This window comes from Leisingera sp. JC11, from assembly GCF_040704725.1.
In the GTDB taxonomy this organism is placed as follows: Bacteria; Pseudomonadota; Alphaproteobacteria; order Rhodobacterales; family Rhodobacteraceae; genus Leisingera.
Map to the genome: position 1 here is coordinate 1 of NZ_JBFCVS010000012.1, position 56021 is coordinate 56021.

The following is a 56021-nucleotide window of genomic DNA, read 5'->3' on the forward strand; positions in this document are numbered from 1 at the left end:
CGTCCCGCCCCCGTCAAACCGAAGGTTTGCCTCCGGCAAAACAGGGCGGGCGCTTCGCTTCCCACCCCGCCGGGCCGGGCGCCGCCCTCCGGGATCGCCGCGACTTGAGCCGGGTGGCGAAAGGCAAATCACCCGTTGCGAACCCACCGTACGCACCGCCTACGGGCTTTTAACCCGTCTAAGGCAATCTCATCCCCGGTCATGATCACCCGCCGGGCCTGACACCCCCGGCACCTGGAACGGGGCTCCGGTCTGGCACCCGGAGCGCGTGAATGCATTTTCGCATGGGGTTATCCCCATCCCCTCTCCACCCCGGCGGCGCCGCCACCCTTTAACGGACGGCCAGCAGCGGAACGGACACGACAGACAGAAGAACAGCAACCGGCAGGGCAGGGGCCTTGGCGGCCCCGATGCATTCCCCTTGCCCGGCCGACCCGCAGGGCTTGATCCCCCGCCTCAACCCGTCTATAGGCACCCGGTGGCGTTCTGCGCCACGGAATCACCAATCAAGAAACGCCGCGGTTGGCCCATTCCGCTTCGGGGGCCACATCCGGCAAGGAGAAGCGACATGAAACTTCACGAACTGCGCGACAATGCAGGCGCCGCCAAGAAACGCACCCGTGTGGCCCGTGGCCCGGGTTCCGGCAAAGGCAAAATGGGCGGCCGCGGCATCAAAGGCCAGAAATCCCGTTCGGGTGTCTCGATCAACGGCTACGAAGGCGGCCAGATGCCCTTGTACCAGCGTCTGCCCAAGCGCGGCTTCAACAAGCCGAACCGCAAGGCATACGCCGTTGTGAACCTGGGCCTGATCCAGAAATTCATCGACGCAGGCAAGCTGGACGCAGCCTCCATCACCGAGGATTCGCTGGTTGCCTCCGGCCTGGTGCGCCGCAAACTGGACGGCGTCCGCATCCTGGCCAAAGGCGAAATCACCGCCAAAGCAACCATCGCAGTCACCGGCGCATCCGCTGCAGCTGTTGACGCCGTGGCAAAAGCTGGCGGCACTCTGACTGTGGCAGCCCCCGCCGCCGCAGAGTAACGGCTTGTGAGCGGCGCCAATGCCGCTTACATAGTCTCCGAGTTTTCCTAGAACGCCGCCCGAGCCGGAAAACGGTTCCGGGCGGCGTTTCGCTAAAGAAGAGACCTTTTCATGGTATCAGCAGCAGAACAAATGGCGGCAAACACCAGCTGGGCTGCCCTTGGCAAAGCTACGGATCTGCGCAACCGCATCCTGTTCACCATCGGCCTTTTGATTGTCTACCGCCTGGGCACCTTCATTCCGGTTCCCGGCATCGACGCAGCCGCCCTGCGCCAGTTCATGGAGCAGGCAGGCCAGGGCATCGGCGGCATGGTGTCGATGTTCACCGGCGGCGCGCTTGGCCGCATGGGGATCTTTGCCCTCGGCATCATGCCCTATATCTCCGCCTCCATTATCGTTCAGCTTCTGACCTCGATGGTGCCCTCGCTTGAGCAGCTCAAGAAAGAGGGCGAGCAGGGCCGCAAGAAGATCAACCAGTACACCCGCTACGGCACCGTGGCGCTGGCGACCGCGCAGGCCTATGGCCTGGCCGTGTCGCTGGAGCAGGGCGACCTGGCGACCGATCCGGGCATGTATTTCCGCATGGCCTGCATGATCACCCTGGTCGGCGGCACCATGTTCCTGATGTGGCTGGGCGAGCAGATCACCCAGCGCGGCATCGGCAACGGCATCTCGCTGATCATCTTCGTCGGCATCATCGCCGAGGTTCCGGCAGCGATTGCCCAGTTCTTTGCTTCCGGCCGTTCCGGCGCGATCAGCCCGGCGGTGATCATCGGTGTGATCATCATGGTCGTCGCGGTGATCATGTTCGTGGTGTTCATGGAGCGCGCGCTGCGCAAGATCCACATCCAGTACCCGCGCCGCCAGGTCGGCATGAAGGTCTATGACGGCGGCTCCTCGCATCTGCCGGTCAAGGTGAACCCGGCGGGCGTGATCCCGGCGATCTTCGCCTCCTCGCTCCTGCTGCTGCCGACCACCATCTCGGCGTTCTCTTCGGGTGCGGCGACCGGTCCGGTGATGTCCTGGCTCTTGGCCAACTTCGGCCCCGGCCAGCCGCTGTACCTGCTGTTCTTCGTCGCGATGATCGTGTTCTTTGCCTATTTCTACACCTTCAATGTCTCCTTCAAACCGGAGGACGTGGCGAACAACCTGAAGAACCAGAACGGCTTTGTCCCCGGCATCCGCCCCGGCAAGAAGACCGCCGAATACATCGAGTATGTGGTCAACCGCGTGCTGGTTCTGGGCTCTGGCTACCTGGCGCTGGTCTGCCTGCTGCCGGAAGTCCTCCGCGGCCAATTCGCCATCCCGGTTTATTTTGGCGGCACGTCCGTTCTGATTGTGGTATCCGTCACCATGGACACCATTCAGCAGGTGCAAAGCCACCTCCTCGCGCATCAGTATGAGGGCCTTATCGAGAAGAGCCAGCTGCGCGGGCGCAACAAGAAACGGACAAAACGGGGACCCTCTCGCCGATGACCAATATTATTCTCCTTGGCCCGCCTGGTGCGGGCAAAGGTACGCAAGCGCGCTACCTGGTTGAATCCCGCGGCATGGTGCAGCTCAGCACCGGCGACATGCTGCGGGAGGCCCAGACCTCCGGCACTGAAATGGGCAAGAAAGTTGCCGCCATCATGGCCGAAGGCAAGCTGGTCACCGACCAGATCGTGATCGGCCTGATCCGCGAGAAGCTGCAGGGCGGCGCCGAGGGCGGTTTCATCTTCGATGGCTTCCCGCGCACCCTGGCCCAGGCCGACGCGCTGGCCAATCTGCTGGAGGAGATGGACCTCAAGCTCGACGCCGTGATCGAGATGCAGGTCGACGACGACGCGCTGGTCGCACGCATCACCGGCCGCTCCACCTGCGGCGGCTGCGGCGAGGTCTACCACGATCAGACCAAGCCCTGGCCGGCCGACGGCAAATGCGCTAACTGCGGCAGCACAGATGTGCAGCGCCGGGCGGACGACAATGAGGACAGCCTCAAGACCCGCCTGATGGAATACTACAAGAAGACCTCGCCGCTGATCGGCTACTACTACGCCAAGGGCAACCTCCAGCGCCTGGACGGCCTCGCCTCGATCGAGGAAGTCCGCAAGAGCATGGCCTGGATCATGGGCGAATAAGCTGCCCGTTTACCGGATCGAAGTGCCCCGTGCTGCATAAGCGCGGGGCATTTTCATTTCCGGAGGCCCCGATGCCCGCACCCCGCCTGAAACTGTCCGCCGCATGTGCCGCGATGATTGCCCTGTCCGGCCCGCTGTCCGCGCAGCAGCTTTATCTTGATGACGCGACTGCTTGCGACCGGGTGCTTATCAGCGAGAACGGCGTGACAGACTATGCCAATGAGGGCGGGCTGATCCTGAACAGCAGCGGCTTCAACTCGATGGAGTATTTCTGCAATTTCCAGCCGCCGATCCGGTTTGGCCAGCGCAGCTACAGCGCAACTGACCACACCGGCCGCTGCGAACTGCCCGGACCGCAGTATTTCCCGCAGCTGTTCACGGTTGTTCTGGACCCGGAGGAGCCCGGCACTGTATCTATCTGGATGGGCGATCCCGAGCCGCTGCAGTTCTTTGCCTGCAGCAGCTGACGGGGCAGGGGAGCAGGCCGCGGCGTTTTCGCAGATCACGGGTTGACCCCCGCGGCAATTCCACATAGGCAACCCCATCCCTTCTGGGAATGATTCCCGGCGGATGGATTCGTCTGTCTGCCTTACCACCTCGAAATGCTGGACCCTCTGGCCACACTGCCACGGTCAAGTGTTGTGAAAAAAGGTTCCGGCGTTACGGAACCGCAACGAAAAGGAAAGTGACACGTGGCACGTATTGCCGGCGTTAACATCCCGACTGCAAAGCGGGTTCCCATCGCCCTCACCTACATCACCGGTATCGGCAACACCTCGGCGAAAGCCATCTGTGAGGCTGTTGGCATCGACGCAACCCGTCGTGTGAACGAACTGTCCGACGCTGAAGTTCTGGCCGTGCGCGAGCACATCGACGCCAACTACACCGTCGAAGGCGACCTGCGCCGTGAAGTGACCATGAACATCAAGCGCCTGATGGACCTGGGCTGCTACCGTGGCCTGCGCCACCGCCGCAACCTGCCGGTCCGCGGTCAGCGCACCCACACCAACGCCCGCACCCGCAAGGGCCCGGCGAAGCCGATCGCCGGCAAGAAGAAGTAAGGGGGGCTTGATCAATGGCACGCGATAAAACCCGCATTAAGCGTAAAGAGCGCAAGAACATCGCCTCCGGCGTTGCTCACGTGAACTCTTCGTTCAACAACACCAAGATCCTGATCTCCGACGTGCAGGGCAACGCGATCTCCTGGTCGTCCGCCGGCACCATGGGCTTCAAAGGCTCCCGGAAATCCACTCCTTACGCGGCTCAGATGGCTGCTGAGGACGCGGGCAAGAAAGCCCAGGAACACGGTGTGAAAACCCTGGAAGTCGAAGTTCAGGGCCCCGGCTCTGGCCGTGAATCGGCTCTGCGCGCTCTGGCCGCCATCGGTTTCAACATCACCTCGATCCGTGATGTGACCCCGATCGCGCACAACGGCTGCCGCCCGCCGAAGCGCCGCCGCGTCTAATTCGAATTTTTTGCTGGGGCCCCGCTTGATTCGCAGGGCCCCAGTGCGTCATTTAAACCTCGGGCGTCCTTGGCCTTCCGGACATGGGGCAGGGACAGGAATGGAGGGAACGCATGATCCATAAGAACTGGGCAGAGCTGATCAAGCCGGCACAGCTGGAAGTGAAGCCGGGCAACGATCCTGCACGCCAGGCAACTGTCGTCGCAGAGCCGCTGGAACGCGGTTTCGGCCTGACCCTGGGCAACGCGCTGCGCCGCGTCCTGATGAGCTCGCTGCAAGGCGCGGCCATCACCAGCGTGCAGATCGACAACGTCCTGCACGAGTTTTCGTCCGTGGCCGGTGTCCGTGAAGACGTCACCGACATCATCCTGAACCTCAAGGGCGTGTCCCTGCGCATGGAAGTCGAAGGCCCCAAGCGCCTGTCGATCAATGCAAAGGGTCCGGCAGTTGTCACCGCTGGCGACATTGCCGAAACCGCCGGCATCGAGGTTCTGAACCGCGACCACGTGATCTGCCACCTGGACGACGGCGCCGACCTGTTCATGGAACTGACCGTGAACACCGGCAAAGGCTATGTCTCGGCAGACAAGAACAAGCCGGAAGATGCACCGATCGGCCTGATTCCGATTGACGCGATCTACTCGCCGGTCAAGAAGGTCTCCTATGACGTTCAGCCGACCCGTGAGGGCCAGGTTCTGGACTATGACAAGCTGACCATGAAGGTGGAAACCGACGGCTCCATCTCCCCTGACGATGCCGTGGCCTATGCTGCCCGCATCCTGCAGGACCAGCTGTCGATCTTCGTCAACTTCGACGAGCCGGAATCGGCTGGCCGCCAGGACGAGGACGATGGTCTGGAGTTCAACCCGCTTCTCCTGAAGAAAGTGGACGAGCTGGAACTGTCTGTCCGTTCGGCAAACTGCCTGAAGAACGACAACATCGTCTATATCGGCGACCTGATCCAGAAGACCGAAGCGGAGATGCTGCGCACCCCGAACTTCGGCCGCAAGTCGCTGAACGAGATCAAAGAGGTTCTGTCGGGCATGGGCCTGCACCTCGGCATGGACGTCGAGGACTGGCCGCCGGACAACATCGAAGATCTGGCCAAGAAGTTCGAAGACAGCTTCTAAAGGTTTCGAGGAGGGCTCCGGCCCTCCTCTTCAATGCCCGGGACTGCCGGGGACAACATGGGCACCCGCCCCAAGGTGAGCGGCTGACACGCATCAGCCGCCTGACAAAGCAAAACGCAAGATAAGGAATTGAAAAATGCGTCACGCACGTGGTTACCGCCGCCTGAACCGTACTCATGAGCACCGCAAGGCCCTGTTCTCCAACATGGCCGGCTCGCTGATCGAGCACGAGCAGATCAAGACCACCCTGCCCAAGGCAAAAGAACTGCGCCCGATCGTTGAAAAACTGATCACCCTGGCAAAACGCGGCGACCTGCACGCCCGCCGTCAGGCCGCAGCCAAGCTGAAAGAGGACAAGGACGTCGCGAAACTGTTCGAGGTTCTGGGCCCGCGCTACAAGGACCGTCAGGGCGGCTATGTCCGTGTTCTGAAGGCCGGCTTCCGTTATGGCGACATGGCTCCGATGGCGATCATCGAGTTCGTCGACCGCGACGTTTCCGCCAAGGGTGCTGCCGACAAGGCCCGCCTGGAAGCAGAAGAAGCAGCTGCTGAAGCAGACGAATAAGACGCGCTGAGCCTTTCAGGGTTCACTGTCTGGCCCCCGCTCCGACCGGAGCGGGGGTTTTTCTTTACGCCACGGCAGCTCCCGGCGTTCCGGATTCACTTTCCAAGCGAAAGGGAATCGTAATTTTCTTCTGCCTTAACGTTGTTATCCGAAATTTCCGGGACAGATGTGATGGCAAAGAAGAAGACGTCCGCGGCCAGGCGGTTCTCACTGGCAAATCTCAGCACCAAGGTGAAAATCGTATCCGTTGCGGTGCTGCCGCTGCTGCTGGTGCTTGGCGTAGGGGTGCTGGCGGTCTTCAACCTGGGCCGGATGGAGCAATCGGCGAAAGCGGTGGACCACACCCAGGAAATCCTGACCGGATCGCAGTCCCTGGCGGAGGCGGCCTCGCAGATGGAGGCGGGCCTGCGCGGCTACCTGCTGGCGGGACGGGAGGAATACCTGGTCCCCTTTGAAGAGGGCAAGAGCCAGGTGGCGGAAACCCTTTCCAGTCTGCGCGGCCTGGCAGCGGGCGATGCGGACATGCTGGCCACCCTGGACGAGGCGGAGCAGATCCTGACCGGCTGGCAGGAAAACGTGGCGGCCGGCGCCATTGAGCTGCGCCGCGAGATCGGCGACGCCATGACCATGAACGACATGGCCGCCGAAGTGAAAAAATCCAAGGGCCGGGTCTATTTCGAGGAGTTCCGCACCGAGATCACAAAGGTGATCGAGGAGGAGGAAGTCGAGCTCAACAACCGCCGGAACACCTTTATGTCGCTGGTCAATGCCGGGATTGCCGATGCGGACTACCTGAACACCTCGCTGCAGGCGGTGGAGGAGACCCACAAGGTGATCAGCCGGGCCAAGGACCTTCTGGCCGCCGCCGTTGACATGGAAACCGGCATGCGCGGGTTCCTTCTGGCAGGCGACCGGGCGTTCCTTGATCCGTATATGGAGGGCAACGGGCGCTTCAACGAGGTGATGGCCGATCTCCGCCTAGCGCTGGCCGACAACCTGATCCAGACGAACCGGCTGAATGCCGTGGCCAAGATCATCGACAACTGGCGCAATGACGTGGTTGTGCCGATGCTGCAGCTGCGCCGGGTGATCGGCAGCGCCGCCACCATGGACGACATGGCCGACCTGGTGGCCGAGGGACGCGGCAAGGAGTATTTCGACAGCTTCCGCGCCACTATGGCCGCGCTGCAGGCCGCAGGCACAGAGGCCATGGCCAGCCGCCGGGCCGCCAACGAGGAACTGGGCGCCCAGACCCGCACCATGATCCCCGCAGCCATCGGCGGCGCGATCCTGATCGGCGGCATCCTGGCGCTTCTGATCGCTTCCGGCATCGCCTCGGGCATCCGCCGCATCGTGGTGTCGATGCGCGGGCTGGCAGAGGGCAACAACGCGGTCGAGATCCGCGGCCAGAACCGCGGCGACGAGGTCGGCGACATGGCCCGCGCGCTGGAAAAATTCCGCGATGAGCTGGTGCGGATGCAGGAGGCCGAACAGCAGAAGGCCGAGAGCAAAGACGCAGAACTGGCCGGCGTGGTGCGCGAGCTGAGCGAGCGGCTGTCGCGCCTGTCGCAGGGCGACCTGACCGTCCGCATCGCCGAGGAATTCCCGGAGGAATACGAACAGCTGCGCGCCGATTTCAACGGTTCGATCGACAATCTGAACGCCACCGTGCAGCAGGTGATCGAGGCGTCCTCGAGCATCCGCAACGGCGCCGCCGAGATCAGCCAGGCCTCCGACGACCTGTCGCACCGCACCGAAAGCCAGGCGGCGACGCTGGAGGAAACCGCGGCCGCAATCGATGAGCTGACCGCCAGCGTGAAATCGGCAGCCGAAGGCGCCCGCAACGTGGAAAACACCGTGCGCGAAGCCCGTCAGGAAGCCGAGACCAGCGGCGAGGTGGTGCAGGACGCGGTCGCCGCCATGGGCGGGATCGAGGAAAGCTCCAGCAAGATCAGCCAGATCATCGGGGTGATCGACGACATTTCCTTCCAGACCAACCTGCTGGCGCTGAACGCCGGGGTGGAGGCCGCCCGCGCGGGCGAAGCAGGCCGCGGCTTTGCCGTGGTGGCCTCCGAGGTGCGGGCGCTGGCGCAGCGCTCCTCGGATGCGGCGATGGAAATCAAGACACTGATCTCCGACAGCTCCCGCCAGGTGGATCAGGGGGTTGATCTGGTCGGCCGCGCAGGCCAGGCGCTGCAATCGATCGTGGGCCGCGTCAGCCATATCTCGCAGCTGGTCTCCGAAATCGCCGAAGGCGCCGAGGAACAGTCCACCGGCCTGCATGAGATCAACACCGGCGTCACCCAGCTGGATCAGGTGACTCAGCAGAACGCCGCGATGGTGGAGGAGGCCACTGCGGCCGGCCACATGCTGAACAGCGACGCAATGAAGCTCGCCGACCTGGTGACGCGCTTCCAGGTGGATGGCAGCAGCGCTGCGCTTGCGGCCCCGGCCGCGCCCGCCGAGGTGCAGCCTACGGCCCATGGCGATGATGACTGGGGCGGCGATGACTGGGACATTGCGGCCAGCCCGGCCCCGGTTGCAGCCGCCGCCAGCGATGGCAATGCCGCCCGCGACCTGTGGCAGGACTTCTGATCGCTGCCTTCAGGAAAATGCCAAGGGCCCTCCCGTTTGGGAGGGCCTTTTGCTGTGCTGCGGGCGCATTTCCGGGGTGACAGCCCCGCGAATCTCCGCTAGCGTCCGGCCCATGACCCGTAGCTATGCCGCATTCTGGTATTTCTTTTATCCGCGCCACATGGCGGACGGAGGGGTCAGCGCGTTCTGAAGACAGACAGGAAACGCACCAGGATACCACCAACCGCCCGCAGCCCGCAGGCGGTTTTTTTGTATCCGCCGCAGCGCCAAGGGCCACCCGCCAAGGAAGCTGAAACATGACACCCCAAACAGAAAACCTCCGCATTACCGGCATGCAGGAACTGATTTCCCCCGAGGACCTCGCCGCGCAGATGCCCTCCACCGCGACGGCCACCGATACCGTGCTGGCCAGCCGCACCGCCATTCAGGACGTGCTGCACGGCCGCGATGGCCGCGTCGTCGCCGTGGTCGGCCCCTGTTCGATCCACGACCCCAAGGCGGCGATGGAATACGCCGAACGGCTGGCCCCGCTGCGCGCGCGGCTGGCAGGTGAGCTGGAGATCGTCATGCGGGTCTACTTCGAAAAACCTCGCACCATCTCCGGCTGGAAGGGCCTGATCAACGACCCCGGCCTCGACAATTCCTTCCGCATCAACGAGGGCCTGGGGCTGGCCCGCCGCCTGTGCCTGGACATCAATGCCCTGGGCCTGCCGGTCGGGACAGAGTTCCTCGATACCGCGGTGCCGCAGTACATCTCCGACCTGGTGGCCTGGGCCGCCATCGGCGCCCGCACCACCGAAAGCCAGATCCACCGCGAGATGGCCTCCGGCCTCAGCTGCCCGGTCGGCTTCAAGAACGGCACCCGCGGCAATGTGCAGATTGCGGTGGACGCGGTGCGCTCGGCCGCCCATCCGCATCATTTCATGGCGCTGGCCAAGTCGGGCCGGGCGGCAATCGCGGCCACCAGCGGCAACCCGGACTGCCACGTGATCCTGCGCGGCGGCGGCGGCACCAACTACGACGCGGCCTCCGTCGATGCGGCCTGCCAGCTGGCGGAAAAGGACGGCATCCGCGGCCATGTGATGATCGACGCCAGCCATGCCAATAGCAGCAAGGACCCGATGAAGCAGCCCGCGGTGCTGCGCGACGTGGCGGCGCAGATCGCAGGCGGCGATACCCGCATCACCGGCGTGATGGTGGAAAGCCACCTGGTGGCGGGCCGCCAGGACCTGGGCAAGGGCGAGCTGACCTACGGCCAGTCCATCACCGACGGCTGCCTGGGCTGGGAGGACACCGTGGCAGAGCTGGAGCATCTGGCCGAAGCGGTTGCCAAACGCCGCGCGGTGGCGCAAACGGCGCCGGCTGAAGCCTGAGGCCTGCCAGGGGGCGCGGGCATGGGCGTGCACGGCGGCACTGCAGTTTCTGTTGCATGCCGCCGCGTCTTCCGCATCCTTGGGGCAGCGGCGCCGCAGCGGGGAAGAACAGCATGCTGGAACAAATGCCGGAACGGATCGAAGGCCCGGCGGCATGGACCGGGCAGGACATGCAGGCGCATCCCGGACGCTGGCTGGTGCAGCTGGCGCCGGAGGACATCGCCGATCTGGAACAGGCCGCGCGCCACTACCTGAGCCTGGGCCGCGACATCGGGGAGATCACCAAGGCGGATTTTCCGCTGACCCGCTTTGCCCCCCATCTGGAGGCGCTGAAGGACAAGTTGCTGCACGGCATCGGGTTCGAGGTGCTGCGCGGGCTGCCGGTGGCGGGCTGCAGCCAGAAAATGGCGGCGGCCATCTTCTGCGGCGTGGGGGCGCATCTGGGCTCCGCGCGCTCGCAGAACGCGGCGGGCCATATTCTGGGCCATGTGCGCGACATTGGCGCCGATGCCGATGACCCCAACACCCGGATCTACCAGACCCATGCGCGCCAGACCTTCCACACCGACAGCGCCGATGTGGTGGGCCTCTTGTGCCTGCAGGAGGCGAAGGAGGGCGGCGATTCGCTCTTGGTCAGCGCCGAGGCGATCTATAACCGGATGCGCGCCGAACGTCCGGACCTGCTGGCGCGGCTGTTCGACCCGATCGCCACCGACCGCCGCGGCGAGGTGCCGGAGGGGATGCAGCCCTTCATGACCATCCCGCCGCTCAGCTGGCACGAGGGCAGGCTTACCGTGTTCTATCAGCGCCAGTATATCGACAGCGCCCAGCGGTTCCCCGAAGCGATGCGGCTGACGCCGGAGCATGTTGCGGCGCTCGACATGTTCGACGCGCTGGCCAATGACCCGGCGCTGCACCTGACCATGCGGCTGCAGCCCGGCGACATGCAATTTGTCTACAACCACTCCCAGCTGCATGACCGCACCGGCTTCACCGACTGGCCGGAGCCCGCGCGCCGCCGCCACCTGTTCCGCCTGTGGCTGTCGCCGGAGGGCGACCGGGAACTGCCGGAGTGCTTCAGGCAGCGCTATGGCAGCGTCACCCCCGGCAGCCGCGGCGGCATCGTCACCAGGGGCACCAGGCTGCACGCGCCGCTGGATTGAGCCCTGCCGGCCCTTCCTTCATCTGGCCGGAATTATCCCGGGGTGAATTGGCCGTCAGGCCAACAGGGGCAGCGCCCCTCCGCCCCTTGGGGCGCTCCCGTCTTGCATTCCGCCAGCGCACTCCGCATATCCTTCGGGCAACAGTTGCTGGAGAGCCCATGATCCGTCCTGCCTTGACCGCCATTGCCCTGTGTCTTGCCCTGCCGTCCCTGACCCTGCCCGCCGCCGCCGAAACCCGGGTGCCGCAGAGCCAGGCGGAGATTGCGCTGGGGTTTGCGCCGCTGGTCAAGGAGGCCTCGCCGGCGGTGGTGAACATCTATGCCAAGGTGGTGCGCCAGGTGCAGCAGCGCCGCCGCTCGCCGTTCATGAACGATCCGTTCTTCGACGATTTCTTCCGCGGCTTTGCCCAGCCTCAGCCGCGGGTGGAGAACTCGCTCGGCTCCGGGGTGATCCTGTCGGCGGACGGCATCGTGGTCTCCAACTACCATGTCGTCGGCAGCGCCACCGAAATCCGCGTGGTGACCAATGACCGGCGTGAGTACAATGCCCGGGTGATCCTGGGCGACAAGGCCAGCGACCTGGCGATCCTGCAGCTGGAGGAGGCTGCGGACCTGCCGCACCTCACGCTGCGCGACAGCGACGAGGTGCAGGTGGGCGAGCTGGCGCTGGCGATCGGCAACCCGTTCGGGGTCGGGCAGACCGTCAGCAGCGGCATTATCTCGGGCCTGGCGCGCACCGGCATGGGGGCGGGCGACGGGTTCGGCTACTACATCCAGACCGATGCGCCGATCAACCCGGGCAACTCCGGCGGCGCGCTGATCGATGTGAATGGCGACCTGATCGGCATCAACACCCGCATCCTGTCGCGCTCCGGCGGCTCCAACGGCATCGGCTTTGCGATCCCCGCCAACCTGGTCAAACAATTCGTGGAGCAGGCGCAAAACGGCGCCGAGGAATTCCAGCGCCCCTGGGCCGGCATGGCCGGGCAGCCGGTGGATGCGGATCTGGCAGCCTCGATGGGGATGGAACTGCCGGAGGGCATGGTGGTCTCCGACCTGCACCGCGAAAGCCCCTTTGCCAAGGCGGGGTTCAGGGTGGGCGACGTGATCACCCATGTGGATGGAGAGGTGGTGAATTCGCCCTCCGAGATGGTGTTCCGCATGTCGGTCTCCGGTCTGGGCGGCACAGCTGAGATCACCCGCCTGCGCGGGACCGAGCGCGAGGTGGTCGCAGTGCCGATGATCACCGCGCCGGACCAGCCGCCCGCCAACCCGGTGCAGCTAGATGAAAAGACCGCGCTGCCCGGTCTGACCGTGGCGCAGATCAATCCGCAGGTGATTGCCCGCCTCGGCCTGCCGCTGTCGTCGGAGGGCGTGGTGGTCACCGATCCCGGCCCCTATGCGGGCCGCGGCGGGGTGCGGCCCGGCGATGCGCTGCTGGCGGTCAATGGCCAGCCTGTGACCAGCACCGATGATGTTTACGCATTCCTGGCGGGCAGCGGCCGCTGGATCCAGCTGGACCTGAACCGCCGCGGCCAGCACGTCACCCTGCGGTTCCGCACCTGATGGCGGACCTGTTCGGCAGCCCGGCGCCCGCGGGCGGCGATGCGCAGCAGCCCGCGCCCAACCGGCCGCTGGCCGACCGGCTGCGGCCGCAGTCGCTGGCGGATGTGATCGGCCAGGAACAGGTTCTGGGGCCGGAGGCGCCCTTGGGCGTGATGCTGGCCTCGGGCTCCTTGTCCTCGCTGATCTTCTGGGGGCCGCCCGGCGTGGGCAAGACCACCATCGCGCGGCTGCTGGCGCAGGAGACCGACCTGCATTTCGTGCAGATTTCGGCCATCTTCACCGGCGTGCCGGAGCTGCGCAAAGTCTTTGAGGCCGCCAAGATCCGCCGCCAGAACGGGCAAGGCACCCTCCTGTTCGTCGACGAGATCCACCGCTTCAACAAGGCCCAGCAGGACGGCTTCCTGCCGCATATGGAGGATGGAACTATCCTCTTGGTGGGGGCGACCACCGAAAACCCCTCGTTCGAGCTTAACGCCGCTGTGCTGTCGCGCAGCCAGGTGCTGGTTCTGGAACGCCTGTCGCTTGCCGATCTCGAACGCCTGACCCAGCGCGCCGAGAAGGAGCTGGGCCGCGCCCTGCCGCTGTCGGGCGATGCCCGCGATGCGCTGCATGAGATGGCCGATGGCGACGGGCGGGCGCTCCTGAATCTCATCGAACAGGTTGCCGCCTGGAAGGTGGAGGCCCCGCTGGGGCGCGAGGCGCTGTCGGCCCGCCTGATGCGCCGGGCGGCCAAGTTCGACAAGTCCGGCGACGAGCATTACAACCTGATTTCCGCCCTGCACAAGTCGATCCGCGGCTCCGACCCGGATGCAGCGCTTTACTGGCTGGCGCGGATGCTGGAGGGCGGCGAGGACCCGCGGTTCCTGGCCCGGCGCCTGACCATGATGTCGACCGAGGACATCGGCATGGCCGATCCGCAGGCCAACACGGTTTGCCTGAATGCCTGGCAGACCTACGAGCGCCTTGGCAGCCCCGAGGGTGAGCTGGCGCTGGCGAATGCCGCGGTCTATCTGGCGCTGGCACCGAAATCCAACGCGGTCTACGTCGGCATCAAGGCAGCCCGGCGGCTGGCCAAGCAAACCGGCAGCGCGCCGCCGCCCAAGCACATCCTGAACGCCCCGACCAAGCTGATGTCGGAGCAGGGCTTCGGCGACGGCTATGCCTATGACCACGACGCGGAGGACGGGTTCTCCGGCCAGAACTACTTCCCCGACGGGGTGAAACGCCCGGTGCTGTACCAGCCGGTGGAGCGGGGGTTCGAGCGCGAGCTGAAGCGGCGCACGGACTATTTTGCGAACCTGCGGCTGAAGCGGAACAAGTAAAGCGGCTTTCCGGCGGGAAAGCCGCTGCCTGCGGCGCGAGTATTTTTGCAAAGAAGAAGCGGCGGGCGGCCCCGCTGGAGGCTTGCGGAGGCTGCAATACGGGCAAAACTTGACATCCCTGCCTGCGCCGGCGACAGGACGGGGATGATTTCTTCGGTTTCCATGGTGGCCCTTGGCGGCGCAATCGGGGCAGTGTGCCGCTATCTGGCCGGGCTGGGCATCATCCGGCTGCTGGGGCACCATGATTTTCCGGTGGCGATCCTGACGGTGAACATCCTCGGCTCCTTCCTGATGGGGATGTTCGTGGTGGCGGCGGCGCTGCGGGACCTGACCTGGCTCAGCCCGCTGGTGATGACCGGGCTGATGGGCGGGTTCACCACCTTCTCGGCGTTCTCGCTGGAGACCGCCAACCTGATCGAGCGCGGCGCCTTCGGGCAGGCGGCGCTGTACGTATGTTTGTCCGTGGGCCTGTCGGTCGGCGGATTGTTTCTGGGCCTGATGGCCGCAAGAGGAGTGTTCGCATGAGCGGCGTTCAGATGATTACCGTCAGCGAAGACGACGGCGGCCAGCGTATCGACCGCTGGCTGCGGCGGCTGTTTCCGCATGTGAACCAGGGCCGCATCGAAAAGATGTGCCGCAAGGGTGAGCTGCGGCTGGACGGGGGCCGGGTGAAGGCCAATACCCGCGTCGAGGCGGGGCAGGTGGTGCGGGTGCCGCCGCTGGCAGACAGCGACCTGAAACCTGCCGCGCCGCGCGAGATGAAAATCTCTGACGCCGATGCCAAGATGATCCAGTCCTGCGTGATCTACCGCGACGATGATGTGATCGTGCTGAACAAGCCCGCAGGGCTGGCGGTGCAGGGCGGCTCCGGCACCACCAAGCATGTGGATGGTTTGGCCGAGGCGCTGAAGTTCGGGCTGGAGGAAAAGCCCAAGCTGGTGCACCGGATCGACAAGGACACCTCCGGCGTGCTGGTGCTGGCGCGGAACCGCAAGGCGGCGCAGGCGCTGACCGCTGCCTTCCGCCACAAGAACACCCGCAAGATCTATTGGGCCTTGGTTGCCGGGGTGCCGACGCCCTACCTGGGCGAGATCAAGAACGGGCTGGTGAAAGCACCGGGCCATGGCAAATCCGGCGAGGGCGAGAAGATGATCAACGTGCATCCGCACGACATCGACGAAACGCCCGGCGCCAAGCGCGCGCATACGCTCTATGCCACGCTCTACCGCGTCGCCAGCCGTGCCGCCTGGGTGGCGATGGAGCCGATCACCGGCCGCACCCACCAGCTGCGGGCGCATATGTCCGGCATGGGCCATCCGATTGCGGGCGACGGCAAATACGGCGGCTCGGGTCAGGAGAACCTGGGCGATGGCTGGGGCGCCTCGATCGGCGGGGTGATCTCCAAGAAGCTGCACCTGCACGCGCGCCGGATGGTGTTTGAACATCCCGTCACCCGCAAGCCGGTCTCGGTGGTGGCGCCGCTGCCGGATCACATGAAGGAAAGCTGGGACACCTTCGGCTGGAGTGAGGACCTGGCGGCTGACGACCCGTTCGAGGACCTGAAGTGAGCGCGGACCTGCGGCTGATCCTGTTTGACGTTGACGGCACTCTGGTGGACAGCCAGGGCGCGATCACTGGCGCAATGGCGGAGGCGTTCGAAGGCGCCGGGCTGGAAACGCCGTCCCGCGACGCGATCCTGTCCATCGTCGGCCTGTCGCTGCCGCTGGCCATGGCCGAGCTGGCGCCGGATCAGGACGCCGCCACGCTGGAGGCGCTGGTGGAGGGCTACAAATCCTCCTACATGCTGGCGCGCGAGGCGGCGGGGGCGGCGCATTCGCCGCTTTACCCTGGAACGCGGGAGATGCTGGCGGAGCTGAACGAGGTGCCGGAATACCTGCTGGGGGTCGCCACCGGCAAATCCCAGCGCGGGGTCGAGGCGCTGATCGCGGCGCACGGGCTGAGCTGTTTCGTGACCCGGCAGGTGGCGGATCATCACCCGTCGAAGCCGCACCCGTCGATGGTGCTGACAGCGATGGCGGAGACAGGCGTGAACCGGGACAGCACCGTGATGATCGGCGACACGCGGTTTGACATCGAAATGGGGCGCGCAGCGGGGGTCACCACCATCGCCGTGCCCTGGGGCTATCACCCGGCAGAAACCTTGGGCGCCGATTACCTGATCCGCGATTTCGCGGAGCTGCGCCCGCTGCTGGCAGAGATCTGGAAAGGCTAAGAGATGAGCGGCTGGGCACAGAAACGGTTCTGGAAAGCGGTCACCGTGGCAGAGACCGCAGACGGGTTTGCGGTGGAGCTGGACGGCCGCCGGGTCAAGACCCCGGCCAAGGCGCTTTTGGCGGTGCCGACCCGCGCCATGGCAGAGGCGATTGCCGCGGAATGGGACGCCCAGACCGAATCAGTTGATCCGAAAACCATGCCCTGCACCCGCTCGGCGAATGCCGCGATTGACAAGGTGACACATCAGCACAGCGAAGTGGCGGCGATGCTGGCCGAATACGGCGACAGCGATCTGTTGTGCTACCGGGCCGGGTCTCCGGTTGAACTGGCGGCCCGGCAGGCCGCCGAATGGGACCCGGTGCTGGACTGGGCAGAGGCGGAACTGGGCGTGCGCCTGCAGCCCCGGGCCGGGGTTCTGCACCAGCCGCAGGAGGCGGCGGCGCTGGCGGTTCTGGCAGAGAAAACCCGCGCGATGACGCCTTTCCAGCTGGCCGCATTTCACGATCTGGTAGGCATTTCAGGCTCTTTGATCCTTGGGTTTGCGGCCGCATCGGGCTGGCGCAGCGCCGAGGAGATCTGGCTGCTGTCGCGGCTGGATGAGCGCTGGCAGGAAGAACAGTGGGGCGTGGACGAGGAAGCCCAAGCTGCCGCGGAAGTGAAACGGCAGGAATTCCTGCACGCCAAGCGATTCTACGATTTTTCCTGAGAGGACAAGAAATTACTTTTCCACAGGGGGAACCCGAAACAAAATTCCGCGCGCAAGGCCCGCGTGCGGAATTCGTACATCGAAATTCCTGATAGCACACTTGACGTTTGCTGATGAATGCGCCCAAACTCAGCGACGAATTAGGGGTAAACCCTTCTTCAGTCTCATATCCGGCGGGGGATCGCCGGAAAATAAGAACCGCCGAATGGCGGGCTATCAGGAAGAGGTAAATATGAAAAAATCCGTTATTTTGGGCGCAATGACCTTTGCCGGTCTTGCGGCTGGCGCAGCATCCGCCGGCACGCTGGACGACGTGAAGGCCCGCGGCAAGCTGAACTGCGGCGTCACCACCGGCCTGGTCGGCTTTGCGGCCCCGAATGCGAATGGGGAATGGGAAGGCTTTGACGTTGCCGTGTGCCGTGCTGTGGCTGCAGCCGTGCTGGGCGACTCCAACGCTGTCGAATTCGTGCCGACCACCGGCAAGACCCGCTTTACCGCGCTGGCGTCTGGCGAAATCGACATGCTGGCCCGCAACACCACCTGGACCTTCAGCCGCGACGTTGACTTGAAGTTCGAATTCGTGGGCGTCAACTACTATGACGGCCAGGGCTTCATGGTCCCGAAAGAGCTGGGCGTGTCCTCGGCCAAGGAACTGGACGGCGCCACCGTCTGCATCCAGACCGGCACCACCACCGAGCTGAACCTGGCGGACTTCTTCCGCTCCAACAACATCAGCTACGAGCCGGTTCCGATCGAAACCAACGCCGAAGCGCAGCAGCAGTACCTGGCAGGCGCCTGTGACGTCTACACCACCGACGCCTCCGGCCTGGCCGCAACCCGCGCAACCTTCGACGATCCGGCCGGCCACGTGATCCTGCCGGAAATCATCTCCAAGGAGCCGCTGGGCCCGCTGGTCCGCCACGGCGACCACGAGTGGGGCGACGTTGTCCGCTGGAGCCTGAACGCGCTGGTCGCGGCAGAAGAGCTGGGCATCACCTCGGCCAACCTGGGCGAAATGGCAGCCGGCACCGAGAATCCGGAAATCAACCGCCTGCTGGGCACCGAGGGCACCCTGGGCGAAATGCTGGGCCTGTCGGCTGACTGGGCCAAGAACGCGATTGCCGCTCAGGGCAACTACGGCGAGATCTTTGCCAAGAACATCGGCGAAGACACTCCGGTCGGCCTGGCCCGCGGCCTGAACGCCCAGTGGACCGAAGGCGGCCTGCTGTACGCTCCGCCGTTCCGCTAACCACACCACCGGGAGGGGCGCAGGACATTCCTGCGCCCTTTTCCTATCTGAAAAAAGCTCCGGCAAGCTGCGGAGCGGGGACAACCCCGCCAGGATCAGGACGCCGGAGTCAGGGGATCACAATATATGTCAACGCTTACTGACCCGCCGGCCGAAGGCTTTCGGCTGTCTATGCTCATAAACGATACCCGCTATCGTTCCCTGACCTTCCAGGTGATTGCGGCGATCGTTCTGGCCCTGTGTATCTGGTATCTGGGCAACAACCTGATCCAGAACCTCCGCGCTGCCGGACTCAATATTTCCTACACCTTCCTTGGCGACTCGGCCGGGTACGACATCAACCAGACCCTGGTTGAATACGACAGTCAGTCCAGCCATGCGCGGGCCGCGCTGGTCGGGTTGCTGAACACCCTGCTGGTGGCCTTCCTGGCCTGTATCACCGCCACCGTCTTCGGGGTGATCGCCGGGGTTCTGCGGCTGTCCAACAACTGGCTCGTCTCCAAGCTGATGGCGGCCTATGTGGAGATCTTCCGCAACATCCCGGTGCTGATCTGGATCATCATCATCTTCACCATCATGACGGCGGTGCTGCCGGGCCCGCGGGCGTTCCGCGGCGACAATGCGACCGCCAGCATGCTGTTTGACTCCTTCGCCTTCACCAATCGCGGCATCTACACGCCGATGCCCTGGTTCCAGAACGGCATCTTTGCCAGCACCGCGATGAACTGGCTGCTGATCCTTGCCGGTTTCGCGCTGTCCTGGATTGTGGCGCATCAGATCAACGTTTGGGCCAGCCACAAGCAGGAAGCCACCGGTGTCCGCCCCAAGACCATGCTGCCGATCCTCGCAGCCTGGCTGGTGCCGTTCCTGGCGCTGACACTGATCATGGGGCTGACCTGGGAATACCCGGAACTGAAGGGCTTCAACTTCAGCGGCGGCATCAAGGTTGGCGGCCCGCTGATCGCGCTTTGGTTCGCGCTGTCGATCTACACCGGCGCCTTCATCGCTGAAAACGTCCGGGCCGGCATCCAGGCGGTTTCCAAGGGCCAGACCGAGGCGGCATCCGCGCTGGGCCTGCGCTCGCGCCGGGTGATGAACCTGGTGGTTCTGCCGCAGGCGCTTCGGGTCATCATCCCGCCGCTGATCTCGCAGTTCCTCAACATCACCAAGAACTCCTCGCTCGCCATCGCCGTGGGCTATGCGGATATCACCGCAACCCTGGGCGGCATCACGCTGAACCAGACCGGCCGCGCCATCGAGTGCGTGCTGCTCTTGATGCTGTTCTACCTGACCGCCTCGCTGGTGATCTCGATGGTGATGAACGTCTACAACGCATCTGTGAAGTTGAAGGAGCGCTGAGACATGAGCGATACACACGCACATACCGTCGCCTTTGTCCGCGAAACCGAGATCCCGCCGGCCCCGCCGCCGGCGTCGGAAACAGGCGTGGTGAAATGGCTGCGCGAGAACCTGTTCTCCAACGCCGCGAACTCCGCGCTGACCATCGTGGCGCTGGCCGCGATATACATGGTGCTGAGCAACATCCTGCCCTGGGTGCTGAACGGGGTCTGGACCACCAGCTCTCTGGCCGAGTGCCGCGAAGTGCTGCAGGGCAAGATCGGGGCCTGTTTCTCGGTCCTGACCGAGCGCTGGAACCAGCTTCTCTACGGCTTCAAGTACCCGGGTGACCAATACTGGCGACCGAACCTGGCGCTGGTTCTCTTCCTCGTCGCTGCGGCCCCGGTCCTGTTCTTCGATCTGCCGCGTAAACTGCTGGCCTTCACCGCTGTCTACCCGTTCCTGGCATTTTGGCTGATCTGGGGCGGAACGCTGATGGTGCCGGTGGTGGCGCTTCTGGGCTTCGTCGCGGCCGCGGCCGTGTTCCAGAAGTACGGCAAGAGCAGCTTTGCCATCGGCTTTTTCGGGGCGATCGCAGTGGCGCTTGCAGTCTGGCTTATCGGCGGCGAGCTGATCCCCGAAGGCGCGTCGGAGGATGCCTGGCTGTCCCCGGTGCCCTCGCGCGATCTGGGCGGCTTCATGCTGAACATGATGCTGGGCGTAACCTGCGTGTCGCTGTCGCTGCCGCTGGGTATCGCACTGGCGCTGGGCCGCCAGTCGGACATGCCGCTGATCAAGTGGATGTGCGTGATCTTCATCGAGTTCGTGCGCGGCGTGCCGCTGATCACCCTGCTGTTCGTGGCATCGGTGATGCTGGCCTACTTCTTCCCGCCGGAAAGCACCGTCGACCTGTTCCTGCGCGTGGTGATCATGATCACCATGTTCTCGGCAGCCTATATCGCCGAGGTGATCCGCGGCGGTCTCGCGGCCTTGCCGAAGGGACAGTACGAAGCAGCTGACAGCCTTGGCCTGGACTATCCCCAGGCGATGCGTCTGATCATTCTGCCGCAGGCGCTGAAGATCTCCATTCCGGGCATCGTGAACGTGGCCGTGGGCCTGTTCAAGGACACCACCCTGGTCTCGGTCATTTCGATGTTCGACCTGGTTGGCATGATCCGCGGCCCGATCCTCGCCTCCACCGAGTGGAACGGGGTCTATTGGGAGCTTCTGGGCTTTGCCGCGCTTCTGTTCTTCGTCGTCTGCTACGGCATTTCTCAATACTCACAGTGGCTCGAGCGCCGTCTCGCCACCGACCACCGTTAAGGAGTTCAACATATGTCTGAACTTATGTCCGACCGCGCAATCGACCGCTCCAAGATGACCGTGAGCGACGAGGTCGCCATTGAAATCAACAACATGAACAAGTGGTACGGATCCTTCCACGTGCTGCGCGACATCAATCTGACCGTCAACCGCGGCGAACGGATTGTGATCGCGGGCCCGTCCGGCTCCGGCAAATCCACCCTGATCCGCTGCCTCAACGCGCTGGAAGAGCACCAGCAGGGCAAGATCGTGGTGGACGGCACCGAACTGTCCAACGACCTCAAGAACATCGACAAGATCCGTTCCGAGGTCGGCATGGTGTTCCAGCACTTCAACCTGTTCCCGCATCTGACCATCCTGGAGAACTGCACCCTGGCGCCGATCTGGGTCCGCAAGACACCCAAGAAGGAAGCCGAAGAGCGGGCGATGCACTTCCTGGAGAAGGTGAAGATCCCGGAGCAGGCCCACAAGTACCCGGGCATGCTGTCGGGCGGCCAGCAGCAGCGTGTGGCAATTGCGCGCTCGCTTTGCATGATGCCGCGCATCATGCTGTTCGATGAACCGACATCGGCGCTCGACCCGGAGATGATCAAAGAGGTGCTCGACACCATGATCGAACTGGCCGAGGAAGGCATGACCATGCTCTGCGTGACCCACGAGATGGGCTTTGCCCGTCAGGTGGCGAACCGGGTGATCTTCATGGACGCGGGACAGATCGTGGAGCAGAACGAGCCGGAAGAGTTCTTCAACAACCCGAAGAGCGACCGCACCAAGCTGTTCCTCAGCCAGATTCTGGGTCACTGAAGCTCCATTTGGCGGTGGGCGGAAACGCCCACCCTACGGAACACCGCAAAACAGAAAGGCCGGGCACTGCGCCCGGCCTTTTTTGTTCCAGGGGTCTTGGTCAGGAATGTCTGGCGAACACCTCTGTCGTGCCGTCTGCCCGGATCAGCAGGGTGTCGAACGCCTCGCGCTCATCGCCCATTTCCATCCCCGGCGAGCCGACCGGCATGCCCGGCACGGACAGCCCCAGCGCGGCGGGCTGTTCCGCGAGCAGCCGCTGGATGTCTGCGGCGGGCACATGGCCCTCGATCACGTAAGGCCCGGCCATCGCGGTGTGGCAGGAGGCCAGATCGCCGGTGACGCCCAGCCGCTCCTTCATCGCCCACAGATCCTCGTCCGGCACATTGCGCACCTCGGTCCGGAAACCGGCGGCGGACAGGTGATCGGCCCAGGCAGTGCAGCAGCCGCAGGTGGGCGACTTCATGATCCGGATGGCCTCCGGTGCCGCGGCGAAACCCGGCAGGGCGGTGAGGGGCAGGGCGGCTGCGGCCAGCAGCAGGGAACGGCGGTGCATGACGGTCTCCAGTCCGGCAAATGTCTGTGCGGCTGACTATCTAGTCACGCTTTCGCGCGGGCGCCAGAGGCCTCCCGCGCGGGATGCGCCAGCTTGCCGCAGGGATCATTCGCCCAGAAGCTCCCGCGGGACGGCAAAGTCGATGGCCTTGCCGCTGCTCCAGGCCAGGTCTTTCCAGCTGCTGATATCGAACTTCACCACCAGCGTCGCGCCGGTGGGATAATCGTCGAACCGGGAATGGTCCGGCGGGCTGGCGACGATGGAATGGGCAAAGGCGGCAATGCCGGGATTGTGGCCGATCAGCATGACCCGGTTCTGCTCCGCCGCGCTCAGTTCCTTGAACATGATGTCGGAATTGGCGTGATAGAGCCGCTCGGTGAATCTGGCGGGCACCCCCAGATCCATCAGCTCGCAGGTTTCGCGGGTGCGCTGGGCAGAGGAGCAGATCACCTGGTCCGGCAGGTAGCCGCATTCGCGCAGCCAGGCGGCAATGGCCGGAGCTGAGCGGCGCCCGCGCTTGTTCAGCGGGCGGGCGTGGTCGCTGGGCACATTGGTGTCCCAGGCGGATTTGGCGTGGCGGGTCAGGATCAGCGTGCAGGTCATTGCGGGTGAAAATGCCTCATGTGGTGTGCGGTTTGGTCTGGGTCGCGGCTGGCGGCGAAGCTCAGCGGGCAGGCCCGCCGGGCAAGGCAGCCGCCGGACATGCAGCCGGCGCCTGCGCTGGTGTCGAGATACGCATGGCAGGCCGCCAGGTCGTAGGGGCCTCCGTCGGCCAGGGCGCTGACGGGGCAGGCGGCAAGGCAGGGACGCGAGGGGCAGCTGTCGCAGGGCGACTCTGCCAAAGGCGGAGGGGGAATGTCAAATTCCTGTTTGAAATGAATGGCCCCCCGCAAGGAAATCATCATGCCGGCGCTATCATGCACCAGCATCTGTGACGGCGATGTGAAAAACCGCCCCGAGGCCAGCGCCCAGTTGATGAAGGGGGTGTAGGGCGGCCCGCCAAAGGGGAAATAGGGGGTGCCGCCCAGCGTCTCCGCCAGCGCGCCGATCACCCGCACGGACCAGCGGTCGACCGGATCCGGGGCCCCGTCAAGGAATTCCGGGCTGGACTGGAACAGCGGCCAGAATGCCCCAGAGGTTCCCAGCAGCAGCAGGGTTCCGCTGTCCAGTGCCTTGACCGGCTGGCGGGCCGGGTGCAGCGCGCCCTGAACGGCCAGACCGGCCTGCGCGGCCCCGTCCTCGATCCGTGAGTAAAGATGCGCATCCGGGGCAGGATGGTCTGGCAGGTCAGTCAGGGTCATGTGCGGCGTCCGGTGTGGTGGCTTGGGGCGAGCCTAGCAGCCGGCCGGGGGCGGCGCAGGGCAAAAACGCCCGACTCTGGCCTGCCGGCGTCTTCCTGCTGCCGGATCTCAGCGGCGGCGGAACGGCAGCAGCAGGCTCCAGCCCAGCCCTGCGGGCCGCCCGTCCTGCCACTCCAGCCCCACGGTCATGCCGTCATGCCCCTGGCCGGGCTGGGCAATATAGGTGCCGAAGATCCGGTCCCAGACCGACAGCGCAAAGCCGTAGTTGCTGTCATGCTCGGCCCGCAGCTGCGAGTGATGCACCCGGTGCATGTCCGGTGTCACCAGCAGTAGCCGCAGCAGCCCGTCCGCCCTGCGGGGCAGGGTCAGGTTTGCGTGGTTGAACAATGCGGTGCCGTTCAGCAGGATCTCGAACAGCACCACTGCCAGGGCCGAGGGCCCCAGCAGATAGACCAGCCCGCATTTCACCAGCATCGACAGCGCGATCTCCACCGGGTGGAAGCGCACCGCGGTGGTCACGTCCATGTCGCGGTCGGCATGATGCACCCGGTGCAGCCGCCACAGGAGCGGCACCTTGTGGGTGATCAGATGCTGCAGCCAGATTGCGAAGTCCAGCACCAGCACCGCCAGCAGCACCTCTGCCCAGGCCGGCCAGCGCACCGCGTTCAGCAGCCCCCAGCCGTGCTCTGCCGCATCCAGCGCTGCGCCCACCGCCAGCAGCGGCAGGCCAACCGCCAGCGCCCGCAGGGTCAGCGTGTTGAGCACCGAAATCGACAGGTTGGTCAGCCAGCGCCGCTGCCGCGGCAGGCTGCGGGCGCGCCGCGGCGCCCGGGCCTCGGCCGCCGCGAACAGCGCAAACAGGCCCAGGAAGACTCCCAGGCGGATCAGGGTTTCATGCTCCATACCGCCAGCGATGCGCAATATCGGGCCAAAGGCAAGCCCCCGCAGGCCGGGCCGGGCTTCCTCATATGCCGGAAGCGTGATCCATGCTATGATCCGCGCGGGGCATGCAGGCCGGAATATCCGGCATCGTGCCTGCAGCCGGCCTGCATCTTCCGCCCCAGGGAGAGACTGAATGCCAAGATTTATCGTGACCGGGAACTACACGTCTTCTGCGATGAAGGCGATGATCGACAGCCCCAGCGACCGCGAGGCCGCGGCCCGTGCCCTTGTCGAGGCGGCAGGCGGCACGCTGGAGAGCTTCTATCTGACCACGGGGGACCATGATTTCGCGATCAAGGTCACGATCGACGACGTCTCCAACCTGCTGGCAGCCCTGCTGGCGACCGGCGCCAGCGGCGCGGTCAGCAACCTCAAGACCATCCGGGCGTTCACGGCGGATGAATTCAAGGAAATGCAGGAGAAAGCGGGCCGGTTCGCAGGCGCCTACAAGGCGCCGGGAAGCTGACGGGCGCATCCCCCGTTGTTCTGACTGAGGATATCCCGGGGCGGATTGGCCCGGGAGAGCCAAGAGGGGCGGCGCCCCTCTTGAGCCGCGCCTGCCGCGCCGTCAGGCGCGGATCATCGAGCCTGCGCCGTGGTCGGTGTAAAGTTCCAGCAGCACCGCGTTCTGCACCCGCCCGTCGACGATGATGCAGGCGCGCACGCCGCCGCGGACCGCGTCCAGCGCGGTTTCGGTCTTGGGGATCATGCCGCCGGCGATGACGCCGCTGGCGGTCATTTCCTCGACATCGGCCGCCTTCAGCTCCGTCACCACTTCGCCCTCGGCGTTCTTGACGCCGGCCACATCGGTCAGCAGCAGCAGGCGGTCGGCCTGCAGCGCCTTGGCGATGGCGCCTGCGGCGGTGTCGCCGTTGATGTTGTAGGTCTCGCCATCCCGGCCGGCGCCGATGGGGGCGATCACCGGGATCATGTTCTTCTCAAACAGCCCGTGCAGCACCTTGGGGTCCATTTCGGCCGGCGCGCCGACAAAGCCCAGATCCGGGTCGGCCTGGTCGCAGGTGATCAGGTTCGCGTCCTTGCCCGACAGGCCGACGGCGCGGCCGCCCTGGCTGTTGATCGCCTGCACGATGCGCTTGTTGACGACGCCGGACAGCACCATCTCCACCACTTCCATGGTGGCGGCATCGGTGACCCGCTTGCCGTTCACGAATTCCGACTTGATCTGCAGCTTTTCCAGCATCGCGTTGATCATCGGCCCGCCGCCGTGAACGATCACCGGATTCACCCCGACCTGGCGCATCAGCACGATGTCGCGGGCAAAGGTTTCCATCGCCTCGTCGCTGCCCATGGCGTGGCCGCCGAGCTTGATGACGACAATCGCCCCGGAGAATCGCTGGAAATACGGCAGCGCGCTCGACAGGGTTTCGGCAGTGGCAATCCAATCGCGGTTCATATTCTGTTTCTTCATCGCTGGGGTCCCTCTGACAGGGGGTGTTACGCGTTTCCGGGCGTGCTGCCAAGCGGCTGCGCAAATGCGCCGTTGCAGCGGCCCGTGCGGGTGCTAGGCTGCAGCCCGGATACCACCTTACACGGAGCTGCGCCATGCGCCAGAAAACCCTGCTGCTCACCGGTGCCAGCCGCGGCATCGGCCATGCCACCGTGCGCCGTTTCAATGCCGAGGGCTGGCGGGTGATCACCTGCTCGCGGCAGCCGTTCCCGCAGGAATGCCCCTGGGGCGGCGGCCAGGAAAACCATGTGCAGCTGGACCTGTCGGACCCGTCGGACACGATCAACGCGGTGGGCCGGATCCAGGAGATGCTGGACGGGCGGCTGGACGCCCTGATCAACAACGCAGGCATTTCGCCCAAGGGTCCGGAGGGGGAGCGGCTCAGCACGCTCAACACCGACCTGATGGACTGGGGCAAGGTGTTTCACGTGAACTTCTTTGCTTCGGTGGTGCTGGCGCGCGGGCTGAAGGAGGAGCTGGCAGCAGCCAAGGGCTCGGTGGTCAATGTGACCTCGATTGCGGGCAGCCGGGTGCATCCCTTTGCCGGGGCGGCCTATGCCACCTCCAAGGCGGCGCTGGCGGCCTTGACGCGGGAGATGGCGCATGACTTCGGGCCGATGGGGGTGCGGGTGAATGCGATTGCGCCGGGGGAGGTGGAAACCTCGATCCTGTCGCCCGGCACCGAGAAGATTGTCGAGAAGCTGCCGATGCAGCGGCTGGGCCAGCCGGAGGAGGTGGCCTCAGCCATCTATTTCCTGTGCTCGGAGGGCAGCTCCTATATCTCCGGCGCCGAGATTGAGGTGAACGGCGCGCAGCACGTTTGACCCCTTTGGTCTGTCCGGCCGCGAGGCCGGACAGCGTCTTGATAGTTTCAGCTCACCGCGCGTTTCAGCACCGGCAGGTTGCCGAGCAGTAGCACGTCAAAGGCCAGCGCGGCCAGCAGCGCCAGGCCTGTCAGCGGGAAGGCCAGTGACACCAGAACGGCGATCAGCGCGGCGCCTTTCCAGAACGGCATCTCTGCCGGTTCCGGCGGCGCGGCCAGGCGGGCGGCGCCGGCGGGGCGGCGCTTGACCCACATCACCAGGCCGGAGATGCAGACAAAGATCACCGCGAGGCAGAACACCACGTTCAGGATGAAGCTCCAGGTGCCCATCAGCCCCATGTGGAAGGGGATGCTGACGGCCATCGCCTTACCGGCCCAGGAGTAGTCCTCGTATTTCACGTCGGCCAGGATCCTGCCGCTGTATTGGTCCACATGCACGGTGCGGTCGATGAAGGGGCTGTCGCCGTCGCCGCTCATGCTGTCGCGGTTGAGGGTCCAGACGCCTGTTTCGCCGCCGGGGTAGGCGAGGCGGAAGCGGCCCTCCATCCCCAGTGCACGGCCGAGCGCGATGAGGCTGGCCGCATCCACGGGCGCGCCTTCGGCGACGCCGGTGATGCCTGCGTCAGAGCCGGAGGCGGGCATCGGTGTCTGTTCCAGCGCCCAAGGCACATCGTTGGTGGAGCCGTGATTCATGCTGGCGTGGATGTCGTCAGACAGAGGCACGTTGTCCCATTTCGCGGCGGGGAAGGTGCTCCAGGCCTGCATCATCTGGCCGCCCCAGATGCCGGTCCACGACAGGCCGGAGATCAGGAAGATGACCAGCAGGGCTGACATCCAGAAGCCGGTTACGGCGTGCAGGTTCTTCCACAGCGCGCGGCCGCGTGCGCGGACATTGGGGACAAAGGCGCTGAGGGAATTGCCGCGCGGCCACCACAGGTAAAGCCCGGTCAGCACCAGCACGATGCCAAGGCCTGCGGCGATCTCGATCAGCCGGTCGCCGGTGTCGCCGATCAGCAGGGTGGAGTGGATGTTGTCGGCAAAGTCGTACCAGCCAGCACGGCGGTCCCAGATTTCGATCACCTCGCCGGTGTATTGATCCAGCGCCACCAGGCGCTGGCCGTCATCTGTCTTCACCCGGAACACAGCGGCCAGATCGGGGGCCTTGGGGCCGATCCATTCGGCGATGGTGCCGGGCTGGGCGGCCAGAACGGCGGCCTCCTGCTCAGGCAGGCTCAGCTCGGCGGCGCCTTGGGTGACGGTGATTTTCTCACCGTCGCGCCCGTCGAATTGGGTGATGAACATCATCATCAGGCCGGTGACGGCCAGCATGATCAGGAAGGGGATCACAAACAGGCCGGCATAGAAATGCCAGCGCCAGACGGCGGCGTAGAATTTTTGGGACAGCGGACGCGATTGGTCCGCGGATTGCGGTTGGCTGGTTGCCATTGTTCTCTCCATATCGGAACGGGGCCGGTCGCGCGGGGCGCCGGGGGAAAAGTCAGAAGTGTTCAGAAAATCAGGAGAGCGCGGGCGGGCCGCGGGCATCATAGCGCCAGTGGAAACCGGCGGTGTGATGGGTGAAGGCCTCGCGCGACCAGCGGTCGCCGAGAGACGCATTTAGGTTCAGGTCAATCAGGCTGTCCGGCAGCAACGCCACCGCGCCAAGGGCCGCAAACGGACAGCTGCGATCCTCCATCTGCTCGGCAGGTGCGTGGGGTTCGCCGCTGTCCAGATCGACCCAGGTTTCCACCGGCCCGTGGCCGGTACAGATCACCAGCAGCACCTTGCCGTCCTGCGCCGATGCCGGCATCCAGCCGGACGGGATCAGCCCGGCCACGGCCAGGGCGATCACAACCAGCAGGGAGGGCAGGCGGCTGAGCACGTCTTTTACAGACCGGCGATGATCGAGCGCAGGGTGGAGATGCCGTCGCCCTTCTCAGACGAGGTCAGCACGATCTCGGGGTAGGCTGCGGGGTGTTTCGCCAGCGCGCCCTTCACTTGTTCCAGAACCTTGGCGCGGTCCTTTTCCTTGACCTTGTCGGCCTTGGTCATCACGCATTGGAAGGTGACGGCGGAGCTGTCCAAGAGCTTCATGATCTCGTCATCCACCGCCTTCACGCCATGGCGGCTGTCGATCAGCACAAAGGCGCGGCGCAGGTTCTGGCGGCCTGACAAGTAGCGTTTCAGCAGTTTCTGCCATTGCTCCACCACCTTCAGTGGCGCGTTGGCATAGCCGTAGCCGGGCAGGTCGACCAGATAAAGCTCGGGCCCTTGGGTGAAGAAGTTGATCTCCTGCGTGCGGCCCGGCGTGTTGGAGGCGCGGGCGATGCCCTTGGTGCCGGTCAGCGCGTTGATCAGGCTCGACTTGCCGACGTTGGAGCGGCCGGCAAAGCAGACCTCCACCCGGTCGGCATCGGGCAGGCCGTTCATCGCCACCACGCCTTTCAGGAATTCGGTCTCGCCCGCAAACAGCTTGCGGCCCTTCTCGGCGGAAATGTCGTCCGGCGCTTCGGCCAGGGAAAATTGCATCTGCATCACAGCACCTTTACCGCGTCGCCCAGGCGGATCTCGCCGCCGCGCACCACCTCGGCATAGACCGAGAAATCCTGATGGCCCCAATTGTCCTTGAGGGTCTTGAGCGTATCGGCGTCGCGTTCGCCGGTTTCGGGATTGGCGGTGGTCGCCTGGCAGCGCACCACCCGCTCGCGCACCGCAAAGACGGCCGCGCCGATCTGCACCTCGCGGCCGATCCATTCATTTTCGGCCCAGGCCTCCCCCAGATCGAACCAGATGTTGCCGCGCCAGCGCAGGGGGGAGAGGCCGTGGCCGATGGCCTGCTCCACCGCGCGGTGGGAGGCCCGGTTGCACAGGGTGATTGAGGGGTAGTCGGTATCGGTCATGCCACGGCCCGGAACCCGGACGATGCGGGCTGAGGCGCGGGCGGTGCTGGGCAGCAGCGGCTTTTCCCAATCGAGAAAGCGTTGCAGGTCCGCCGGGTCTTCGGGGGCAAACGTGATATCGGGCCGTTGCGGGTGGGTAAGCGTGAGAAGCCCGGTGGCGTCGTCCAGCCGCGCGTCGATTGCCATCAGGGCAGGGGACTGCGACCCGCGGGAGAAGTTGCCGCAGACCACCCACTTGCTGCCGTCGGCCTTGGACTGCGCGTTTGCAACCGCCCAAACGCGGTCGCCGGGCATGGTCTGCCCGGCGATCATGGTGACGCTTTCCAGTGCCTCCCGCCCATGGGATTTGAGCGGGTGGCGCCAGATTTCCGTGACCTGTGCGGTCATTCCTTCTCAGCCTTCGGCTTCTTCTTGAAGCTCGACTTGATGTTGCCGAACACGTCCGGCGTATAGCCGTGGCTGCGCATGATCAGATACTGCTGGGTGAAGGTGATCGTGTTGTTGGCAATCCAGTAGACCACCAGGCCGGAGGCGAAGCCGCCGAGCATGAACATGAACACCCAGGGCATCCAGGCAAAGATCATCTGCTGGGTCGGGTCGGTGGGCGCCGGGTTCAGCTTCTGCTGCAGCCACATCGAGACGCCGAGCAGGATCGGCAGGATGCCGATGAAGACCAGGGCCAGGATGCTCTCCGGCGCCGGAGCCGCAAAGGGCAGCAGGCCAAAGAGGTTCATGATCGAGGTCGGATCCGGCGCGCTGAGGTCCTGGAACGGGCCGAAGAACGGGGCGTGGCGCAGTTCCAGGGTGACGAAGATCACCTTGTAGAGCGAGAAGAAGATCGGGATCTGGATCAGGATCGGCAGACAGCCCGCGGCGGGGTTCACCTTCTCCTTCTTGTAGAGCTCCATCATCTCCTTCTGCATCTTCTGGCGGTCGTCGCCGGCGCGCTCCTTGAGCTTCTCCATCTCCGGCTGAAGCTCTTTCATCTTCGCCATCGAGGCGTAGGATTTATAGGCCAGCGGGAACACCAGGATCTTGATCACCACGGTCAGGCCGATGATCGCCCAGCCCATGTTGCCGATCAGGACATTGAGGTTGTGCAGCAGCCAGAACATCGGCTTGGTCAGGAAGAAGAACCAGCCCCAGTCGATCACGTCCAGGAAGCCCTCGATGCCTGCCTTCTCGTAGCCGCGGATGGCTTCCCATTCCTTGGCGCCGGCAAACAGCTGGGTGGTCACCTCGGAGGACTGGCCCTCTGCCACGGTGACAGTCGGCAGCACGATGTCGGTCTGGTAGATCTCGCGGCGCTCGTCGAACTTGGCGATCGAGCGGAAGCCCTGGCCCGGTGCGGGCACCAGGGTGGACATCCAGTAGTGATCAGTGAAGCCGATCCAGCCGTTGGCTTCGACCTGCTTGACGCTGGACTTGGAGCCGTCGCGCGGGTCCGGGTCGAAGTCGGCCATGTCGTCATAGTCGGTCTCGGCCAGCTCGCCGTCGGTCATGCCGACCAGGCCTTCGTGCAGGATGAAGAAGTTCTTCAGGCCCTCGGGCTGGCCGTGGCGGGCCAGGGTGCCGTAGGGCGCCAGCGACACGGTGCCGCCGGAGGCATTGGCAACCGACTGGGTGACCGAGAACATGTAATCCTCATCCACCGCGATGGTGCGGGAAAAGGTCAGGCCCTTGCCGTTGTCCCAGGTCAGGGTGACCGGGCTGTCGGGGGACAGGGTGGCGCCGTCCGGGGCAGACCAGATGGTGTTGGCGCCCGGCACGTCGTTCAGGGTTAGGCCCGCACCCGGTGCCCAGCCGTAGAGCGCGTAATAGGCGCCGGCCTCGCCCACCGGTTTCAGCAGTTTGACGATCGGGGAGCCTTCATCCAGCGTCTCGCGGTAGTCCTTCAGCGACAAGTCGTCGATCCGGCCGCCCTGCAGCGAGATGCTGCCGGTGACGCGGGGCGTGTCGATGGCGACGCGCGGCGCATCCGGGGCGGCGGCGTCTTCCGGGGCGGCCTCGGCCACGGCATCAGCGCCAGCGGCGCTGGGCGCTGCGGCGGTGTCGCCCGCCGGGGCGGTTTCAGTGACCGCGGTTTCCGGCGCTTGTTCCGGTTCCGGCGGCGGGAAGAAAGTATACCACCCGAGGATCACCAGAAAGCTGAGTACGGTTGCGAGAATAAGATTTTTGTTCTGATCGTCCATTGGGGACTGCCACCTCGTGTAGGGAAGGACACGTGGGGTTCAACAGAGGTGGGCCGCAAAGGTCAAGCAGAATCGCGGCGCACCGGGGCGTCATGCGGTCCCGGTGCGGCAGAAAATCAAAGGAATTGAGCGTTCAGGGCGTCTGGCGGCCGATCACCGGGGCATCCTGCAGCTTGGCCTCATGGGCGGCGATCCAGTCCAGCGTCTGGTCGAACGGCATCGGTCGGCCGATGCCGAAGCCCTGCACATGGCCGCAGCCCAGCTGCGCCAGCAGCGCGTGCTCGCCCGCGGTTTCCACCCCTTCGGCCAGGGTGTCGAGCTCCAGCCGCTCGGCCATGGTCAGGATGGCGGAGATCAGTTTCTGCTGTTCCGGGTCCTGGTCCGCCTTCATCACGAAGGAGCGGTCGATCTTGATGCGGGAGATGCTGAAGCGGCGCACGGCAGAGATCGAGGCGTGGCCGGTGCCGAAGTCATCCAGGTCGATCGGGCAGCCCAGCTCGCTGAGGGCGAGGATGTTGCGGGTGACCACGTCGTCGGGCTGGTCGGTCATCACGGTTTCCAGGATTTCCACGCACAGGCGGTCCGCTGGCAGGCCGAAACGCTCCAGCTCCCATTTGACGCGGTCGGCCAGCCCCGGGTTGCGCAGTTCCTGGGTGGCGAAGTTGACGCCGACGCAGGGGACCTTCACCCCGGCTTCGTCCCAGGCCCTGACGGCGACCAGTGAGTTATAGAGCATCACCTGGCTGAGCCGGTCCATCAGCCCGGCCTCCTCGAGCGCGGGCAGGAAGGTGGAGGGCGGGATCAGCCCCTGCACCGGGTGCAGCCAGCGCGCCAGCGCCTCAAACCCCGAGACCCGGCCGGTGTCGGTGCAGATCTGCGGCTGGAACCAGGCCTGGATCTGGCCGTTTTCCAGCGCCGCCGCGGCTTCGTCGCGCAGGCTGGAGCGGGTGCCGGCGTGGCCCGGCATGTCGGCGGAATAGGCGCGGATGCCGCCGGGGCCGTTGCTTTGCGCCTCCGACAGGGCGGCGGTGGCGGCGCTGAACCATTCAGCGCTGGAGCCGCCGGGCGCCCGGCCCTGCTGGCAGAAGCCGATCGAGGAGGTCATGTAAAGCGTGGTGCCGTCCAGCGCCACCGGTTCCTCGGTTGCGGCCTGCATTCGTCCGGCCAGCTGAATGCACAGCTCCAGGTCCAGCTGCAGGGTCGGCGCCAGGCAGACGGCAAAGCGGCCGTCGCCGATCCGGGCAATGGTGTCATTCTGGCGCAGCACCGACACGATCTGCGCGCCGCAATGCTGCATGACACGGTCGCCGGCTTCCTGGCCGTGGCGGTCTGTCAGTTCCTTGTACTCATCCAGCTCCAGCACGAATACGGCAGAGCGCAATCCGGCCTCGCTGCATTCGCCGAAGATCCGGGAGGCCTCCCGCTCAAACCCGTCGCGCAGCATCATGCCGGTGACGGCGTCGCGCGGCACGGCGCTGCCGCCCAGTTTGCTGAAGCCGCCGGCCGCGGCGATCAGCACCGGCAGGCCCAGGGCAACGGCCAGCAGCGCGGTTTCGCCGCCGAGCCAGAAAGTGGCGAGTGTCAGGGCAGGCAGAAAAGCAAGCATTGGCGGCCCCGCAAGCGCGGGGGCAAGGGTCCGCCGGAGGCGTGCCAGAAAGCCTGAACCCGTATTTGTCATTCCCAGACCTTTCGTCTGCAGCCGTTCGTTCGGCCCTGAGACTAAGGTGCTGATATAACCCGGGAGTTAACGCAGCAGGGGAATTTCCGGATTTTCGTCCGCGGAATCGGCATTGTTCAGCTCAAGACCCGCGAAATCGAACAGTTTCGGGTCCAGAAGATGCGAAGGCCGCGCATTCATCAGCGCCCGGAACATCACCTGGCGGCGGCCGGGCGAATTTGATTCCCACTGATCCAGGATCTGTTTCACCTGCTGGCGCTGCAGCCCGTCCTGGCTGCCGCAAAGGTCGCAGGGGATGATCGGGTAATTCATGGAACGCGCGAACTTTTCGCAATCTGCCTCTGCCACATGGGCCAGCGGGCGGAACACGAACAGATCGCCTTCCTCGTTCACCAGCTTGGGCGGCATGGTCGCCAGGCGGCCGCCGTGGAACAGGTTCATGAAGAAGGTTTCCAGGATGTCGTCGCGGTGATGGCCCAGCACCACCGCCGAGCAGCCTTCCTCGCGGGCTATGCGGTAGAGGTTGCCGCGGCGCAGGCGCGAGCACAGCGCGCAATAGGTGCGCCCCTGCGGCACCTTGTCGACCACAATGGAATAGGTGTCCTGGTATTCGATCCGGTGCGGCACACCCATCTTTTCCAGGAACTCCGGCAGCACCGTCGCCGGGAAGCCGGGCTGGCCCTGATCCAGGTTGCAGGCCAGCAGATCCACCGGCAGCAGGCCGCGCCACTTCAGTTCATAGAGAACCGCCAGCAGGGTATAGCTGTCCTTGCCGCCCGACAGGCAGACCAGCCACTTGGGCGTGCTGCCGTCCGCTCGGCGCTCGACCATGCCGTATTGTTCGATCGCTTCGCGGGCATAGCGCACGATGCGCTTGCGGAGCTTCTTGAACTCGGTGGTCGCGGGGGCGCCGGCAAACAGCGGATGGATTTCGTCCAGATCATCATCAAGCATGGGCGCGCCCTAGCCGAGGACGGGCGTTTTGCCAAGGAAAAAAGGCGTGCGGCGGCGGCCCGGGCCGTGCACCGCGCATGGAAAGTCATCCAAACCTGCGGCGGCTGCGTAGTTGATGCGAGATGCAAAGCGAAAACCGCGGAGAAAGGGGCGTGTGATGACGGCCGCAAACAAACCCGAAACCCGGCGCCGTTGGGTGCGCTGGGCAGCACTTGGGGCTGGGGTGGCGGGGCTTTCGGCGCTGACTGCCTGCGGGCGGCCCAGTCTGTCGGACGGCAAGCTGAGCAGCAGGAGCCTGAACCTCGAGGAGTATTTCGACGGGCGCACAGTGGCATACGGGCAGTTCGAGGACCGCTTCGGCACCGTGCGGCGGCGGTTTGTGGTGGATATCACCGGTGAATGGGATGGTGAGAAGCTGACCCTGACGGAGGATTTCCGCTATTCCGACGGCACCACCGAGCAGCGGATCTGGACCCTGACCAAGACCGGCGAGGACACCTGGGAAGGCGCTGCAGACGGCGTGCAGGGGGTCGCGCGCGGGGAGGAGCGCGGCGACACCTTCAATTGGGCCTACACTATCGACCTGCCGGTGCCGCGGGGCGGCACCATGCGGGTGTCCTTTGATGACTGGATGTGGCTGCTGGAGGACGGCCGCCTGCTGAACAAGGCCTATATGAGCCGCTTTGGCGTGACCTTGGGGGAGGTCACGATCTTTTTCGAGAAGAAGTAGCGGGGCTCAGCTGCCCGGGCGGTCCTGCGCGCTGTCTTTGCGGATGGTTTTGGCGTGGTCATGGGACGGGTCGCAGCCCGGCACCGGGTCATAGCCGTCGCCGCCCAGGGGATGGCAGCGGCCGATGCGCCGTGCGGTCAGCCAGGCGCCTTTGATGGCGCCGTGTTTCTCCAGCGCTTCCAAGGCATAAGCCGAGCAGGTGGGCTGGTAGCGGCAGTTGAAGCCGACCCAAGGCGAGAACAGCAGCCGGTAGGCGCGCACAGGCAGGGCAAAGATATGGGCCAGCGGGGTCATGGCGGATAGATAGGGGCAGGGCGGCTGTTGAGCAATGGACAAGGCCCGGAACACGCCGAAGGCGCTGGCCCGCCTTACTGCCCGTGGATCTTTTTCAGCGCGTAGATCAGGTCGCGCTTCAGCTCCTCGAACGGGCGCTGGGCGGTTTCCACGGCGCGGCCGATCAGAACGTAGTCCCAGCCGGGGCGGCCATGGGCTGGCAGAATCATCCGGGCGGCCTCGCGCAATCTACGCTTGGCGCGGTTGCGGGCCACCGCGTTGCCGACTTTCTTGGAGCAGGTGAAGCCGATGCGGATGCCGCCATCGTCCTTGCGGTTGCGGCCCTGCACCATCATCGCCTTGGTGCCCTGCTTGCGGGCAGGCGGGCGGGCGCAGGCGAGGAAATCACGGCGCTTGGCCATGACCTCAAGCTTTTGCGCAGCAGATGCGCAAACGGACACCGCCGGAGGCGTGTCCCCGCGGGCAGCGTTGCCGTCCTTGGGGGCCTCCGGCGGTGTCATGTCCGTCAGAACGGGAACTGAGCTTATGCGCTCAGTTCTTTGCGGCCGCGGGCGCGGCGAGCGTTCAGGATCTTGCGGCCTGCCTTGGTGGCCATGCGCGCACGGAAGCCGTGGCGGCGTTTGCGAACCAGGTTCGAAGGCTGATAGGTGCGTTTCATCGCTCCGGTCTCCACATTTTTTCTTCGGGTGCGCGGAATCGCCCGCCCGGGGTCTATCTCGAAGCCCGGTCTTTAGGAGGGAATGGCGGGTAAGTCAAACCCTGCGGAGCGGGAAATCACCTTTTGAGGTGAAAAATCATACCCAGCTATGATGGCAGCCCTGGGCAATATGCAACATTTCTGCCGAAAACTGCCCCCGGACGGCCTGTCCGGACAGAGCGGCTGTAACACGGGGGCGGTGATTCTGCCATAAAGCTCACGGAATCCGCAGTTGCGATCAAGCGCCTGTGAGGCGGGCGGAACCGCCCTCGCGAAAGAGCCATTTAACACGTAGCAACAGACAGAGCGGAACAGACACGGACCAGATGGGCGGCATGACAGATACACCGGAAACAGAATCCAAGGCCAGGCAACAGGACGGCGGCAAACCGGGTGTTGCGCGGCATCTGCCGCTGGTTGCGGTGGTGGCGGTGGCGCTGATCGGGGCGGTGGTGCTGAAGGATTACCTGACCTTTGACACGCTGCGCGACAACCGCGAGGCGCTGATGGCGTTCCGGGACCAGAATTACCCGGGCCTGGTGGCGCTGTTCATGGGGATTTACATCGTGATTGTGGTGTTTTCGCTGCCCGGGGCGGCGGTGGCCTCTGTCACCGGCGGCTTCCTGTTCGGACTGGCAGCGGGCACCGCGTTCAATGTGGTCTCAGCCACCATCGGCGCGGCGGGCATCTTTCTGGCCGCGCGCATGGGGCTGGGGGCGGTTCTGACGGCGCGAATCGAGGCCGCCGAGGGCCGGGTGCGGATGCTGAAACAGGCGCTGCGGGAGAACGAAATCGAGGTGCTCTTGCTTTTGCGGCTGGTGCCGGCGGTGCCGTTTTTCGTGGCGAACCTGCTGCCGGCGCTGGTGGGGGTGAAGTTCCGCAACTTCCTGTGGACCACCGCGGCGGGGATCATCCCCGGCGCCATCGTCTTTACCTGGATCGGCGTCGGGGTCGGCTCTGTCTTTGACCGCGGCGGCGATCCCGACCTGAGCCTGCTGTGGGAGCCGCATGTGATCGGGCCGATTCTGGGACTGTGCGTGCTGGCGGCGATGCCGATCATCGTGAAAGCGGTGCGCGGCAACCTGCGCGGCCAAGCGAAGAGGGACAGCTGAACATGAACAGCATCACATGCGATCTTCTGGTGATCGGAGCGGGCTCCGGCGGGCTGTCGGTGGCGGCAGGGGCCAGCCAGATGGGCGCGGATGTGGTGCTGCTGGAAGGCCACAAGATGGGCGGCGACTGCCTGAATTACGGCTGTGTTCCTTCCAAGGCGCTGCTGGCAAGCGCCAAGGCGGCCTATGGACAGTCGCATACCGCGGATTTCGGCGTGGCGGATCAGGCGGCGCAACCGGACTACGCCGCGGCCAAGGATCACGTGCATCAGGTCATCGAAACCATCGCCCCGGTGGACAGCCAGGAGCGGTTCGAGGGCCTGGGCGTGCGGGTGATCCGCGAGTTCGGGCATTTCGTCTCGGAAACCGAGGTGGCCGCCGGAGACTACCGCATCTCCGCGCGGCGGGTGGTGATTGCCACCGGTTCGGCGCCCTTGGTGCCGCCGGTCCCGGGGCTGGACAAGGTCCCGTATGAGACCAACGAGACGCTGTTCGACCTGCGCGAGAAGCCGGAGCATCTGCTGATCATCGGCGGCGGCCCGATCGGCATGGAGATGGCGCAGGCGCATGTGCGGCTGGGCTGCAAGGTCACCGTGATCGAGGGCTACAAGGCGCTGGGCAAGGACGATCCCGAGGCCGCGGCGCTGGTGCTGGACGCCTTGCGCAATGAAGGCGTGGAGATTGCCGAGGGCGCCATGGTCTCCCGCGTCGCCGGGCAGGCGGGCGCGATCGAGGTCGAGACCAAGGATGGCAGCCGGTTCATGGGCAGCCACCTGCTGATGGCGGTGGGGCGCAAGGCCAATACGGAGCGGCTGAACCTGGCTGCGGCGGGAATTGACACGCAAGGCAACGGCATCAAGGTGGATGAGAGCCTGCTGACCGCCAACCGGCGCGTTTATGCCATCGGCGATGTGGCGGGCGGGCTGCAGTTCACCCATGTGGCGGGTTACCACGCCAGCGTCATCATCCGCTCCGCCCTGTTCGGGCTGCCGTCGAAGGCGAAGACCGCCCATATCCCCTGGGCCACCTATACCGACCCGGAACTGGCGCAGGTGGGGCTGACCGAGATGCAGGCACGCGACCGCTATGGCGTCAAGCTGGAGGTGGCGCGGTTCGACTACAGCCACAACGACCGCGCCATTGCCGAGCGCAAGGCCAAGGGCTTTATCAAGGTGATGGTGGTCAAGGGCCGCCCGGTCGGCGCCACCATTGTAGGCCATCAGGCGGGCGAGCTGATCGGGCTGTGGTCGATGGCCATCGCCAACAATCTGAAAATGAGCCAAGTGGCGGCAATGGTTGCACCTTATCCCTCGATCAGCGAGATTAACAAACGGGCGGCAGGGGCCTATTTCTCTCCGCGGCTGTTTGAAAGCAGCCTTGTTAAACGCGCAGTGCGCTTTGTTCAGCGCTGGATTTCATGAACTGAAGGCCGCTTTATGCTCAACACGCTCTCGGGCCGATTTCTGATCCTGACCACGGTCTTCGTGATGCTGGCCGAGGTGCTGATCTTTGTGCCGTCGATTGCGCGGTTCCGCGAGGATTACCTGGCCGACCGGCTGGAGCGGGCGCAGATCGCGTCGCTGGCGCTCTTGGCCGATGACATGCTGGAGACCGAGCTGGAAGCGGAGCTCTTGGAGAACGCGGGCGTCTACAACGTGGTGCTGCGCCGCGACGAGATCCGCCAGCTGATGCTGGCCTCGCCGATCCCGCGGGAGATCACCGCCACCTATGATCTGCGCATGGCAGGCGCGTTGACCCTGATCCGCGACGCGATGCTGCGGCTGGCCCGCCCGGAGAATGAGATCATCCGGGTGATCGGCGCGCCGGTGCGCGAGGCCGGTCTGCTGATCGAGGTCACCATGGAAACCGCACCGCTGCGGACGGCGATGATCGACTACGGTGTGCGGATCCTGATTCTCTCCGCGGTGATCTCGATCATTACCGCGGTGCTGCTGTTCGGGGCGGTGCGGATCGTGCTGGTGAAACCGATCAAGAGCGTGGTCGGCTACATGCAGCGCTATGCGGCGGCGCCGGAGGATGCGCGCGGCATCATCCATCCCAGCTCCAGCGTGGTGGAGCTGCGCGAGGCGGAGGAGGCGCTGATGCAGCTGCAGACAGAGCTGACCCAGGCGCTGAAGCAGCGCGAGCGGCTGGCACAGCTGGGCGGCGCGGTGGCCAAGGTGAGCCACGACCTGCGCAACATCCTGACCTCGGCGCAGCTGTTCACCGACCGCATCGAGATGAGCGAGGACCCGCTGGTGCGCCGCCTGGCGCCGAAGCTGGTGAACTCGATCACCCGCGCGGTGTCCCTGTGCGAGGGCACATTGGCGTTCGGCAAGGCGGAAGAACCGTCGCCCACATTCGGCGTGGTCTGCCTGCATGAAATCACCGCTGACATCGCCGAGAGCGAGCTGCTGGCGGCGGACAGCGGCAATGTTGAGATCGTCAACGCGGTGCCCAAGCCGATGATGCTGCGCGCCGATCCGGAGCAGCTGTTCCGCATCGTCCTGAATCTGGTGCGCAACGCCCGCCAGGCGATTGCCGCCGCCGGCCGGCCCGGGCGGATCACGGTGGACGCGCGCGAAGAGGACGATGCCTGGTACATCACCGTGGCCGATACCGGACCGGGCCTGCCGAAGAAGGCGCAGGACAACCTGTTCACCCCGTTCCAGGGCGGCGCCCGCAAAGGCGGCTCCGGTCTGGGGCTGGCGATTGCCGGCGAGCTTGCCCGCGGACACGGCGGCACGGTGAAGCTGCAGGCAACCGGCCCCGAAGGCACCGTGTTCGAGATCTGCCTGCCCAAGGGCGACGGCACGCTCTGACCCCGCTGGGGGGGCGGCGCAGGAAAGTAACAGGCGGGGGGCACTATTTTTGTTTTTGGGGTTGCGACTCCCCGATGCTATGATTAAACCCCGCCGCAGTGGACCGATAGCTCAGCTGGATAGAGTACTTGACTACGAATCAAGGGGTCGGGGGTTCGAATCCTCCTCGGTCCGCCACTTCCCAAATGTCGAATGCCAAGCAAAACTGACCTTTCTGTCAGATTGCTGACCCGCTTCCCGTTTTCGGCTCGCGCGGCCTGTTTCGGTTGATCTGACTTACTTCCGGAAAATCAGGGCTGATTTGCAGGTTCAGTCGGCGAAGCCGCCTGTTCCTGCTGATCTGCCACGTGGCGAACGCGGGAGGGGGCGAGGCAATGCTATTCGACAGGGTTGGTGCGGCCCGCAGGCGGAGCCGAGGACACGGCCCTGTCTAAAAGGATTGCCCGAGGGGGAGGGCGGCGCCCTCACCCTGTCCGCCAGGGGTGTTTGGCTTGTCCAAATCCCACTGGCCCAACAAAAAAGGCGGCGGGTTCATCCTGCGACAATTTCAGCCGCTCTTCAGAACTGCAGCGAAAGCTACCGAATGAGCCCTCAGCCGTCATTGCTCTGGGTACGGTCCTTCGCTGGCGCAGCAAGCCAGTCACAGCCCCAACCGGTCATTCCCCAAGCCGAAAAGATAGGCCTCAAACGTTCACATTTGCCACCTCAACCGGCTTCCTATTCGAGAAAACCATGTGAAACGACGTAAGGTGCTGGGTATTTGACATGGGAGCAGCAAAGAAGTTCGCAAGTTGAACTCAACTGACGGCTGAAGTCACGAATGCAATCCAGTGAAACCGTTCATGCTAGCCCTTCCAGAAGCGAGTTGACACTCAAAACGATTGCAATCAGCCTTGAGAAGACATCGACTCATCGGCCTTGTGTCCTAGGGTAACGAGAAGCACCGACAAGCTGATCTGACCGAAGCCCAACTCTCACTTAAACCTTTACGGATTGAATTATGGAAAAAAATATTTTTGAAGTGATGGAAAACGTTCTTTCTGGGTCTTCTATAGTGTTTTTGGGGGCGGGTTTTTCTCTAGGAGCTACACTCCCGGCGCAAACAGAAGACGGAGAGCCGAAAAAAGTGCCGTCGTCTGAAGATGCAAAAAAAATCCTGGCGGATTTGATCGGATTTACTGAAGATATTGGAGATGCCAGCCTGTCCGACATTGCGGATATTGTAAGGGAGGAAACGGGTGGAGGAGCGGATTACTCCAATACAATGACATCATTTTTTATAAACAATTTCACGGGTTGCATTCCGACGGAGGCGCAAAAGGCAATCTGCGATTTGCCCTGGAGATCAGTTTTCACAACGAATTATGATGATATTTTCGAGAGAGGTAATTCAAAAGGAGGTCTTCTGCATTTTTCTCCTCAAGCGAGAAACCTGGACATCACTCCCGGAGTAACGCCTGTTTATCATTTGCACGGACGTGCAGCAGATCTCACAAAACCCAGAACTCTGGAAGGGTTTGTACTTTCTGAAACTGACTACCTGGAGATTGCCAAGCATAACGAAGCCATTTATACTAGATTTTTTGCAGACATCCATTCCGCTAGTGAGGTCGTCTTTATTGGCTATTCGCTAAGAGATATTGAGATTGCCTCCAGACTCTTCTCTATACGCTCTATTCAGCGCAAAGTAAGCATTATTGCTAGAAAAGACGCTTCGCAACTAAGCCTGCGGCGGTTAAGGAAATTTGGAACGGTTTTTGAGATTGGCTCAGAGGGTTTTGCTGATAAGATTGTGACACACAAAGAGTCAAGAAAAGACGAGCCCGCGAGGAATGTCAGCTTTCTGAAGAGAGTTGCTACCGACACACCCGCGCCAGAAGTAGTTGCATCTGATGTCGATGATTTATTTTTAACGGGGCAATTTGATTTTTCAGCCTATTTTTCCCAACTCATTTCCCTCGAAAGAGAGGGTGCGGAATCAAGTGATCTGTATTCCGTTGACCGAAGCAAAGCAATTGCCAGAGTCTTTGACGAGTACTCCGCTGGTAGATACAATAGGTTTTTGATCGCAGCTGATGTTGGAAACGGAAAAACCTGCTATTTGAAACAACTTGCTGGTCATGCCACTAAATTTCATGGCTTTGATGTTTTCCAAGTGTCAACCCAAGTCCAAGAAGTTTATGCGGAAATCGAGGCGATTATCGCAAGTGGAAAAAAGTCCATGTTTCTTGTTGATGGCTTTACTAGATATAGGAAGATCATTTCGTTTATCTCCCCTCGCCTAGGGGATAGATGTGTTCTAGTCGTTACCGACCCGGAAACTAACGATGAATACGCAGGCGATAAATTGTTTGCTGAATTCAATTCTCGCGCTTATCTAATAAACATTAGCAAGATGACCTTGGAAGAAGTTAAGTCTTGGAACTCCCTGCTGGAAAGGTGGGGGCTTTGGGGGGATAGAATAGAACTTGACGCTGCAAAGAGAGATGAATTCATTCAGAAGGATTGCTCTTCTGAAAATAGATCCTTGATACTCGCATTATTTAAACAGTCGAGCATTTCCGCTAAGATTGATGCTCTTGTTCGAGCTTTTGTTGCGAATAGTGAGGATTATGAGCAAGGTCTCATAGCAGTTCTAATTAGAGCTCTTTGCCACCAGCATGTGCAGTGGAGTCACATTGTGTCGTGGTTGGGGTTAAATGAGCGTGAGATTGAGGCAAGGATCAAGAATTCTGGGTTTCGCTCACTTACAGAGGGTGAGCGTAGATGGCACGAAGTGACGTCTCACGAGTTGGCTGGATATATTCTGAACAACTACGACTTTGACGCAGAGAAGATAGTTGATAGTTACTGCCGTATCGTTGCTGAAACGGCTTCACTTTCTCAAGATCGGAGGAATGGAACTGATTCCTACGAAAACCTCAAGGAGTTAATGAGATACAGATTTTTGACGCGACTTTTCACCAGTAGCGAAAATCAAGAATCTCTTATTGATACTGTTTATCAGCGCCTCTCAAAGAACAAGACAATACGAGCCAAGGAGCTATTTTGGCTTCAATGGGCGATGGCCAGGCTGGATCTTGGTGATGTCACAAGAGCAGAATCGTACCTGGAAAGTGCTGCAGGCTTAGCTGCGAAGTACAATAGAGATCACTCGCTAATTCAAATCGAAGATCAATTCGCCAGGCTGTATTTCAAAAAAGGAGCAAATAAGAAGGCGCGACTGGATGAAGGTGAAATTTTCAGAGCTATCGAAATTACTTCAACGGCTATCAACAGGGATTCAGAAATTCTCATTCATCCGATGCGATCATCTACTTTGATTTACGATCTGATCGAAGATAAATGTGACGACATGTCTCCAGAGTTAACCTCCGACCTTCTAAAGCTCATTAAGGAAATGATTAATATCGCAGAGAATGCTTCGCTTGACAGAACGCAGAGGGGTGAAAAACGAAGAATCAAGCAGGCATTGAAAAAGAGCTTGTTAGTTCTGCAAAATCTCTGACGCATAGTGAGCCCCGAGTTTGACCAAGTTACCTTTTGCGAATTTGGAGCATGTTCCTTCTTGGGGCTTACCACCTACGGAATTGCCTATTTCCCTTGCTGGGAAGAGGTTTCTGATCCTATTACTCGAATAAACCTTGAGTTTTTGGTTCGTGTTCTAGGCCCTTACTTTCAACTTACTGTTGTCTTTGCCCCCTAAACCTGGGCCACTACTTTTGCCGAGGAAGGGGGATAGAAGATGGCTCGGAAACGGTATTCGGACGAGGACATCCTGAAGCTTTTGCGTGAGATTGAACTGAAGCTGACGGATGGCAGCGACGTACGCAGTGCTTGCCGCGGTGTCGGTGTCAGCGATGCGACCTACTACACTTGGCGGCGCCGGTTCGGTGGCATGGGCAGGTCTCAGCTGTCGGAGCTGCGCAGCCTGGAGAAAGAGAATGCCCGGCTGAAGAAGATTGTGGCAGAGCTTGAGCTGGACAAGCTGATCCTCAAGGAAAGCCTGAGTTACCTAAAGCCGAAGGCCTGACGACGAGCCAGCTTCGTCAGGCTGTCACTCACACGCGCCAGAAGCTCGCCACATCGGAGCGTCGGACCTGTCAGGCCGTCGGCCTTGCGCGCAGTTCCATGCAGTATCAGCCGGTGAAAAGAAACGATGACGGTCTGCGGCTTGCCATGATCCGTCTGGCCAAGAACTATGGCCGCTATGGCTACCGCAAGATAGCTGAGCTGCTGCGAATCGAGGGCTGGTGGGTGAACCACAAGAAGGTTGAACGCCTCTGGCGCGAAGAAGGGCTGCAGCTTCCGCGGCGGCACAAGAGGAAGAGGCGCCTCTACCACAAAGACAGTTCAATCATCCGGCTCCGGCCGAAGCATCCTAATCACGTCTGGAGCGTGGACTTTGTTCACGACAAGCTCAGCAATGGCCGAAGCTACAAAATGCTGACAGTTCTGGACGAATACACCCGCCAGGCGCTCGCGGTGGCAGTCCGAACCCGGATGCGTTCCGAAGACGTTCTGGAGGTGCTCTACAGCCTGTTTCTTCGCCACGGGAAGCCTGAGTTCATCCGCAGCGACAACGGCCCGGAGTTCGCGTCTCAGGCGACCCAGAGCTGGCTCGAGAAAGTTGGCGTGAACCCGATCCGGATTTATCCGGGATCACCTTGGGAGAACGGGTACAACGAGCGGTTCAATGGCACTCTCCGCCACGAGGTTCTCAATGCGGAATGGTTCACAACAACCAAACAGGCCCAGGTCGTCATCAATTGCTGGCTCAGACAATACAATCAAACCCGCCCGCATCAGGCACTTAACATGCGCCCGCCAGCCCCCGAAACTCTACTTCGAATTGGCACATAGAAATGGGGCTGGACAGGCGGCACCGGTGATGGTTGCGGCGATCACTTGCACCGGCGCCAGCCACAGCGGCAGATGGCCCGCGTGGTGTTCAATCAGGATGCCGGTGAAACGTTCCAGGGACCCAAACAAGGCTCGGTGCAGCATAACCGGCGGGAGCTTTTCGCCGGAGGCCGCGACATAGGAAGAGCCGAACCGCTCAGGCAGGTTGAAATCTACCTGCAGCGTGCCGCATTGCCAGTCCCGCCCGATGGCGTCGCGCAGGACATATTCCAGCTTGGGCCCGTAAAACGCGCCTTCGCCCTCGAACAGCGTGTATTCGTGCCCGGATGCGTCCAGCGCCCTGCGCAACGCATCTTCGGCACGATCCCAGCTTTCCTCGCTGCCGATCCGGTTTTCCGGCCGGGTGGACAGCTTGATGCGGACATCCTCAAAGCCGAAATCGCGGTAGATGGACAGAACCAGGTCGTTGACCTTCAGGCACTCCTCAGTGAGCTGCTCAGGTGTGCAGTAGATATGCGCATCATCCTGAGTAAAGCTGCGCACACGCAGAAGCCCGTGCAGCGCGCCGGACGGTTCATAACGATGCACCTTGCCGAATTCGGCGAGCTTCAGCGGCAGATCGCGGTAGCTTTTGGTGCCCTGCCCGTAGATCAGCATATGGCCGGGGCAGTTCATCGGCTTCAGCGCGTAGTCGCGGTCATCCTCGGTTTGCGCAAGGAACATGTTGGCGCGGTAGTTCTGCCAATGACCCGAGGTCTCCCACAGCGCGCGGTCCATGATGTCGGGCGAGTTCACCTCGACATAACCCGCCGCCTCCTGACGGTCGCGCATGTAGCCGATCAGGGTCTGAAACAGGCGCCAGCCGTTCGGATGCCAGAAGATTGAACCCGGCGCAACCTCTTCGAAATGGAACAGGTCCATCTCGCGCCCCAGGCGCCGGTGGTCGCGCTTTTCAGCCTCGGCCATCATTGTCAGATGCGTATCCAGATCAGCCTTGGAGGCGAAGGCCACGCCATAGATCCGGCTGAGCATCGGATTGTTGGCATCGCCGCGCCAATAGGCCCCGGCAACCCGTGTGAGTTTGAAGGCCGCGCCCGCGTCGCCTGTGTGGCGCATATGCGGGCCGCGGCAGAGATCCAGCCAATCACCCTGCCGGTAGATGGTCACCGGTTCGCCTTCGGGGATCGCAGCAAGCAGCGCCAGTTTGTAGCTCTCGCCTGCGGCTTCGAAATGCGCGCGCGCTTGGTCGCGGGTCCAGGTCTCGCACACGAAGGGCGTGCGGCTTGCGATGATCTCGCGCATTTTGGCTTCGATCACCGGAAGGTCCTCGGGCGTGAAGGGCGTCTCACGCTCGAAGTCATAGTAGAAGCCATGTTCGATTGCAGGACCGATAGCGGTCCGGGTTCCAGGCCAGAGCCTTTGCACGGCTTCGGCCAGCACATGAGCCAGGTCATGGCGGATCAATTCCAGCGCACGGGGATCATCGCGGGTCACAAGCTCCACCGCAGCACCATCGGGGAGAGGCGCCGACAGATCGGCCAAATGCCCGTCGACAGAGGCCGCCACGGTGCGTTTGGCCAGGCTGGGGCTGATCGCGGCGGCCAGGTCGGCGGCAGTTGCGCCAGCAGTAAGCGCGCGGGCAGCCCCGTCGGGCAAGTGAACATGGATCATGGTGTTTGCTTCCTGGGTCGTGCGGGCAGCGCCGGAGTTTGCTCCGGCCCGCCCCATGGGTTGCAGCGTTTCATCGGCGCAAGGCATTGGGTTGGAACAAGCGCAGGGTCACAAAGCTTCCGCGCTCAGGGTGTGAACGGTTATCCCTTGCGTCTCGTTCCCTTCCTTTGGACGCATGCGCAGCATGGCCAGGCTTTGTTCCAGATCCTCCAGCGGGAAGTCCCGGGCGATCACGACAACGCGGCTGGTATGGTCGCCTTCCGGCCAGTCTTTCAGGGGCACAGGAGGTTCGAAAATGTGCTGGACACCGTGAAAGACAAAGGGCGTCGGCACATCCTCGATGTGGACAATGCCCTTCAGCCGCAGGATGTCCGAACCGCGCAATGCGATAAGCGTATCCAGCCAGAAATCAAAAACCCGGGCCGGGATCGGCGTGTCGATTGTTACCGATGCGGTGACGATCCTGCTGTCGGTGGCATGATGCGAAGGGGCGCCGATTTCCAGCACCAGGTCCGGCTGCGGCAGGGCAAATCCGGAAAGCCCCGCCAAAGGATCTACGGGAGCGGTGGCGGCGGACGCGGCAAGCCAGTCCAGGGCGTGGCTGCGTGATGTCTCCTGCCGCATGGCGCTCAGCCCGAACAGCGACCCGGAGGGCACGGCTCCATGCTCAGCTTCGATCCGCTGAGCGCCCGGATTCAGCCGGTCAAGCCGCCGCGCCAGTGCCCGTTTGGCAGCCCGGTTTGCCAGATCCCGCTTGGTCAGAACAATCCGGTCGGCCATGGCAACCTGTGCCTGCGCCTCGGCGTGCTGGTTCAGCGTGTCATCTCCCAGTACGGAATCGACGGCCGTGACGATGCCATCCAAAGTGAAGTTCGGCGCGAGATCCTTGTCGATAAGCAAGGTGTGGTGGACTGGGCCCGGATCTGCCAGTCCGGTTGTTTCGATCACAACGCGGTCAAACGCCAGTTCCCCATTTGTGCGGCGATCAAGCAAGGACATCAGAGTCCTCGACAAATCACCGCGGATCGAGCAGCAAATGCACCCAGCCGCCATCAGAACCACATCTTCGGCGGTTTCCTCGATCAGATCATGATCCAGGCCGGCATCGCCGAATTCATTCACAACAACCGCGATACGGCCTGCTGCGGGATCATGAAGCAGGCGGTTCAAAAGCGTCGTTTTTCCCGCGCCCAAAAAGCCGGTGAGCAAGGTGACAGGTATCTGGTTTTGCATGTCTTGCCGCTCTTTCGGGTTGCGAAGCATGATTGGCCGTGTTTGTTATGGTATAACATATCTAATAGCAAGGTACCCAAGTGGACAATATTCGTTTCGCCCCCCGCCAATCGGTCGAGGAAGTCGAAGAGGGCAATGTACTGGCACCCAAGTTCGGCCCCGACGGGCTCATGCCCTGCATCACCACGGACGCAGACAGCGGCGAGGTTCTGATGCTGGGCTGGATGACTGCAGAGGCCCTGCGGCTGACGCTCGCAACTGGCGAGGCGCATTACTTCAGCCGGGCGCGTCAGACGCTCTGGCACAAGGGGGCAACATCCGGCCTGGTCCAGCAAGTTGTCGAAGCGCGCATTGATGACGACCAGGACGCCATCTGGCTGCGTGTGGCGGTCGCAGGCTCAGGTGCCTCCTGCCATGTGGGCTACCGCTCCTGCTTTTACCGTTCAGTTCCAACTGGAAGCGAAGCAGGCGCCCCGCTGGTTTTCATGGAAGATCACAAGAGCTTTGATCCAGTCGCCACCTATGGCGATGTACCGAACCCGACTCAGCTGTGAGCTTTGCTGCCCAAATCAAAGGGAAAGCAGCCGCACTGTGGCATATCCAGCGCGTAAAGCGCATGGTGCGTGAAATGGCCGGTGCCGGGCAGCTTGCCCTGATTACCGTTGTCGAAATGGACTGCGACGATCCCGGTTGCCCGGGACCAGCCACTCAAATCACCATCCTGGGCCCGGATTTGGTCCGACGGGGTTTCACCATTCATCTGCCGGTTCACGCAATCCGGGCCGCGGATCTATCGGCAATCCGGACCTAAGGCCTGATTTGCTCGCCGAAAGCCTCGGGTCTGCTTCATTTACATGCAAGCGGTTCACAGCAACGCAGCTTTGCTGCCGCAAGCCATCCGCTCCTTCGCAAGCCCTTCATGGGCAATTCTCATGCGCTGCCATGATGCGCCACCCGATGGAACGCTTGCAGCCGCCGCGGTGCGTTCTGGCACGGCGCCGCTCCTGTCGGGCAGGTTTGATTTTGCGGTTTGCCAATCTAGCTTTGGCAAAGCTGCGCCGTGCGGCAATCCACATTCACCCTGCCTTCGCTGAGAAAAACAGCGTCCGCCTCGCACGATCCCCGCGACCACACAGCCGGAAGGCCGCCTGAATCCAGACCAATCAGGAGACACTTAATGTCCACATGCAATAATCCGAAGCACAAGAACCACACCCATGAACATGGGCCCGGATGCGGCCATACGGCCGTTCGTCACGGCGACCACATCGACTACATCCACGACGGCCACCTCCATCACCCGCATGAAGATCATATGGACGAACACGAGATTGAAGTCTCTGACGCAAACCCCGACGCCTGCGCGCCGATTGCCGCTGATCACCTTGGCCACGAAGAAGGCCATGTGCATGGCCCCGGGTGCGGGCATGAGGCTGTCCCTCATGGCGGTCACGTTTGTTACCTGGTCGATGGCCGGTTGCATCATCCGCATGATGGTCACTGCGATGACCACGGGCCGCTGGAAGTGGTTGACTAATTCGGTCTTGCTTGCGACCTGCAGGCTTGGACGTTGTATCCCGCTCATCATGAGCCTGGCTTTGGCTGAGGTTGCGTGAAATCGGTTAACTGCGGATACGACAGCCCGTGTCGAAACATTTAGAGGTGTGAGCGCGTGAGTGTATTTAGTGCTCTCAGAAGCACTTGCCTCGGCCTTTTCTGCAACTTTACAAATAGCGTTTACCGCGCAAAGCAGACGCGCGGGAATGGCCTCGCTGCATCTGCGGCGAATGACGGCTTGGTCCGCCATCTTGCCAGTTACGCATTTAGTTCTGAAGGCCCGGTTTGGGTCAGAATTGCTTGGCGTTTGGGGTGGAAATGCCTGACGGGTGCGGGCGATTTTCCCCGGAAAATAGTCTGCATCGAGTCAGTTTTACCTGACGTTTGACACCAAATTCCGCGCGACACACAGTTTTGCCATTTGCGGCAGAACCTTTCCTTCTTCGTGTCTTCGACATCCCCGCTCGCGCCTCCTGAAGCCAGTTATCGACCGGCTTGACAGTTCGAGGGCAACTGGAAATTCCTAATGCAGATCCATGACACCGTAGCAGGTGTACGCCAGGGGCAGGAAAAGACGGCGGAACCTTGGGACCGGGAAGGTCGCAGGTATGTCCTGCATAAGCTGAGGCATGGGGGAACTGCAGGGCTTGCCGGCCGCGACTCCCGCAAGCAGTCGCCCGGTATAGGTCGCCATAGCCACGCCGCCGCCGTGATAACCGAATCCGGTCCAGGCGCGCTGCCAGTCTCCGATCTGCCCGGCATAAGGTGTCAGGCCGCGGGTCAGGCAGACCAGGCCGCTCCAGTGATACGCGGTTTCCGCATTGGCCAGGGCCGGGAACATCGCCTCAAAACCGCGGCGGATCCGGCGTCGCATCTGCTGCGTGGAGCCGGGGGTGATGTTGCTGGTGCCGCGCATCCCGAACAGCACCCGGTTGTCCGGCAGCAGGCGGAAATAGTGCAGCAGGTTCCGGGTGTCATAGGCGATGCGCCGGGTGGTCCAGCCCTGCGCCTGTTTCTCTGCTTCAGTCAGAGGGCGGGTCACCATGATATGCGACACCACCGGCAGGTAGCGCCCGCGCAGCCAGTCCGGCAGGTTGTCACTGCTGTAGCCGTTGCTGGCGACAATCAGCCGGTCGGCCTGAATCCGCCCCGAAGGCGTTTCGATGATGTAGGTGCCACCGGGCTCTTCCTGCACTGAGAGCGCCGGGGTGCTGCCGTGGATCACGGTGCCGGCCTGCTGTGCCAGACGGGCCAAGCCGGCCGCGTATTTGCCCGGGTGCAGGCCGAAGCCCAGGGGCAGCAGAAGCCCGCCGTGGAAACCGCCGCCGTGCAGGCCCTCCTGCCGCATTTCCGCGACTGACAGAACCGGGCAGTCCACCCCGGCATAGCGGCTGAGGCCCGCGGCCATTTCCGGCAGGGCGCGGGCCGCGCGGGGGCTGTGGGCCAGGCAGTATTCGCCGTCCTCCTGCACATCGGCCGCGATGCCGCCGGGTGAGGTGAGATCGCGGACCAGCGCAACCGCCTCCTTCTGGGCGCTGTAGAAGGCGCGCAGATCGTCCTCGCCGAAGCGGCGGATGATGGCGCTGTCGCCCAGCTTGGCACCGCCGAAGCCGCAGAAGCCGGCATTGCGCCCCGAGGCTCCCCAGCCGGGCTGGGCTGCGTCGATCACCAGCGGCGCCTCGCCATGGTCGCGGGCCAGATGCAGTGCCGCGCTGAGGCCAGTGTAGCCGGCGCCAATTATCGCGACACCCGCGCGCCGGTCGCCGTCCAGCGCGGGATAGGCAGGGGCGGCGGGCAGCGTGGCGTCCCAGTAGCTGCCGACCGGGACTTCGGTGCCGTAGGCGTGGGTGTCGTAGATGCGGCGGAGGTTCTTCATGGCGCTGGTCCGTTCTTGCGGCCCTCCGTCAGGGGGCAGCGATCACCTTGGTTTCGAGGAATTCGAGGATGCCTTCCCGGCCGCCCTCGCGGCCGATCCCCGACATCTTGACCCCGCCGAAAGGGGAGCCTGCGCCCAGGAACGCACCGTTCACATTGACCATGCCGGATCGCAGGGCGCGGGCAACGCGGCCTGCGCGGGCGCTGTCGCCGGTCTGGACATAGGCCGACAGGCCGTAGGGCGTGTCGTTGGCGATGGTGATGGCCTCTTCCTCGCTGCTGAAGGGGATCATCACCAGCACCGGGCCGAAGATCTCCTCCTGAGCGATGCGCATTGCGTTGTTCACGTCGGTGAAAATGGTGGGGCGGGCGTAGTAGCCGGTCTCGAAGCCGTCCGGCTTGCCCGGACCGCCTGCCACAAGCCGCGCGCCTTCGGCAATGCCGGCCTGGATCATCTCCTGCACGCGGGCATACTGCTGCGCGCTGGACAGCGGCCCCATATGATCGCCCGGCTCCGCCGGGTTGCCCACGGACATCGCAGCCGCCTTGGCCTGCGCCAGCTCAACCGCGCGGCCATAGACGCTGCGCTCCACCAGCATCCGGGTGGCGGCGTCGCAGCTTTGGCCGGTGTTGATGAAACAGGCCTCTACCCCTTCGGCGATTGCGGTCTCCAGATCGCAGTCGGCAAAGACCAGATTCGGGGATTTGCCGCCAAGCTCCAACGCAACCTTCTTGACGGTTTCTGCCGCATCGCGGGTCACCGCGACACCGCCGCGGGTGGAGCCGGTGAAGGACATCAGGGCGACATCCGGGTGGCGCGACAGCGCGGCGCCAACCACCGGGCCTTCGCCGTGGACCAGGTTGAAGACGCCCGCGGGCACGCCGGCCTCGTGCAGCACCTCGGCATAGAGGATCGCAGACAGCGGCGTCAGCTCCGACGGTTTCAGCACCATGGTGCAGCCGGCAGCCAGGGCAGGCCCGACCTTCAGCACGATCTGGTTGATCGGCCAGTTCCAGGGCGTGATCAGCCCGCAGACGCCAGCCGGCATCCGCACCAGCGTGTCGCCGTTGGGCAGGTTTTCCTCGAAATCGAGCGCCTTCAGATCGGCAATGATGGCCTCCAGGTGGTCGATGCCGACCTGCGCTTGCATCTCGCGCGACATGGTGATCGGGGCGCCCATCTCCAGCGAGATGGCCTTTGCGAAATCATCCGCGCGGGCGCTGTAGACCTCCAGCACCCTTTCAAGGAGCGCAATGCGGTCCTCGCGGCTGGTGGCGGCAAACCCGGGCAGCGCGGCCTTGGCTGCGGCCACGGCAGCGTTGACGTCACCTTCGCTGCCGAGCGCAAGTTGGCCGAGGGACTGTTCGGTGGCCGGGTTGATCACATCAACGGAGCTGCTGCCGCGGGGGGCAGTCCAGCTGCCGCCGATGTAGAACTGGGACATGTTGTAATGCATTGGCCTATCCAATCTGGTGTGAGGGGGCGGGTCATGCGGCGGCCGTCGCCGCGCGGTGGTCCTGCTGCTGTCGCCGCTCCTGCCGCCGGTTGACCAGCGAGGCGGCGATGACGCCGGCGGTGACGATGCCGATCAGCATGGTGGACAGCGCGTTGATTTCGGGCGAGACGCCCAGCCGGACTGAGGAATAGAGCTTCATCGGCAGGGTGGTGGAGCCGGGGCCGGAGGTGAAGGTGGCGATCACCAGGTCGTCGAGCGACAGGGTGAACGAGAGGAGCCAGGCCGAAATCACCGCGGGCGCGATCACCGGCAGGGTCACCTGGCGGAAGGCCGAGAGCGGGGTGCAGCCGAGGTCCAGCGCCGCATCCTCCAGCGACCGGTCGAAGCTGGCCAGGCGGGAAGAAACCACCACCGAGGCATAGCACATGGAGAAGGTCGCATGCGCAATGGTGATGGTCCAGAAGCCGCGGTCGAGGCCGATGGCGACGAACAGCAAGAGGAGCGACAGGCCGGTCACCACCTCCGGCATCACCAGGGGCGCAAAGATCATGCCGGAGAACAGCGTGCGGCCCGGAAAGGATCCCGCGCGGACCATGACAACCGCGCTGAGCGTGCCCAGAACCGTGGCCAGCGTGGCCGAGACAAAGGCGATGCGCAGGGTGATCCAAGCGGCCTCCAGATAGGCGTCGTTGTTCAGCACTATGCCGTACCATTTGGTGCTGAAACCGCCCCAGACGGTAACCAGGCGGGAGTCGTTGAAGGAGTAGATCACCACCAGCAAGAGCGGCAGGTAGAGGAAGGCCAGGCCGAAGGTCAGCGAGGTCAGGTTGAACATATTGAAGCGGCGGATCATCCCAGTTCCTCCTGATGTTTCTGCTGGTGGCGCTGGAACAGCACGATGGGCACGATCAGGATGGTCAGCAGCACGATGGCCACCGCCGCCGCCACGCCCCAGTCGCGGTTGGAGAAGAACTCGAGCCACAGGGTCTTGCCGATCATCAGCGTGCCGGAGCCGCCCAGGAGGTCGGGGATCACAAATTCGCCGATCGCCGGGATGAACACCAGGAAGCAGCCCGCAACCACCCCCGGCAGTGACAGCGGCAGGGTGATCTGGCGGAAGGCGGCAAGGGCGCCGCAGCCGAGGTCCTCGGCGGCTTCCAGCAGCCGGCCGTCGATCCGTTCCAGCGAAGCATACAGCGGCAGGATCATGAACGGCAGGTAGGAATAGACGATGCCGACATAGACCGCGAGTTCGGTGTGCATGATTGCCAGCGGCTGGTCGATGATGCCGAGCTTCATCAGCGCGAGGTTCAGGAAGCCCTCGTTCTTGAGGATGCCGATCCAGGCGTAGATGCGGATCAGGAAGCTGGTCCAAAACGGCAGGATCACCAGCAGCAGCAGCGTCTTGCGCCAGTCCCGCGGCGCCTTGGCCATGGCATAGGCCACCGGGTAGCCGATCATTAGGGTGAGCAGGGTTGCGATGGCGGCGACCTTGACGCTGTTGAGGTAGGCCTTGAGGTAGATACCGTCCTCGGCCAGCCAGAGGAAATTCTCGAAATCGAGCTGCGCGAAGGAGGCACGCAGGCCTGCAAGCCCCTCATCGAGGCTGAAGGTGGGGGCGTAGGGCGGGCTGGCGGTGACCGAGTCCGACAATGCGATCTTGATGACGATCAGGAAGGGCACCAGGAAGAACAACCCCAGCCACAGGTAAGGCGTCAGGATCAGAAATTTGCGGGATGTGCGCATGGTCCGAACCTCACTCGTCCACCAGCACGCAGGCGCCTGCGCGCCAGCTGAGCCAGACCCGGTCGTTCCAGTCGATTTCGCGGCGCGAGGTCAGGAGGCGGTTGGCCTCCTGCGCGCGGATCAGCATGCCGCCGTCGAGCCGCACCAGGAAGGTGGAAGCGCTGCCGGTGTAGGAGATCTCCTCCACCGTGCCCTCCACCATGTTCACGTTGTGGGCGTCTGCGGGCCGGTCCTTGGTGACGTGGATCTTCTCGGGACGCAGCACCAGTGTCTTGCGGGCGCCGGGGGTCATCACATCCTCGGGCTGCGGGCGGATCGCCAGCCGGGTTCCGCCATCCCAGCGGGCCAGCGCCAGATCGCCCTCCATGCCCGCGAGTTCAACATTGATCAGGTTCACATTGCCAATGAAATCAGCGATATAGCTGGACGCCGGATGCTCGTAAATTCGCGCAGGCGTGTCGGTTTGCAGCAGCTTGCCCGCCTTCATCACTGCGATGCGGGAGGAGACGGTCATCGCCTCGTCCTGGTCGTGGGTGACAATAATGAAGGTGAGGCCTAGCCGGTCCTGCACGTCCATCAGCTGGAACTGGGTTTCCTCGCGCAGCTTCTTGTCAAGCGCGCCCAGCGGCTCGTCCAGCAGCAGCACCTTGGGTTTCTTGGCCAGCGAGCGCGCCAGCGCCACCCGCTGCATCTGGCCGCCGGACAACTGGTGCGGCTTGCGGTCCGCAAAATCGTCGAGCTGCACCAGGGCCAGCATCTCGTCGACCCGGTCCTGGATGTCGCGTTTCTTCCAGCGATCCTGTTTGAGCCCGAAGCCGATGTTTTTCGCCACCGACATATGCGGAAACAGCGCGTAGGACTGGAACATCATGTTGATCGGCCGCCGGTTTGCCGGGATTCCGGTCAGGTCCTGGCCGTCCAGCAGGATGCGGCCTGAGGTCACCTCCTCAAACCCGGCCAGCAGCCGCATCATCGTGGTCTTGCCGCAGCCGGAGGGGCCGAGGAGCGAGAAAAACTCGCGCTCCTGGATGTCCAGGTTCAGATCCGAGATTGCTGTGAAGCTGCCAAAGGTCTTGGTCACATTCTCGAAGCGGATCAAGGGCGGACGGGCTTCCGCTTGCGGACTGGCGGGTTCGGCCCGGGCGGCGGCACTGGCCGGAT

At 63.4% G+C, this 56021-nt stretch carries 53 protein-coding genes, 1 tRNA gene and 1 pseudogene (1 of these 55 running past the window's edge); 31 read left to right on the plus strand and 24 right to left on the minus strand.

Annotated features, from left to right (window positions below; all coding sequences use genetic code 11):
• Window positions 1–568: 568 nt before the first annotated feature.
• From rplO to AB1A62_RS14300, 21 genes are all read left to right on the plus strand, one after another.
• The gene (gene rplO, locus AB1A62_RS14200) at window positions 569–1039 is read left to right on the plus strand and encodes a 50S ribosomal protein L15 (RefSeq protein WP_019298008.1); all 471 of its coding nucleotides are present in this window, start codon (window positions 569–571) and stop codon (window positions 1037–1039) included.
• Window positions 1040–1150: 111 nt separating this feature from the next.
• Entirely contained in the window at window positions 1151–2515 is a 1365-nt protein-coding gene (gene secY, locus AB1A62_RS14205; protein WP_366662113.1) for a preprotein translocase subunit SecY, read from the plus strand.
• On the plus strand, window positions 2512–3159 hold the full coding sequence (locus AB1A62_RS14210) for an adenylate kinase (protein ID WP_366662114.1): 648 nt from the start codon (window positions 2512–2514) through the stop codon (window positions 3157–3159). The genes secY and AB1A62_RS14210 overlap by 4 nt, the downstream gene beginning before the upstream one ends.
• Before the next feature lie 71 nt (window positions 3160–3230).
• Window positions 3231–3626 (plus strand): hypothetical protein, encoded by a 396-nt coding sequence (locus tag AB1A62_RS14215; protein ID WP_366662115.1) that lies wholly within the window; start codon window positions 3231–3233, stop codon window positions 3624–3626.
• Between the two features lie 225 nt (window positions 3627–3851).
• On the plus strand, window positions 3852–4220 hold the full coding sequence (gene rpsM, locus AB1A62_RS14220; RefSeq protein ID WP_019298012.1) for a 30S ribosomal protein S13: 369 nt from the start codon (window positions 3852–3854) through the stop codon (window positions 4218–4220).
• Window positions 4221–4234: 14 nt separating this feature from the next.
• On the plus strand, window positions 4235–4624 hold the full coding sequence (gene rpsK, locus AB1A62_RS14225) for a 30S ribosomal protein S11 (RefSeq protein WP_065268163.1): 390 nt from the start codon (window positions 4235–4237) through the stop codon (window positions 4622–4624).
• 113 nt (window positions 4625–4737) lie between these two features.
• Complete coding sequence (locus AB1A62_RS14230) at window positions 4738–5754, plus strand: DNA-directed RNA polymerase subunit alpha (protein WP_019298014.1); 1017 nt, start codon at window positions 4738–4740, stop codon at window positions 5752–5754.
• Window positions 5755–5890: 136 nt separating this feature from the next.
• Window positions 5891–6319 carry a 50S ribosomal protein L17 gene (gene rplQ, locus AB1A62_RS14235; RefSeq protein ID WP_065268162.1) on the plus strand — a complete coding sequence of 143 codons (429 nt, stop codon included), beginning with the start codon at window positions 5891–5893 and terminating at the stop codon, window positions 6317–6319.
• A gap of 171 nt (window positions 6320–6490) precedes the next feature.
• Complete coding sequence (locus AB1A62_RS14240; protein ID WP_366662116.1) at window positions 6491–8914, plus strand: CHASE3 domain-containing protein; 2424 nt, start codon at window positions 6491–6493, stop codon at window positions 8912–8914.
• A gap of 296 nt (window positions 8915–9210) precedes the next feature.
• A complete protein-coding gene (locus AB1A62_RS14245) occupies window positions 9211–10287 on the plus strand; it encodes a 3-deoxy-7-phosphoheptulonate synthase (protein WP_366662117.1) in 1077 nt (358 codons plus the stop codon).
• Window positions 10288–10400: 113 nt separating this feature from the next.
• Window positions 10401–11450 (plus strand): TauD/TfdA family dioxygenase, encoded by a 1050-nt coding sequence (locus AB1A62_RS14250; RefSeq protein WP_366662118.1) that lies wholly within the window; start codon window positions 10401–10403, stop codon window positions 11448–11450.
• Between the two features lie 158 nt (window positions 11451–11608).
• A complete protein-coding gene (locus AB1A62_RS14255; protein ID WP_366662119.1) occupies window positions 11609–13015 on the plus strand; it encodes a trypsin-like peptidase domain-containing protein in 1407 nt (468 codons plus the stop codon).
• Window positions 13015–14337 (plus strand): replication-associated recombination protein A, encoded by a 1323-nt coding sequence (locus AB1A62_RS14260; RefSeq protein WP_366662120.1) that lies wholly within the window; start codon window positions 13015–13017, stop codon window positions 14335–14337. The genes AB1A62_RS14255 and AB1A62_RS14260 overlap by 1 nt, the downstream gene beginning before the upstream one ends.
• A 144-nt stretch (window positions 14338–14481) precedes the next feature.
• The gene (crcB, locus tag AB1A62_RS14265; protein ID WP_366662121.1) at window positions 14482–14862 is read left to right on the plus strand and encodes a fluoride efflux transporter CrcB; all 381 of its coding nucleotides are present in this window, start codon (window positions 14482–14484) and stop codon (window positions 14860–14862) included.
• A complete protein-coding gene (locus AB1A62_RS14270; RefSeq protein WP_366662122.1) occupies window positions 14859–15905 on the plus strand; it encodes an RluA family pseudouridine synthase in 1047 nt (348 codons plus the stop codon). The genes crcB and AB1A62_RS14270 overlap by 4 nt, the downstream gene beginning before the upstream one ends.
• Window positions 15902–16570 (plus strand): HAD-IA family hydrolase, encoded by a 669-nt coding sequence (locus AB1A62_RS14275; protein WP_366662123.1) that lies wholly within the window; start codon window positions 15902–15904, stop codon window positions 16568–16570. Before AB1A62_RS14270 ends, AB1A62_RS14275 begins: the two co-directional genes overlap by 4 nt.
• 3 nt (window positions 16571–16573) lie before the next feature.
• Window positions 16574–17278, plus strand: a complete 705-nt coding sequence (locus tag AB1A62_RS14280; protein ID WP_366662124.1) for an ATP12 family protein — start codon at window positions 16574–16576, stop codon at window positions 17276–17278.
• 232 nt (window positions 17279–17510) lie between these two features.
• Entirely contained in the window at window positions 17511–18527 is a 1017-nt protein-coding gene (locus AB1A62_RS14285) for an amino acid ABC transporter substrate-binding protein (protein WP_366662125.1), read from the plus strand.
• 126 nt (window positions 18528–18653) lie between these two features.
• A complete protein-coding gene (locus AB1A62_RS14290) occupies window positions 18654–19886 on the plus strand; it encodes an ABC transporter permease subunit (RefSeq protein ID WP_366662126.1) in 1233 nt (410 codons plus the stop codon).
• A gap of 3 nt (window positions 19887–19889) precedes the next feature.
• Window positions 19890–21188 carry an amino acid ABC transporter permease gene (locus AB1A62_RS14295; RefSeq protein ID WP_366662127.1) on the plus strand — a complete coding sequence of 433 codons (1299 nt, stop codon included), beginning with the start codon at window positions 19890–19892 and terminating at the stop codon, window positions 21186–21188.
• A gap of 12 nt (window positions 21189–21200) precedes the next feature.
• A complete protein-coding gene (locus AB1A62_RS14300; RefSeq protein WP_366662128.1) occupies window positions 21201–21992 on the plus strand; it encodes an amino acid ABC transporter ATP-binding protein in 792 nt (263 codons plus the stop codon).
• A 100-nt stretch (window positions 21993–22092) separates the two neighbouring features.
• Here AB1A62_RS14300 and AB1A62_RS14305 read toward each other — a convergent pair whose 3' ends face one another.
• The 4 genes from AB1A62_RS14305 to AB1A62_RS14320 form a co-directional block, all read right to left on the minus strand.
• Window positions 22093–22545, minus strand: a complete 453-nt coding sequence (locus AB1A62_RS14305; RefSeq protein WP_366662129.1) for a DUF411 domain-containing protein — start codon at window positions 22543–22545, stop codon at window positions 22093–22095.
• A 105-nt stretch (window positions 22546–22650) separates the two neighbouring features.
• Window positions 22651–23148: a histidine phosphatase family protein gene (locus AB1A62_RS14310; protein ID WP_366662130.1), complete on the minus strand. Its 498-nt coding sequence runs from the start codon at window positions 23146–23148 to the stop codon at window positions 22651–22653.
• Window positions 23145–23846: a ferredoxin gene (locus tag AB1A62_RS14315; RefSeq protein ID WP_366662131.1), complete on the minus strand. Its 702-nt coding sequence runs from the start codon at window positions 23844–23846 to the stop codon at window positions 23145–23147. Before AB1A62_RS14315 ends, AB1A62_RS14310 begins: the two co-directional genes overlap by 4 nt.
• 108 nt (window positions 23847–23954) lie before the next feature.
• Window positions 23955–24749, minus strand: a complete 795-nt coding sequence (locus AB1A62_RS14320) for a sterol desaturase family protein (RefSeq protein WP_366662132.1) — start codon at window positions 24747–24749, stop codon at window positions 23955–23957.
• A gap of 172 nt (window positions 24750–24921) precedes the next feature.
• On the opposite strand from AB1A62_RS14320, the gene AB1A62_RS14325 reads away from it, so the two are divergent.
• Window positions 24922–25254, plus strand: coding sequence for a GYD domain-containing protein (locus AB1A62_RS14325; protein ID WP_366662133.1), 333 nt, complete (start codon window positions 24922–24924; stop codon window positions 25252–25254).
• 102 nt (window positions 25255–25356) lie between these two features.
• Here AB1A62_RS14325 and argB read toward each other — a convergent pair whose 3' ends face one another.
• A complete protein-coding gene (gene argB, locus AB1A62_RS14330; RefSeq protein ID WP_366662134.1) occupies window positions 25357–26217 on the minus strand; it encodes an acetylglutamate kinase in 861 nt (286 codons plus the stop codon).
• Window positions 26218–26351: 134 nt separating this feature from the next.
• On the opposite strand from argB, the gene AB1A62_RS14335 reads away from it, so the two are divergent.
• Window positions 26352–27080 (plus strand): SDR family oxidoreductase, encoded by a 729-nt coding sequence (locus AB1A62_RS14335; protein WP_366662136.1) that lies wholly within the window; start codon window positions 26352–26354, stop codon window positions 27078–27080.
• A gap of 47 nt (window positions 27081–27127) precedes the next feature.
• Here AB1A62_RS14335 and AB1A62_RS14340 read toward each other — a convergent pair whose 3' ends face one another.
• The 7 genes from AB1A62_RS14340 to ttcA form a co-directional block, all read right to left on the minus strand.
• On the minus strand, window positions 27128–28525 hold the full coding sequence (locus tag AB1A62_RS14340; protein WP_366662137.1) for a PepSY domain-containing protein: 1398 nt from the start codon (window positions 28523–28525) through the stop codon (window positions 27128–27130).
• A gap of 70 nt (window positions 28526–28595) precedes the next feature.
• Window positions 28596–28961: a DUF2946 family protein gene (locus tag AB1A62_RS14345; RefSeq protein ID WP_366662138.1), complete on the minus strand. Its 366-nt coding sequence runs from the start codon at window positions 28959–28961 to the stop codon at window positions 28596–28598.
• Between the two features lie 5 nt (window positions 28962–28966).
• A complete protein-coding gene (gene yihA, locus AB1A62_RS14350; protein WP_366662139.1) occupies window positions 28967–29614 on the minus strand; it encodes a ribosome biogenesis GTP-binding protein YihA/YsxC in 648 nt (215 codons plus the stop codon).
• The gene (locus AB1A62_RS14355) at window positions 29614–30366 is read right to left on the minus strand and encodes an MOSC N-terminal beta barrel domain-containing protein (protein WP_366662140.1); all 753 of its coding nucleotides are present in this window, start codon (window positions 30364–30366) and stop codon (window positions 29614–29616) included. Before AB1A62_RS14355 ends, yihA begins: the two co-directional genes overlap by 1 nt.
• Window positions 30363–32171 carry a membrane protein insertase YidC gene (gene yidC / locus AB1A62_RS14360; RefSeq protein WP_366662141.1) on the minus strand — a complete coding sequence of 603 codons (1809 nt, stop codon included), beginning with the start codon at window positions 32169–32171 and terminating at the stop codon, window positions 30363–30365. Before yidC ends, AB1A62_RS14355 begins: the two co-directional genes overlap by 4 nt.
• A 133-nt stretch (window positions 32172–32304) precedes the next feature.
• Window positions 32305–33849, minus strand: coding sequence for a bifunctional diguanylate cyclase/phosphodiesterase (locus AB1A62_RS14365; RefSeq protein WP_366662142.1), 1545 nt, complete (start codon window positions 33847–33849; stop codon window positions 32305–32307).
• Between the two features lie 66 nt (window positions 33850–33915).
• Window positions 33916–34803: a tRNA 2-thiocytidine(32) synthetase TtcA gene (gene ttcA, locus AB1A62_RS14370; protein ID WP_366662143.1), complete on the minus strand. Its 888-nt coding sequence runs from the start codon at window positions 34801–34803 to the stop codon at window positions 33916–33918.
• Window positions 34804–34960: 157 nt separating this feature from the next.
• On the opposite strand from ttcA, the gene AB1A62_RS14375 reads away from it, so the two are divergent.
• Window positions 34961–35533 carry a DUF3833 domain-containing protein gene (locus AB1A62_RS14375; RefSeq protein ID WP_366662144.1) on the plus strand — a complete coding sequence of 191 codons (573 nt, stop codon included), beginning with the start codon at window positions 34961–34963 and terminating at the stop codon, window positions 35531–35533.
• A 6-nt stretch (window positions 35534–35539) separates the two neighbouring features.
• On the opposite strand, the gene yidD is transcribed toward AB1A62_RS14375, so the two are convergent.
• From yidD to rpmH, 3 genes are all read right to left on the minus strand, one after another.
• On the minus strand, window positions 35540–35827 hold the full coding sequence (gene yidD / locus AB1A62_RS14380) for a membrane protein insertion efficiency factor YidD (protein ID WP_366662145.1): 288 nt from the start codon (window positions 35825–35827) through the stop codon (window positions 35540–35542).
• 74 nt (window positions 35828–35901) lie between these two features.
• Window positions 35902–36327, minus strand: a complete 426-nt coding sequence (gene rnpA / locus AB1A62_RS14385; RefSeq protein ID WP_366662146.1) for a ribonuclease P protein component — start codon at window positions 36325–36327, stop codon at window positions 35902–35904.
• 23 nt (window positions 36328–36350) lie between these two features.
• Entirely contained in the window at window positions 36351–36485 is a 135-nt protein-coding gene (gene rpmH, locus AB1A62_RS14390) for a 50S ribosomal protein L34 (RefSeq protein ID WP_008554144.1), read from the minus strand.
• A gap of 374 nt (window positions 36486–36859) precedes the next feature.
• On the opposite strand from rpmH, the gene AB1A62_RS14395 reads away from it, so the two are divergent.
• The 6 genes and pseudogenes from AB1A62_RS14395 (at window position 36860) to AB1A62_RS14420 (ending at window position 45321) form a co-directional block, all read left to right on the plus strand.
• Window positions 36860–37636: a TVP38/TMEM64 family protein gene (locus AB1A62_RS14395; RefSeq protein ID WP_366662147.1), complete on the plus strand. Its 777-nt coding sequence runs from the start codon at window positions 36860–36862 to the stop codon at window positions 37634–37636.
• Between the two features lie 2 nt (window positions 37637–37638).
• Entirely contained in the window at window positions 37639–39057 is a 1419-nt protein-coding gene (locus AB1A62_RS14400) for an FAD-dependent oxidoreductase (RefSeq protein ID WP_366662148.1), read from the plus strand.
• 15 nt (window positions 39058–39072) lie between these two features.
• A complete protein-coding gene (locus AB1A62_RS14405) occupies window positions 39073–40458 on the plus strand; it encodes a HAMP domain-containing sensor histidine kinase (protein ID WP_366662149.1) in 1386 nt (461 codons plus the stop codon).
• A 100-nt stretch (window positions 40459–40558) separates the two neighbouring features.
• Window positions 40559–40635: transfer RNA gene (locus AB1A62_RS14410), tRNA-Arg, on the plus strand.
• Between the two features lie 823 nt (window positions 40636–41458).
• A complete protein-coding gene (locus AB1A62_RS14415; RefSeq protein ID WP_366662150.1) occupies window positions 41459–43966 on the plus strand; it encodes an SIR2 family protein in 2508 nt (835 codons plus the stop codon).
• A 237-nt stretch (window positions 43967–44203) separates the two neighbouring features.
• A pseudogene (locus AB1A62_RS14420) lies at window positions 44204–45321 on the plus strand (IS3 family transposase).
• Here the strand turns inward: AB1A62_RS14420 and thrS are convergent.
• Window positions 45301–46992: a threonine--tRNA ligase gene (thrS, locus tag AB1A62_RS14425; protein ID WP_366662151.1), complete on the minus strand. Its 1692-nt coding sequence runs from the start codon at window positions 46990–46992 to the stop codon at window positions 45301–45303. The pseudogene AB1A62_RS14420 and the gene thrS sit on opposite strands and share 21 nt — an antisense overlap.
• A gap of 108 nt (window positions 46993–47100) precedes the next feature.
• Entirely contained in the window at window positions 47101–48255 is a 1155-nt protein-coding gene (locus tag AB1A62_RS14430; protein WP_366662152.1) for a GTP-binding protein, read from the minus strand.
• Window positions 48256–48305: 50 nt separating this feature from the next.
• On the opposite strand from AB1A62_RS14430, the gene hisI reads away from it, so the two are divergent.
• Window positions 48306–48779 (plus strand): phosphoribosyl-AMP cyclohydrolase, encoded by a 474-nt coding sequence (hisI, locus tag AB1A62_RS14435; RefSeq protein ID WP_366662153.1) that lies wholly within the window; start codon window positions 48306–48308, stop codon window positions 48777–48779.
• Here the strand turns inward: hisI and AB1A62_RS14440 are convergent.
• From AB1A62_RS14440 to AB1A62_RS14470, 7 genes are all read right to left on the minus strand, one after another.
• Complete coding sequence (locus tag AB1A62_RS14440; RefSeq protein WP_366662154.1) at window positions 48770–48997, minus strand: hypothetical protein; 228 nt, start codon at window positions 48995–48997, stop codon at window positions 48770–48772. The two genes, hisI and AB1A62_RS14440, sit on opposite strands and share 10 nt — an antisense overlap.
• Window positions 48998–49399: 402 nt before the next feature.
• On the minus strand, window positions 49400–50032 hold the full coding sequence (locus AB1A62_RS14445; RefSeq protein WP_366662155.1) for a hypothetical protein: 633 nt from the start codon (window positions 50030–50032) through the stop codon (window positions 49400–49402).
• 273 nt (window positions 50033–50305) lie between these two features.
• Window positions 50306–51658 carry an FAD-binding oxidoreductase gene (locus AB1A62_RS14450; protein WP_366662156.1) on the minus strand — a complete coding sequence of 451 codons (1353 nt, stop codon included), beginning with the start codon at window positions 51656–51658 and terminating at the stop codon, window positions 50306–50308.
• A gap of 28 nt (window positions 51659–51686) precedes the next feature.
• Entirely contained in the window at window positions 51687–53114 is a 1428-nt protein-coding gene (locus AB1A62_RS14455) for an aldehyde dehydrogenase family protein (protein ID WP_366662157.1), read from the minus strand.
• Between the two features lie 31 nt (window positions 53115–53145).
• On the minus strand, window positions 53146–53964 hold the full coding sequence (locus tag AB1A62_RS14460) for an ABC transporter permease subunit (RefSeq protein ID WP_366662244.1): 819 nt from the start codon (window positions 53962–53964) through the stop codon (window positions 53146–53148).
• Complete coding sequence (locus tag AB1A62_RS14465) at window positions 53964–54860, minus strand: ABC transporter permease subunit (RefSeq protein WP_366662158.1); 897 nt, start codon at window positions 54858–54860, stop codon at window positions 53964–53966. The genes AB1A62_RS14460 and AB1A62_RS14465 overlap by 1 nt, the downstream gene beginning before the upstream one ends.
• A 10-nt stretch (window positions 54861–54870) precedes the next feature.
• Window positions 54871–56021, minus strand: partial view of an ABC transporter ATP-binding protein gene (locus AB1A62_RS14470; protein WP_366662159.1) — the 3' portion only. Its footprint extends 13 nt past the window's final position; 1151 of the gene's 1164 nt are visible here — the last part of the coding sequence; its start codon lies beyond the right edge, outside the window; its stop codon occupies window positions 54871–54873.

What these genes read in the sequence shown, in the direction of transcription:
- rplO (WP_019298008.1), top strand. Translation starts at nt 569, where the DNA reads ATGAAACTTCACGAACTGCGCGACAATGCAGGCGCCGCCAAGAAACGC.
- secY (WP_366662113.1), top strand. Translation starts at nt 1,151, where the DNA reads ATGGTATCAGCAGCAGAACAAATGGCGGCAAACACCAGCTGGGCTGCC.
- AB1A62_RS14210 (WP_366662114.1), top strand. Translation starts at nt 2,512, where the DNA reads ATGACCAATATTATTCTCCTTGGCCCGCCTGGTGCGGGCAAAGGTACG.
- AB1A62_RS14215 (WP_366662115.1), top strand. Translation starts at nt 3,231, where the DNA reads ATGCCCGCACCCCGCCTGAAACTGTCCGCCGCATGTGCCGCGATGATT.
- rpsK (WP_065268163.1), top strand. Translation starts at nt 4,235, where the DNA reads ATGGCACGCGATAAAACCCGCATTAAGCGTAAAGAGCGCAAGAACATC.
- AB1A62_RS14230 (WP_019298014.1), top strand. Translation starts at nt 4,738, where the DNA reads ATGATCCATAAGAACTGGGCAGAGCTGATCAAGCCGGCACAGCTGGAA.
- rplQ (WP_065268162.1), top strand. Translation starts at nt 5,891, where the DNA reads ATGCGTCACGCACGTGGTTACCGCCGCCTGAACCGTACTCATGAGCAC.
- AB1A62_RS14240 (WP_366662116.1), top strand. Translation starts at nt 6,491, where the DNA reads ATGGCAAAGAAGAAGACGTCCGCGGCCAGGCGGTTCTCACTGGCAAAT.
- AB1A62_RS14245 (WP_366662117.1), top strand. Translation starts at nt 9,211, where the DNA reads ATGACACCCCAAACAGAAAACCTCCGCATTACCGGCATGCAGGAACTG.
- AB1A62_RS14250 (WP_366662118.1), top strand. Translation starts at nt 10,401, where the DNA reads ATGCTGGAACAAATGCCGGAACGGATCGAAGGCCCGGCGGCATGGACC.
- AB1A62_RS14255 (WP_366662119.1), top strand. Translation starts at nt 11,609, where the DNA reads ATGATCCGTCCTGCCTTGACCGCCATTGCCCTGTGTCTTGCCCTGCCG.
- AB1A62_RS14260 (WP_366662120.1), top strand. Translation starts at nt 13,015, where the DNA reads ATGGCGGACCTGTTCGGCAGCCCGGCGCCCGCGGGCGGCGATGCGCAG.
- crcB (WP_366662121.1), top strand. Translation starts at nt 14,482, where the DNA reads ATGATTTCTTCGGTTTCCATGGTGGCCCTTGGCGGCGCAATCGGGGCA.
- AB1A62_RS14270 (WP_366662122.1), top strand. Translation starts at nt 14,859, where the DNA reads ATGAGCGGCGTTCAGATGATTACCGTCAGCGAAGACGACGGCGGCCAG.
- AB1A62_RS14280 (WP_366662124.1), top strand. Translation starts at nt 16,574, where the DNA reads ATGAGCGGCTGGGCACAGAAACGGTTCTGGAAAGCGGTCACCGTGGCA.
- AB1A62_RS14285 (WP_366662125.1), top strand. Translation starts at nt 17,511, where the DNA reads ATGAAAAAATCCGTTATTTTGGGCGCAATGACCTTTGCCGGTCTTGCG.
- AB1A62_RS14290 (WP_366662126.1), top strand. Translation starts at nt 18,654, where the DNA reads ATGTCAACGCTTACTGACCCGCCGGCCGAAGGCTTTCGGCTGTCTATG.
- AB1A62_RS14295 (WP_366662127.1), top strand. Translation starts at nt 19,890, where the DNA reads ATGAGCGATACACACGCACATACCGTCGCCTTTGTCCGCGAAACCGAG.
- AB1A62_RS14300 (WP_366662128.1), top strand. Translation starts at nt 21,201, where the DNA reads ATGTCTGAACTTATGTCCGACCGCGCAATCGACCGCTCCAAGATGACC.
- AB1A62_RS14305 (WP_366662129.1), bottom strand. Translation starts at nt 22,545, where the DNA reads ATGCACCGCCGTTCCCTGCTGCTGGCCGCAGCCGCCCTGCCCCTCACC.
- AB1A62_RS14310 (WP_366662130.1), bottom strand. Translation starts at nt 23,148, where the DNA reads ATGACCTGCACGCTGATCCTGACCCGCCACGCCAAATCCGCCTGGGAC.
- AB1A62_RS14315 (WP_366662131.1), bottom strand. Translation starts at nt 23,846, where the DNA reads ATGACCCTGACTGACCTGCCAGACCATCCTGCCCCGGATGCGCATCTT.
- AB1A62_RS14320 (WP_366662132.1), bottom strand. Translation starts at nt 24,749, where the DNA reads ATGGAGCATGAAACCCTGATCCGCCTGGGAGTCTTCCTGGGCCTGTTT.
- AB1A62_RS14325 (WP_366662133.1), top strand. Translation starts at nt 24,922, where the DNA reads ATGCCAAGATTTATCGTGACCGGGAACTACACGTCTTCTGCGATGAAG.
- argB (WP_366662134.1), bottom strand. Translation starts at nt 26,217, where the DNA reads ATGAAGAAACAGAATATGAACCGCGATTGGATTGCCACTGCCGAAACC.
- AB1A62_RS14335 (WP_366662136.1), top strand. Translation starts at nt 26,352, where the DNA reads ATGCGCCAGAAAACCCTGCTGCTCACCGGTGCCAGCCGCGGCATCGGC.
- AB1A62_RS14340 (WP_366662137.1), bottom strand. Translation starts at nt 28,525, where the DNA reads ATGGCAACCAGCCAACCGCAATCCGCGGACCAATCGCGTCCGCTGTCC.
- yihA (WP_366662139.1), bottom strand. Translation starts at nt 29,614, where the DNA reads ATGCAGATGCAATTTTCCCTGGCCGAAGCGCCGGACGACATTTCCGCC.
- AB1A62_RS14355 (WP_366662140.1), bottom strand. Translation starts at nt 30,366, where the DNA reads ATGACCGCACAGGTCACGGAAATCTGGCGCCACCCGCTCAAATCCCAT.
- yidC (WP_366662141.1), bottom strand. Translation starts at nt 32,171, where the DNA reads ATGGACGATCAGAACAAAAATCTTATTCTCGCAACCGTACTCAGCTTT.
- AB1A62_RS14365 (WP_366662142.1), bottom strand. Translation starts at nt 33,849, where the DNA reads ATGACAAATACGGGTTCAGGCTTTCTGGCACGCCTCCGGCGGACCCTT.
- ttcA (WP_366662143.1), bottom strand. Translation starts at nt 34,803, where the DNA reads ATGCTTGATGATGATCTGGACGAAATCCATCCGCTGTTTGCCGGCGCC.
- AB1A62_RS14375 (WP_366662144.1), top strand. Translation starts at nt 34,961, where the DNA reads ATGACGGCCGCAAACAAACCCGAAACCCGGCGCCGTTGGGTGCGCTGG.
- yidD (WP_366662145.1), bottom strand. Translation starts at nt 35,827, where the DNA reads ATGACCCCGCTGGCCCATATCTTTGCCCTGCCTGTGCGCGCCTACCGG.
- rnpA (WP_366662146.1), bottom strand. Translation starts at nt 36,327, where the DNA reads ATGACACCGCCGGAGGCCCCCAAGGACGGCAACGCTGCCCGCGGGGAC.
- rpmH (WP_008554144.1), bottom strand. Translation starts at nt 36,485, where the DNA reads ATGAAACGCACCTATCAGCCTTCGAACCTGGTTCGCAAACGCCGCCAC.
- AB1A62_RS14395 (WP_366662147.1), top strand. Translation starts at nt 36,860, where the DNA reads ATGACAGATACACCGGAAACAGAATCCAAGGCCAGGCAACAGGACGGC.
- AB1A62_RS14400 (WP_366662148.1), top strand. Translation starts at nt 37,639, where the DNA reads ATGAACAGCATCACATGCGATCTTCTGGTGATCGGAGCGGGCTCCGGC.
- AB1A62_RS14405 (WP_366662149.1), top strand. Translation starts at nt 39,073, where the DNA reads ATGCTCAACACGCTCTCGGGCCGATTTCTGATCCTGACCACGGTCTTC.
- AB1A62_RS14415 (WP_366662150.1), top strand. Translation starts at nt 41,459, where the DNA reads ATGGAAAAAAATATTTTTGAAGTGATGGAAAACGTTCTTTCTGGGTCT.
- thrS (WP_366662151.1), bottom strand. Translation starts at nt 46,992, where the DNA reads ATGATCCATGTTCACTTGCCCGACGGGGCTGCCCGCGCGCTTACTGCT.
- AB1A62_RS14430 (WP_366662152.1), bottom strand. Translation starts at nt 48,255, where the DNA reads ATGCTTCGCAACCCGAAAGAGCGGCAAGACATGCAAAACCAGATACCT.
- AB1A62_RS14445 (WP_366662155.1), bottom strand. Translation starts at nt 50,032, where the DNA reads ATGGCGGACCAAGCCGTCATTCGCCGCAGATGCAGCGAGGCCATTCCC.
- AB1A62_RS14450 (WP_366662156.1), bottom strand. Translation starts at nt 51,658, where the DNA reads ATGAAGAACCTCCGCCGCATCTACGACACCCACGCCTACGGCACCGAA.
- AB1A62_RS14455 (WP_366662157.1), bottom strand. Translation starts at nt 53,114, where the DNA reads ATGCATTACAACATGTCCCAGTTCTACATCGGCGGCAGCTGGACTGCC.
- AB1A62_RS14465 (WP_366662158.1), bottom strand. Translation starts at nt 54,860, where the DNA reads ATGCGCACATCCCGCAAATTTCTGATCCTGACGCCTTACCTGTGGCTG.